This window comes from Streptomyces sp. NPDC001406 (assembly GCF_042895285.1).
Lineage (GTDB): Bacteria > Actinomycetota > Actinomycetes > Streptomycetales > Streptomycetaceae > Streptomyces.
The window spans coordinates 280,126-335,652 of sequence record NZ_JBIAWG010000008.1; the positions used below are offsets into that span (position 1 = coordinate 280,126).

General features: G+C 70.2%; 49 protein-coding genes and 2 pseudogenes (1 of these 51 only partly in view). 33 read left to right on the plus strand and 18 right to left on the minus strand.

The window, feature by feature from the left end; genetic code table 11:
• Window positions 1–810: the end of an HAD-IC family P-type ATPase gene (locus ACFY1J_RS21550; RefSeq protein WP_390731682.1), read on the plus strand. Its footprint begins 3,591 nt before the window's first position; the window shows 810 of its 4,401 coding nt (coding positions 3,592–4,401); its start codon lies beyond the left edge, outside the window; the stop codon is at window positions 808–810.
• Between the two features lie 117 nt (window positions 811–927).
• Window positions 928–1,590 (plus strand): DUF4389 domain-containing protein, encoded by a 663-nt coding sequence (locus ACFY1J_RS21555; RefSeq protein WP_390707977.1) that lies wholly within the window; start codon window positions 928–930, stop codon window positions 1,588–1,590.
• Window positions 1,591–1,645: 55 nt separating this feature from the next.
• On the opposite strand, the gene ACFY1J_RS21560 is transcribed toward ACFY1J_RS21555, so the two are convergent.
• Window positions 1,646–1,942: a hypothetical protein gene (locus ACFY1J_RS21560; protein ID WP_390707978.1), complete on the minus strand. Its 297-nt coding sequence runs from the start codon at window positions 1,940–1,942 to the stop codon at window positions 1,646–1,648.
• Between the two features lie 288 nt (window positions 1,943–2,230).
• Between ACFY1J_RS21560 and ACFY1J_RS21565 the strand changes: the two genes are divergently transcribed.
• Window positions 2,231–4,510, plus strand: coding sequence for a heavy metal translocating P-type ATPase (locus ACFY1J_RS21565; RefSeq protein WP_390731683.1), 2,280 nt, complete (start codon window positions 2,231–2,233; stop codon window positions 4,508–4,510).
• 96 nt (window positions 4,511–4,606) lie between these two features.
• A complete protein-coding gene (locus ACFY1J_RS21570; RefSeq protein WP_390707980.1) occupies window positions 4,607–5,494 on the plus strand; it encodes a universal stress protein in 888 nt (295 codons plus the stop codon).
• A gap of 83 nt (window positions 5,495–5,577) precedes the next feature.
• Here ACFY1J_RS21570 and ACFY1J_RS21575 read toward each other — a convergent pair whose 3' ends face one another.
• The gene (locus ACFY1J_RS21575) at window positions 5,578–6,201 is read right to left on the minus strand and encodes a hypothetical protein (protein ID WP_390707981.1); all 624 of its coding nucleotides are present in this window, start codon (window positions 6,199–6,201) and stop codon (window positions 5,578–5,580) included.
• A gap of 351 nt (window positions 6,202–6,552) precedes the next feature.
• Between ACFY1J_RS21575 and ACFY1J_RS21580 the strand changes: the two genes are divergently transcribed.
• Together ACFY1J_RS21580 and ACFY1J_RS21585 are read left to right on the plus strand one after the other, a co-directional pair.
• Complete coding sequence (locus tag ACFY1J_RS21580) at window positions 6,553–8,280, plus strand: GAF domain-containing protein (RefSeq protein WP_390731684.1); 1,728 nt, start codon at window positions 6,553–6,555, stop codon at window positions 8,278–8,280.
• 107 nt (window positions 8,281–8,387) lie between these two features.
• The gene (locus ACFY1J_RS21585) at window positions 8,388–8,810 is read left to right on the plus strand and encodes a pyridoxamine 5'-phosphate oxidase family protein (protein WP_390707983.1); all 423 of its coding nucleotides are present in this window, start codon (window positions 8,388–8,390) and stop codon (window positions 8,808–8,810) included.
• A 73-nt stretch (window positions 8,811–8,883) separates the two neighbouring features.
• Here ACFY1J_RS21585 and ACFY1J_RS21590 read toward each other — a convergent pair whose 3' ends face one another.
• Window positions 8,884–9,576 carry a response regulator gene (locus ACFY1J_RS21590; RefSeq protein ID WP_390707984.1) on the minus strand — a complete coding sequence of 231 codons (693 nt, stop codon included), beginning with the start codon at window positions 9,574–9,576 and terminating at the stop codon, window positions 8,884–8,886.
• A 218-nt stretch (window positions 9,577–9,794) separates the two neighbouring features.
• Here ACFY1J_RS21590 and adhP point away from each other — a divergent pair, with 218 nt between their 5' ends.
• From adhP to ACFY1J_RS21620, 6 genes are all read left to right on the plus strand, one after another.
• Window positions 9,795–10,805: an alcohol dehydrogenase AdhP gene (gene adhP / locus ACFY1J_RS21595; RefSeq protein ID WP_390731685.1), complete on the plus strand. Its 1,011-nt coding sequence runs from the start codon at window positions 9,795–9,797 to the stop codon at window positions 10,803–10,805.
• A gap of 135 nt (window positions 10,806–10,940) precedes the next feature.
• A complete protein-coding gene (ppdK, locus tag ACFY1J_RS21600; protein WP_390731686.1) occupies window positions 10,941–13,625 on the plus strand; it encodes a pyruvate, phosphate dikinase in 2,685 nt (894 codons plus the stop codon).
• Window positions 13,626–13,792: 167 nt separating this feature from the next.
• On the plus strand, window positions 13,793–14,470 hold the full coding sequence (locus ACFY1J_RS21605) for a CBS domain-containing protein (RefSeq protein WP_390731687.1): 678 nt from the start codon (window positions 13,793–13,795) through the stop codon (window positions 14,468–14,470).
• Between the two features lie 111 nt (window positions 14,471–14,581).
• The gene (locus tag ACFY1J_RS21610; RefSeq protein WP_390707988.1) at window positions 14,582–15,046 is read left to right on the plus strand and encodes a cyclic nucleotide-binding domain-containing protein; all 465 of its coding nucleotides are present in this window, start codon (window positions 14,582–14,584) and stop codon (window positions 15,044–15,046) included.
• A 41-nt stretch (window positions 15,047–15,087) separates the two neighbouring features.
• Window positions 15,088–15,774: a CBS domain-containing protein gene (locus tag ACFY1J_RS21615; protein ID WP_390707989.1), complete on the plus strand. Its 687-nt coding sequence runs from the start codon at window positions 15,088–15,090 to the stop codon at window positions 15,772–15,774.
• A 69-nt stretch (window positions 15,775–15,843) separates the two neighbouring features.
• On the plus strand, window positions 15,844–17,415 hold the full coding sequence (locus ACFY1J_RS21620; RefSeq protein WP_390707990.1) for an oleate hydratase: 1,572 nt from the start codon (window positions 15,844–15,846) through the stop codon (window positions 17,413–17,415).
• Between the two features lie 3 nt (window positions 17,416–17,418).
• Here the strand turns inward: ACFY1J_RS21620 and ACFY1J_RS21625 are convergent, their stop codons facing one another.
• Complete coding sequence (locus ACFY1J_RS21625) at window positions 17,419–17,967, minus strand: hypothetical protein (protein ID WP_390731688.1); 549 nt, start codon at window positions 17,965–17,967, stop codon at window positions 17,419–17,421.
• A 160-nt stretch (window positions 17,968–18,127) separates the two neighbouring features.
• Here ACFY1J_RS21625 and ACFY1J_RS21630 point away from each other — a divergent pair.
• Window positions 18,128–18,406, plus strand: a pseudogene (locus ACFY1J_RS21630) (hypothetical protein); the annotation flags it as partial.
• Window positions 18,407–18,436: 30 nt separating this feature from the next.
• Here the strand turns inward: ACFY1J_RS21630 and ACFY1J_RS21635 are convergent.
• Complete coding sequence (locus ACFY1J_RS21635) at window positions 18,437–19,261, minus strand: SDR family NAD(P)-dependent oxidoreductase (RefSeq protein ID WP_390707992.1); 825 nt, start codon at window positions 19,259–19,261, stop codon at window positions 18,437–18,439.
• 53 nt (window positions 19,262–19,314) lie between these two features.
• Here ACFY1J_RS21635 and ACFY1J_RS21640 point away from each other — a divergent pair, with 53 nt between their 5' ends.
• Window positions 19,315–19,968 carry a TetR family transcriptional regulator gene (locus ACFY1J_RS21640; RefSeq protein ID WP_390731689.1) on the plus strand — a complete coding sequence of 218 codons (654 nt, stop codon included), beginning with the start codon at window positions 19,315–19,317 and terminating at the stop codon, window positions 19,966–19,968.
• Complete coding sequence (locus ACFY1J_RS21645; protein WP_390707994.1) at window positions 19,965–21,287, plus strand: FAD-binding oxidoreductase; 1,323 nt, start codon at window positions 19,965–19,967, stop codon at window positions 21,285–21,287. The genes ACFY1J_RS21640 and ACFY1J_RS21645 overlap by 4 nt, the downstream gene beginning before the upstream one ends.
• A 15-nt stretch (window positions 21,288–21,302) precedes the next feature.
• Here ACFY1J_RS21645 and ACFY1J_RS21650 read toward each other — a convergent pair whose 3' ends face one another.
• Complete coding sequence (locus ACFY1J_RS21650) at window positions 21,303–21,974, minus strand: FMN-dependent NADH-azoreductase (protein ID WP_390731690.1); 672 nt, start codon at window positions 21,972–21,974, stop codon at window positions 21,303–21,305.
• A 119-nt stretch (window positions 21,975–22,093) separates the two neighbouring features.
• Between ACFY1J_RS21650 and ACFY1J_RS21655 the strand changes: the two genes are divergently transcribed.
• Window positions 22,094–23,134 (plus strand): LysR family transcriptional regulator, encoded by a 1,041-nt coding sequence (locus tag ACFY1J_RS21655; RefSeq protein WP_390731691.1) that lies wholly within the window; start codon window positions 22,094–22,096, stop codon window positions 23,132–23,134.
• On the opposite strand, the gene pheA is transcribed toward ACFY1J_RS21655, so the two are convergent.
• Genes pheA through ACFY1J_RS21675 form a run of 4 tightly spaced genes read right to left on the minus strand, consistent with a single transcriptional unit; the run spans window position 23,107 to window position 28,092 of the window.
• Complete coding sequence (pheA, locus tag ACFY1J_RS21660; RefSeq protein WP_390731692.1) at window positions 23,107–23,958, minus strand: prephenate dehydratase; 852 nt, start codon at window positions 23,956–23,958, stop codon at window positions 23,107–23,109. The two genes, ACFY1J_RS21655 and pheA, sit on opposite strands and share 28 nt — an antisense overlap.
• Window positions 23,959–23,967: 9 nt before the next feature.
• A complete protein-coding gene (locus ACFY1J_RS21665) occupies window positions 23,968–24,372 on the minus strand; it encodes a nuclear transport factor 2 family protein (RefSeq protein WP_390731693.1) in 405 nt (134 codons plus the stop codon).
• Window positions 24,369–25,310, minus strand: coding sequence for an NAD-dependent epimerase/dehydratase family protein (locus ACFY1J_RS21670; RefSeq protein ID WP_390731694.1), 942 nt, complete (start codon window positions 25,308–25,310; stop codon window positions 24,369–24,371). The genes ACFY1J_RS21665 and ACFY1J_RS21670 overlap by 4 nt, the downstream gene beginning before the upstream one ends.
• A 28-nt stretch (window positions 25,311–25,338) precedes the next feature.
• On the minus strand, window positions 25,339–28,092 hold the full coding sequence (locus ACFY1J_RS21675) for an AMP-binding protein (protein WP_390731695.1): 2,754 nt from the start codon (window positions 28,090–28,092) through the stop codon (window positions 25,339–25,341).
• A 523-nt stretch (window positions 28,093–28,615) separates the two neighbouring features.
• Between ACFY1J_RS21675 and ACFY1J_RS21680 the strand changes: the two genes are divergently transcribed.
• Window positions 28,616–29,953, plus strand: a complete 1,338-nt coding sequence (locus ACFY1J_RS21680) for a cytochrome P450 (protein ID WP_390731696.1) — start codon at window positions 28,616–28,618, stop codon at window positions 29,951–29,953.
• Here the strand turns inward: ACFY1J_RS21680 and ACFY1J_RS21685 are convergent.
• Window positions 29,892–31,415, minus strand: coding sequence for an MFS transporter (locus tag ACFY1J_RS21685; protein ID WP_390731697.1), 1,524 nt, complete (start codon window positions 31,413–31,415; stop codon window positions 29,892–29,894). The two genes, ACFY1J_RS21680 and ACFY1J_RS21685, sit on opposite strands and share 62 nt — an antisense overlap.
• A 113-nt stretch (window positions 31,416–31,528) precedes the next feature.
• On the opposite strand from ACFY1J_RS21685, the gene ACFY1J_RS21690 reads away from it, so the two are divergent.
• The 6 genes from ACFY1J_RS21690 (at window position 31,529) to ACFY1J_RS21715 (ending at window position 38,358) form a co-directional block, all read left to right on the plus strand.
• Window positions 31,529–32,203: a TetR/AcrR family transcriptional regulator gene (locus ACFY1J_RS21690; RefSeq protein WP_390708003.1), complete on the plus strand. Its 675-nt coding sequence runs from the start codon at window positions 31,529–31,531 to the stop codon at window positions 32,201–32,203.
• Window positions 32,204–32,388: 185 nt separating this feature from the next.
• Complete coding sequence (locus tag ACFY1J_RS21695) at window positions 32,389–32,982, plus strand: hypothetical protein (RefSeq protein ID WP_390731698.1); 594 nt, start codon at window positions 32,389–32,391, stop codon at window positions 32,980–32,982.
• Window positions 32,983–33,146: 164 nt separating this feature from the next.
• Window positions 33,147–34,034 carry a universal stress protein gene (locus ACFY1J_RS21700; protein ID WP_390731699.1) on the plus strand — a complete coding sequence of 296 codons (888 nt, stop codon included), beginning with the start codon at window positions 33,147–33,149 and terminating at the stop codon, window positions 34,032–34,034.
• Window positions 34,035–34,475: 441 nt separating this feature from the next.
• Entirely contained in the window at window positions 34,476–36,971 is a 2,496-nt protein-coding gene (locus tag ACFY1J_RS21705) for a YfhO family protein (RefSeq protein WP_390731700.1), read from the plus strand.
• Between the two features lie 35 nt (window positions 36,972–37,006).
• Window positions 37,007–37,957, plus strand: coding sequence for a glycosyltransferase family 2 protein (locus tag ACFY1J_RS21710; protein ID WP_390708007.1), 951 nt, complete (start codon window positions 37,007–37,009; stop codon window positions 37,955–37,957).
• Window positions 37,957–38,358 (plus strand): GtrA family protein, encoded by a 402-nt coding sequence (locus ACFY1J_RS21715; RefSeq protein ID WP_390708008.1) that lies wholly within the window; start codon window positions 37,957–37,959, stop codon window positions 38,356–38,358. Before ACFY1J_RS21710 ends, ACFY1J_RS21715 begins: the two co-directional genes overlap by 1 nt.
• 7 nt (window positions 38,359–38,365) lie before the next feature.
• Here ACFY1J_RS21715 and ACFY1J_RS21720 read toward each other — a convergent pair whose 3' ends face one another.
• Window positions 38,366–39,553 (minus strand): low temperature requirement protein A, encoded by a 1,188-nt coding sequence (locus tag ACFY1J_RS21720; RefSeq protein WP_390708009.1) that lies wholly within the window; start codon window positions 39,551–39,553, stop codon window positions 38,366–38,368.
• Window positions 39,550–40,524: an SDR family NAD(P)-dependent oxidoreductase gene (locus ACFY1J_RS21725; RefSeq protein ID WP_390731701.1), complete on the minus strand. Its 975-nt coding sequence runs from the start codon at window positions 40,522–40,524 to the stop codon at window positions 39,550–39,552. Before ACFY1J_RS21725 ends, ACFY1J_RS21720 begins: the two co-directional genes overlap by 4 nt.
• Window positions 40,525–40,634: 110 nt before the next feature.
• On the opposite strand from ACFY1J_RS21725, the gene ACFY1J_RS21730 reads away from it, so the two are divergent.
• The 3 genes from ACFY1J_RS21730 (at window position 40,635) to ACFY1J_RS21740 (ending at window position 44,406) form a co-directional block, all read left to right on the plus strand.
• Complete coding sequence (locus tag ACFY1J_RS21730; RefSeq protein WP_390731702.1) at window positions 40,635–41,243, plus strand: TetR family transcriptional regulator; 609 nt, start codon at window positions 40,635–40,637, stop codon at window positions 41,241–41,243.
• 131 nt (window positions 41,244–41,374) lie between these two features.
• Entirely contained in the window at window positions 41,375–41,821 is a 447-nt protein-coding gene (locus ACFY1J_RS21735) for an SRPBCC family protein (RefSeq protein ID WP_390731703.1), read from the plus strand.
• Window positions 41,822–41,940: 119 nt separating this feature from the next.
• Window positions 41,941–44,406, plus strand: a complete 2,466-nt coding sequence (locus ACFY1J_RS21740) for a SpoIIE family protein phosphatase (protein WP_390731704.1) — start codon at window positions 41,941–41,943, stop codon at window positions 44,404–44,406.
• 42 nt (window positions 44,407–44,448) lie between these two features.
• Here the strand turns inward: ACFY1J_RS21740 and ACFY1J_RS21745 are convergent, their stop codons facing one another.
• Window positions 44,449–45,633 carry a M20/M25/M40 family metallo-hydrolase gene (locus ACFY1J_RS21745; protein ID WP_390731705.1) on the minus strand — a complete coding sequence of 395 codons (1,185 nt, stop codon included), beginning with the start codon at window positions 45,631–45,633 and terminating at the stop codon, window positions 44,449–44,451.
• 18 nt (window positions 45,634–45,651) lie between these two features.
• Between ACFY1J_RS21745 and ACFY1J_RS21750 the strand changes: the two are divergent.
• The 3 genes and pseudogenes from ACFY1J_RS21750 to ACFY1J_RS21760 all read left to right on the plus strand — a co-directional run.
• Window positions 45,652–46,680: pseudogene (locus ACFY1J_RS21750) on the plus strand (diaminopropionate ammonia-lyase); the annotation flags it as partial.
• Window positions 46,658–47,197, plus strand: coding sequence for a M20/M25/M40 family metallo-hydrolase (locus ACFY1J_RS21755; protein ID WP_390731730.1), 540 nt, complete (start codon window positions 46,658–46,660; stop codon window positions 47,195–47,197). The pseudogene ACFY1J_RS21750 and the gene ACFY1J_RS21755, both read left to right, overlap by 23 nt.
• On the plus strand, window positions 47,092–47,637 hold the full coding sequence (locus tag ACFY1J_RS21760) for a M20/M25/M40 family metallo-hydrolase (protein WP_390731731.1): 546 nt from the start codon (window positions 47,092–47,094) through the stop codon (window positions 47,635–47,637). Before ACFY1J_RS21755 ends, ACFY1J_RS21760 begins: the two co-directional genes overlap by 106 nt.
• A gap of 42 nt (window positions 47,638–47,679) precedes the next feature.
• On the opposite strand, the gene ACFY1J_RS21765 is transcribed toward ACFY1J_RS21760, so the two are convergent.
• From ACFY1J_RS21765 to ACFY1J_RS21775, 3 genes are all read right to left on the minus strand, one after another.
• On the minus strand, window positions 47,680–48,255 hold the full coding sequence (locus tag ACFY1J_RS21765; RefSeq protein ID WP_390708016.1) for a TetR/AcrR family transcriptional regulator: 576 nt from the start codon (window positions 48,253–48,255) through the stop codon (window positions 47,680–47,682).
• 69 nt (window positions 48,256–48,324) lie between these two features.
• Complete coding sequence (locus ACFY1J_RS21770; RefSeq protein WP_390708017.1) at window positions 48,325–48,798, minus strand: DUF1348 family protein; 474 nt, start codon at window positions 48,796–48,798, stop codon at window positions 48,325–48,327.
• A gap of 145 nt (window positions 48,799–48,943) precedes the next feature.
• Window positions 48,944–49,981 carry a glycoside hydrolase family 3 N-terminal domain-containing protein gene (locus ACFY1J_RS21775; protein ID WP_390731706.1) on the minus strand — a complete coding sequence of 346 codons (1,038 nt, stop codon included), beginning with the start codon at window positions 49,979–49,981 and terminating at the stop codon, window positions 48,944–48,946.
• 484 nt (window positions 49,982–50,465) lie between these two features.
• Here ACFY1J_RS21775 and ACFY1J_RS21780 point away from each other — a divergent pair, with 484 nt between their 5' ends.
• Together ACFY1J_RS21780 and ACFY1J_RS21785 are read left to right on the plus strand one after the other, a co-directional pair.
• Window positions 50,466–50,741, plus strand: a complete 276-nt coding sequence (locus tag ACFY1J_RS21780; protein WP_390708019.1) for a hypothetical protein — start codon at window positions 50,466–50,468, stop codon at window positions 50,739–50,741.
• A gap of 199 nt (window positions 50,742–50,940) precedes the next feature.
• The gene (locus tag ACFY1J_RS21785; protein ID WP_390708020.1) at window positions 50,941–51,183 is read left to right on the plus strand and encodes a hypothetical protein; all 243 of its coding nucleotides are present in this window, start codon (window positions 50,941–50,943) and stop codon (window positions 51,181–51,183) included.
• Between the two features lie 386 nt (window positions 51,184–51,569).
• Here ACFY1J_RS21785 and ACFY1J_RS21790 read toward each other — a convergent pair whose 3' ends face one another.
• Window positions 51,570–53,114 (minus strand): amino acid permease, encoded by a 1,545-nt coding sequence (locus tag ACFY1J_RS21790; RefSeq protein ID WP_390708021.1) that lies wholly within the window; start codon window positions 53,112–53,114, stop codon window positions 51,570–51,572.
• A 457-nt stretch (window positions 53,115–53,571) separates the two neighbouring features.
• On the opposite strand from ACFY1J_RS21790, the gene ACFY1J_RS21795 reads away from it, so the two are divergent.
• Entirely contained in the window at window positions 53,572–54,456 is an 885-nt protein-coding gene (locus tag ACFY1J_RS21795) for a peptidoglycan-binding protein (protein WP_390731707.1), read from the plus strand.
• Window positions 54,457–54,658: 202 nt separating this feature from the next.
• Window positions 54,659–55,501, plus strand: a complete 843-nt coding sequence (locus tag ACFY1J_RS21800) for a DUF4396 domain-containing protein (protein WP_390708023.1) — start codon at window positions 54,659–54,661, stop codon at window positions 55,499–55,501.
• The last annotated feature ends 26 nt before the right edge of the window (window positions 55,502–55,527 follow it).

Here is a 55,527-nt window from a genome sequence, read left to right on the forward strand (position 1 = left end):
CGCACTGTCGCGATGACCGGCGACGGCGCCAACGACGCGCCCGCCATCCGGCTCGCCGACCTCGGGATCGCGTTCGGTACGCGGGCCACGCCGGCCGCGCGCGCGGCGGCGGACCTCGTCGTCACGGACGACCGGCTGGAGTCGGTGCTCGACGCGCTCGTGGAGGGCCGCGCGATGTGGGCCTCCGTACGGAAGGCGCTGGCGATCCTGGTCGGCGGCAATCTCGGCGAGATCGCCTTCACCCTGCTCGGTGCGGCCGCCACCGGGACGTCCCCCTTGACGGCCCGTCAGCTCCTGCTGGTCAACCTCTTCACCGACCTCGCCCCGGCCATGGCCGTCGCCCTGCGCCCGCCGCGGCCCGAGGCCATGGAGCGCATGCTCCACGAGGGTCCCGAGGTCTCCCTCGGCACTGCCCTGACCGACGAGACGGTGAACCGCGCCGTGGCCACCGCCCTGGGCGCCACGGCCGGCTGGCTCGCCGCCCGCTTCACCGGCCGCCCCGCGCGTGCCCGCACCGTCGCACTGGTCGCACTCGTCGGTGCGCAGCTCGGTCAGACCCTCCTGGTCGGGGGCCGCAGCCCAGCGATCGCCATCGCCTCCGTCGGCTCTCTGGCCGCGTTGGCGGCCGTCGTCCAGACCCCGGTCCTCAGCCAGTTCTTCGGCTGCACACCGCTCGGTCCCTTCGCCTGGGGCATCGCCGTGTCCGCCGCGGCCGGTGCGACGGTGAGTTCACTGTTCCTCCCCCCGCTCATTGCACGCGTCCACGCGGCGATTCCGGCCCTGCGACCGGTCGGCACCGCGACGACGTGAACGTCTGCGAAGGGCCGCTCGGCCGCCTGCCGTGCCCGCTCAGCCCATACGCGCTCGACGGTCGGGGCCGGAAGCTGAAGACCACATCGGTCACACGGCATTCCGGAAGTGATCACCATGTCCACCGTTCACCCCGCCCGGCTGACAGCGCGGATCGACACCCCCTTGTCGCGCTGGCTGTGGCTGGTCAAGTGGCTGCTGGCCCTCCCCCACTACATCGTCCTCGTCCTCCTGTGGATCGCGTTCATCTGCGTGAGCGCGGTGGCGTTCTTCGCGATCCTGTTCACCGGCCGCTACCCACGCCCGTTGTTCGAGTTCAACACCGGCGTGCTGCGCTGGAATTGGCGGGTGGCCTACTACGCGTGCGGCGCACTGGGCACCGACCGCTACCCGCCCTTCACGCTCGCCGATGTCCCCGACTACCCGGCGCGCTGGGACCTGCCGTATCCCGAACACCTCTCACGGGGTCTGGTCCTGGTGAAGTGGTGGCTGCTGGCCCTTCCGCACTATCTGATCCTCGCGTTCCTCCTCGGCGGCGTCCGGGTTCCCTGGGCGGCGGGCGGACTCATCGGACTGCTCGCGCTGTTCGCCGGGGTGGCACTCGCGGTGACAGGCCGCTACCCGGCAGGCATCTTCGATCTCCTGACCGGGCTCAACCGCTGGGTGCTGCGCGTGGTCGCCTACGCGGCGCTGCTCACCGACGTGTATCCGCCGTTCCGGCTCGACATGGGCGGCGACGAACCCGACGACCCGAAGCAACAACCGGAACCCGCGCCATGACCACCGCGCACGGGCGGCGGATCCCCAGGGCCTGGGGATCCGCCGCCCGTGCGTTTCAGACGCTCCCCCTGAACACGTCGTTCCCGGGGACGGTCGCGCCGCCGCCGGCCCGCACGGCTTCCACCGCCGCCTGGTGCAGTTGCCGACTGTCCTGCGAGGAAGAGCAGGGCACCGGACTTCCGGCAAGGGTGAACCACGTGGAGGTGCCGCTGTACTGGATCGCCACATGGGCCTGCCTGCCGTCCCAGGTGGTGTGGAGGGTCAGGTCACCCGACACGATTCCGGCCTCGTCGGTACGAGCACCTCCCCGCCCGGCGAACACCCCTGTCGTCGTCCATGAAGCTCGGGCCATCACCATCAGCCTTCTTTCCTGCCCATCAGCCTTCTTCCCTGATTACAGGTCCCTCCCATGGTCGCTCGCGCGGCACGCCCCTGCCCGGGCCGACCGTCCCACCGTCGGGGACCGACCGGCCCTGGTCCGGCTCGGTCGCCCTTGCGCCCGAGGGCCCCGAGGACGTCGAGGAGCGGGCTCCTTCTCCCGCGGGCGCACAGGGCCGGACGGGGCAATGAGTCCGTGCCCTCCGGCCCTCGCCGTGCAGGCCGTCCCGGACGACGCTGGATGTGACGGGAGGGCGATGCCATGTCGCTGAAACTCGAACCGGTTCTCCTGATCGTCACCGGCGCGGCGCTCGCGGCGGGCGGCGCTCTGTGGCTGATCGGTGCCACCGACCTGGCCGATCTGTGCTGGGCGCTGGGCACACTCGCGGCGATCGGGCCCGCCGTCGGCTGGGTGCTGGCCGCGTTGCGCCATGGCCACGCCGGGGTGGACCTGATCGCGATCCTGGCGCTGGGCGGCACGCTGGCCGTGCACGAGTACCTCGCCGGAGCGCTGATCGCGCTGATGCTCGCCACCGGGCGCACCCTCGAAGCGGCGGCCCAGCGCCGGGCCTCCCATGATCTGCGGGCGCTCCTGGAGCACGCGCCCCGCACCGCCCGGCGGCGCACCGGCACCGAGGTGCGCACGGTGCCGCTCGCCGAGATCGCCGTGGGGGACCTGCTCGTCGTCGGCCCCGGTGAGGTGGTCCCTGTCGACGGGCACGTGGTCGAGGGCCCGGCCGTACTCGACGAGTCGGTCCTCACCGGTGAGTCGGCGCCTGTCGAGTACGGGCACGGCCGGAGCGTCCGCAGTGGTGTCGTCAACGCCGGAGGCGCGTTCGAGCTGCGGGCCACGGCCACTGAGCAGGACAGCACGTACGCCGAGATCGTACGACTGGCCCAGCAGGCGGGGGCCGAGTCCGCGCCGGTCGTGCGGCTGGCCGACCGATACGCGGCCTGGTTCCTGCCGCTCACCCTTGCGGTGGCCGGGCTCACCTGGCTGATCAGCGGCTCTGCCGTGCGGGCGGTGGCGGTGCTGGTCGTCGCCACGCCCTGTCCGCTGCTGCTCGCGGCACCGGTGGCGGTCGTCTCCGGGCTGTCCCGGGCCTCCCGGCTCGGCGTGGTGGTCCGCGACGGCGGCGCGCTGGAGAACCTCGGCCGGGCGCGCACCCTCCTCCTCGACAAGACCGGCACGCTCACCCGGGGACGCCCGCACGTGCTCGACGTGACCGGCGCACCCGGCTGGAAGCCGGCCGAGGTACTGCGTCTGGCCGCGTCCGTCGACCAGTACTCGCCCCATGTACTCGCTCACGCGATCGTCGACGCGGCGCGTGAGCGCGGGCTGGAACCGTCCGTGGCCACCGATGTGTCCGAGGAGCCGGGCCGGGGCGCCCGGGCAACGGTGGAGGGACACCGGCTGGCGGTCGGCCGGCTCGATCTCGGTGCGGATCGGGAGGCGTGGGTCCGGGCGACCCGCAACCGGGCCCTGCTGGACGGTGCGGCCGTCGCGTGGCTCAGCGTCGACGGCCGGCCCGTCGGCTCGGTCCTGCTCCGCGATCCGCTCCGCCATGACGCGCCCCGGACCCTGCGCCGGCTGCGCGCGGCGGGCATCGAGCGGCTCGTGATGCTCACCGGTGACCGGCCCGAACCCGCTCGGGAGGTCGCCGCCGTGCTCGGTCTCGACGACGTGTGCGCCGGCCTCACCCCCGCGGACAAGGTGGCGGCCGTACGGACGGAGGGTGAGCGCGCGGTCACCGTGATGGTCGGCGACGGGGTCAACGACGCTCCGGCCCTCGCGGCCGCGCACGTCGGCGTGGCGATGGGAGCGCGCGGCTCCACCGCGTCCTCCGAGGCAGCCGACGTCGTCCTGACCACCGACCGGGTGGACCGCCTGGCCGACGCCGTGGCCATCGCCGTACGGGCCCGGCGGATCGCGGTGCAGAGCGCGCTCGGCGGGATGCTCATGTCACTGGCGGCCATGGGCGCCGCCGCTGCCGGCCTGCTGCCGCCGGCCGCCGGAGCGCTGCTCCAGGAGGCCATCGACGTCGCGGTCATCCTCAACGCGCTACGCGCCCTGAAGATCGGCCAGGCCGCGGGGCCGGCCCTCGAACCCGCCACGGAGGCGCTCATCCACCGCTTCGCGGCCGAGCACGACGATCTGCAGGAGGTCCTGGAAGCGGTGCGCGCCGCCGCAGACCGGCTCGCCGATGACAGCGGCCCGAAGTCCCTGGCGGCCGTGGCCGAGGCGCACCGGTTGCTCACCGAGCGGCTGCTGCCGCACGAGTACGCCGAGGAGCACCAGCTCTACCCGGCGCTGGCCTCCGCGCTCGGCGGGCCCGAGACGACCGCGACCATGAGCCGCGCCCACGTCGAGATCGAGCGGCTCGCCCGGCGCATCGCCACCCACCTCGCGCTCGCCGACACCGACACGAGCGTGGCCCCTGAACAACTCGACGACCTGCGCGCCTGCCTCTACGGGCTGCACACCGTACTGCGGCTGCACTTCACGCAGGAGGAGGAGAACTACTTCTCCCTCGCGCCGTGAAGCGCAGCGAGCGGCCCAGGGGCATCCCCGACTGGAGGCTCCCCGCCATCGGGACTTTCATGAAAGCAGCGGAAGAACCCCACTCTGGAGACGACGATGTCCGGACCGAGTGATCGCCGACCGATCGTGGTGGGTGTAGACCCCGAGCCCGCCAAGCGGATGGTGCTGGCCTGGGCGGCCGACGAGGCCGCACGGCGCCACGTACCCCTGCGCCTGGTGCATGCCGAGGGCGTGCCGACCAGGGGCTACCGGAGGCGGGAGCCCCCGCCGTCCTGGGAGGAATGGAACGCGTCGCTGCACGAGGCGGGCGAACGGGCGCTCAAGGCCGCGGTGACCTTCGTGGAGGCCCGGCAGCCGCGGCTCGATGTGGACTGGCTGCTCGCCGAGGGCGACCCCGCCTGGATCCTGCAGGAGCAGAGCCGCGACGCCACGGCCGTCGTGCTCGGGTCACGGCATCTGACCCGCGCGAAGGAGGTGTTCGGCGGGGCCTCGGTCGCCCTGCCGGTCGTGGCCCACGCCCACTGCCCCGTGGTCGTCGTGCCCGAGCCGGAGCACATCACCCAGCAGCCCGCGTACTTCGTGGTGGGCGTCGACGGCAGCGCGCGTTCCACCGCCGCCGTCGACCTCGCCTTCGAGGAGGCGGCCCTGCACGGCGCCACGCTGCGGGCTCTGTACGTGTGGCAGCCGGGTCCGCTCCGCATCTTCGACGAACAGGCGGAGCAACAGGAGCACCGGAGGGTGCTTTCCGAGATCGTGGCGGGGCGCAAAGAGCGGTATCCGGAGGTGGAGCTGCACCACGAGCTGGTCGTCGGTCATCCCGTGCAGGTGCTGACCGAGCAGTCCACCCATGCGCTGGGCCTGGTGGTGGGGAGCCGCGGTCACGGCGGCTTCGCCGGCATGGTGCTGGGCTCGGTGAGTCAGGGCGTACTGCACTATGCGCACTGCCCCGTCATCGTCGTCCCGGACACGCCGCGCGAAGCATGAGACCCCGCGGGGTTTCCACCGCGGGGACTTCGAACACGCGCCGGCGCGGCGGGCTCCCGGGGAGCCCGCCGCGCCGGCGGCTTTCAGCGCAGCCAGCCGTGGTCGCGGACGATGGGCAGCTTGGCCCAGAGTCGGCCCGCGCCGAGGGTGTTGCCCGCGGCGACGGCGGCCAGGGCGATCAGGACGACGGCGTAGATGAGGTGGTAGTCGACGAACGGGTTGGGGGACATGCTCGGTGAGCCGTCCGACAGGTGCTTGGCGGGTGGCCACTCGGCGATCCACATCAGCGCCATCATCGCGGTGCCCGCGACGGCGGCGATGCGCAGCGCGACACCCGCGGTCAGGGCAAGGCCGATGCCGAGCAGGCCGAGCATGAACAGCCAGTCCGCCCAGGTGTCACCGGCCCAGGAGTGGAAGGTGGACTCCATCGGCCCGGCCGCGACGGAACCGAGGAAGCCCTTCGTCGGCGAACCGCCGTCGATCCAGCCCTTGCCGGACTGGGTGGCGTAGCCGAGGCCGAAGGTCTTGTCGAGGAATGCCCACAGGAAGACGAACCCGGTGAGCAGACGCAGGGAGGCGAGGGCGTAGGCCCGCGCGGTGTGGGTGTCGGTGTCCACCGACACCGTGGGCTCGGAGGCGGTGCGGTTCCTGCGGAAGGACGGGAGGTGGAAGCCAGGGCTCCGGTGAGGGTGCTCGTGCACGGCCATGATGGCGATCCCTTCGGGGAGGGTCGGGGCGTTGCCTGACGCCCTTCACTCTGGTCTCGCGAGCCGGGCTGCACCGGATGCCGAAGGTCTGTGGCCGTAGGGCTGAACGTCCCTGTCTGCAAGGCCCGTTGAACCGCCGTTCGGCCGTCCGGCGAAGCGGAGTCGGCGCCTGTCTCCTGGCCGGCGCGTCCGGCCGCACCGCGGATCTTCGAGGAGGCTTCGGCCACGGCTCCGACGGCCGACTAGGATCTCGCCTGCAGACGGCACCCACTAACACATGCGTTCGCATGGGAACAGGGCCGTTCGGGCATGATGCGGGGGTGCGACTGGCACCTTTCGGAAGGAGCGGGAATGGCGGAGAGTCCGGCCGACGATCGCAGGAGGCGTTCGGCGGCGCCTCAGTTGCGGCTGGATGAGCTGCTGGAGGGGCTGCAGGCCCAGGTCGAGCAGGTGCGTGCGACCCGTGACCGCGTGCACACGCTGCTGGACGCGGTACTCGCCATCGGCTCCGATCTGGATCTCGACGTCGTCCTGCGGAGAATCACCGAGTCCGCGGTGAGCGTCGTGGACGCGCGGTACGGGGCACTCGGGGTGCTGGGTGACGAAGGCCGGATCAAGCAGTTCATCACGGTCGGTATGGACGAGGACACGATCGGTGCGATCGGCCACTACCCCCACGGCCAGGGCATCCTGGGGCTGCTGATCCGGGAGCCCGAGCCGCTGCGGCTGGCCGACCTGGGCCGGCATCCCGATTCGGTGGGCTTCCCGGCGGGCCACCCGCCGATGACCACGTTCCTCGGGGCACCGGTGCGGGTCCGCGACCAGGTGTTCGGAAACCTGTATCTGACCGACAAGCGCGGTGGCGCGGAGTTCGACGACGATGACGAGGCGGTACTGCGCACCCTCGCGGCCGCGGCGGGCGTGGCGATCGACAACGCCCGGCTGTACGAGGACAGCCGCCGCAGGGAGCAGTGGCTGACCGCGAGCAGCGAACTGACCCGCAGTCTCTTGTCCGGCACCGATCCGGTCCGGGTGCTGCACCAGGTCACGTCGACCGTCAGAGCTCTGGCGGAGGCGGATCTGGTCACGCTGGCGGTGCCGCTCGACGGCGGCGAGCTGGTGATCGAGGCTGCCGACGGAGAGGGCGCCGAGCGGGTGCGCGGGCTGGTACTGCCGACCACCACACTGGCCTCGAAGGTCTACCAGTCCAATGAACGGATCACCAGCGGCGCACTGTCCCAGGAGGCGCAGGCCGGGGGCGGATCCGCGGCGCAGATCGACCTCGGGCCCGGGTTCCTGCTGCCGCTCGGCGGGGACGAGTACGTGCGCGGGGTACTGCAGGTCGCCAATCTGCCGGGCGGTGCCGAGTTCTCCGACGCCATCATGACCATGATCGGTGGCTTTGCCGATCAGGCCGCGCTGGCGCTGGAGGTCGCCGACCACCGGCGCGAGGCCGAGCACCTGCTGGTCCTGTCCGATCGTGACCGCATCGCCCGCGACCTGCACGACCTGGCCATCCAGCGGCTCTTCGCCTCCGGGCTGACCCTGAACTCGGTGCTCGGACTGCTCTCCGACCGGCCCAACGTGGCCGAACGCGTACAACGGGTGGTCGACGACCTCGACGACACCATCAAGACGGTACGGGGCACCATCTACGCGCTGCGCGAGCGGGACCGCACCGACGGGCGTGGCGGGCTGCGCGCGCAACTGCTGGCCGAGACCGACCAGGCCGCCGCCGTGCTCGGCTTCACCCCGGCCCTGCGCATGACCGGGCTGCTCGACACCGACGTGCCGGCCGGTCATGCCGAGCAACTCCTTGCGGTGCTGAGCGAAACCCTGTCGAACGCCGCCCGGCACGCGCACGCCACCGCCGTCGAGGTCACCGCCGAGACGGACGGGCGACGACTGCGCCTGCGCGTCGCCGACAACGGCCGGGGACTCGACCCCACCGTCACCCGCCGTAGCGGCCTGGACAACCTCAGCCAGCGCGCCACCGCCCTCGGCGGCGACTTCACCCTCACGGCGAACGAACCCGCCGGCACCGTCGCGGAATGGACGGTGCCGCTGCCCGCGCAGTGAGAGGCCCGATCCCCGCCCTGGTGGTCCGAAGCGGAGAGCAACGAAGCGGAGAGAAACAGGGCCGATCGGCCCTATTCCCGGACGGCGAGCATCAGGACGATGGGCGGATGTTCCAAGACGACGCCTTTCGCGCACTCGACCGGCCGGAATGCCTGCGCCTGCTGGGCAAGGTGCCGATCGGCCGTGTGGTGTACACCCGTAAGGCGCTGCCCGCGGTCCTGCCGGTGAACTTCTCCCTGGACGCGGACTCCTCCGTGGTGCTGTTCACGTCATCGGGCTCCGACCTCGTCCGCGCGATCGACGGTGTCGTGGTCGCGTTCGAAGTGGACGACTTCCGGGCGGAGACCCAGTCGGGCTGGAGCGTGGTGGTCACCGGCAGGGCCGAGATCGTGACCGACCCGGCCGAGCACGAGCGCCTGTCACGCACCGGTCCTCGCTCCTGGATGCCGGTGCGCGACGGGGTCTTCGTACGGATCGAGTCCGAGATCGTCACCGGACGCGAGCTCCACGGGACGGTCGAGGCACGCTGAAACGCCCCCCCGGGGCGGACGACGCGTCCTGACGGATCGGCGCTGTCTTCCGGGAGGCCGACGACGAAGGCGCTCAGTTCCCGGCTTGCTTGAGCCGGTCCTGGGCCTGTGTGGCGATGACCGCGGCCTGGATGCGCCGCTCCACACCGAGCTTGGCCAACAGGCGCGAGATGTGGTTCTTCACCGTCTTCTCGGCGAGGTACAGCCGCTGGCCTATCTGGCGGTTAGTCAGGCCCTCCCCGATCAGGGCCAGGATCTCGCGCTCGCGGTCGGTCAGGCCCGGGAAGGCGTCCGGCTCCTGCTCCCGCTCCTGAGCACCGCGCAGCCGGGCCATCAGCCGGGAGGTGGCGCTGGCGTCCAGCAGGGACTGGCCGGCGGCGACCGTTCGCACGGCGGACACCAGGTCCGAGCCCTGGATCTGCTTCAGGACGTAACCGGACGCGCCCGCCATGATCGAGTCGAGCAGTGCCTCCTCGTCGTCGAACGAGGTCAGCATCAGACAGGCCAGATCCGGCATCTGTGAACGCAGTTCGCGGCACACGGTCACACCGTCGCCGTCCGGCAGGCGCACATCGAGCACCGCCACGTCCGGACGCAACGCGGGGACGCGCGTCAGTGCCTGCTCCACCGTCCCGGCCTCGCCGACCACGGTGATGTCCGGATGGTCGTTCAGCAGGTCGTGCACCCCGCGTCGTACCACCTCGTGGTCGTCCAGCAGGAAGACCCGGATGGGGTTGTCGGGACCGGGTCGCTCGCTGTCCGCCATTGATTGCTCCTCATGCCGCGTCGTCTGTTCTGTTCTCCGGTGCCGGAACGAGCCCGGCGGACCTCAATTGTTCCCGGTCTGTCAAATCTTGCGGGACGGAGGGCCGTACGACCAGGGCCGAGCGGCCTCGCACCCGGGACGTCCAGTACTTCCTGACGAGCCGCGGCTCGTTCGACGCTGGGAGCACAACGCACCGAACCGTGCTCAAGGAGCAGGCAATGAAGGCAGCAGTCGTCAGGTCCTTCGGCGAGCCGTTGGTGATCGAGGAGCGCCCCGACCCGCGGCCCGGCCCCGGCCAGGTCCGTATCCGTCTCGAGGCGTCGGGACTGTGCCACACCGACATCCACGCCGCTCACGGGGACTGGCCCGTCAAGCCCACCCTCCCGTTCGTCCCCGGACACGAGGGCGTCGGCATCGTCGAGGCGCTCGGGGAGGGAGTGACCCACCTGGACCTCGGCCAACGGGTGGCCGTGCCCTGGCTGGGCTGGGCGTGCGGTCGGTGCGAGCACTGTCTGTCCGGCTGGGAGACGCTGTGCGAGCAGCAGCAGAACACCGGCTACAGCGTCGACGGCGGCTACGCCGAGAAGATGCTCGCGCCGGCCGACTTCGCCGCGCCGGTCCCCGACGGCGTCGACCCGCGCGACGCCGCGCCGCTGACCTGCGCCGGGGTCACCACGTACAAGGCACTGAAGGTCGCCGGGGTCCGCCCGGCGCAGCTGGTGGCGATCTCCGGCGTCGGCGGGCTCGGTCACCTCGCCGTGCAGTACGCGAAGATCGCCGGAGCCACTGTCGCCGCGATCGACGTCACCGACGACAAGCTGGCCCTCGCCCGCGAACTCGGCGCGGACATCCTCATCGACGCCCGCAAGGAGGACCCGGCCGAGGTGCTCAAGCAGCACGGCGGCGCCCACGCGGCGATTGCGCTGGCGGTCGCCGAGCAGGCGTTCGCGGCCGTCTACGGCGGTCTGCGGCGCGGCGGCAAGCTGGTCATGGTCGCCCTGCCCGCCGGAGGCACCATCCGGGTGCCGATCTTCGACACCGTGCTGAACGGCACCTCCGTCATCGGCTCCATCGTCGGCACCCGCCAGGACCTGAACGAGGTGTTCCGGCTGCACGCGGCCGGACGCACCAAGGTCATCTACGAGACCCGGCCCCTGGAGACCGTCAACGAGTCGATCGCCGAGGTCCTCGACGGGCGGGTCAAGGCACGCATCGTCTTCGAGATGTGACCCGCCCCGCCACACACCGCGCGTCGAGCGTCCGCAGCCCTGCACCGCCCGGCGCGCGCCGAGCCCGCACCTCCCCGGGCACCAGTAGCCCCGCACCTCCCAGGCACCAGTAGTCGGAAGGAAGCACACACCGTCATGGACCGCTACGTGTACGCGTTCACCGAGGGCGGCCGCGACATGGCCGACCTGCTCGGCGGCAAGGGAGCCAACCTGGCCGAGATGACCCGGATGGGCCTGCCCGTGCCGCCCGGGTTCACCGTCACCACGGAAGCCTGTCGCGCCTTCCTCGCCACCGGCGCGGAACCGGACGGGATGTCCCGCGCGATCTCCGGACACCTCTCGCTTCTGGAGGCCGGTGCGGGGCGGGTCCTGGGGCAGCCCGACGACCCGCTGCTGCTGTCCGTCCGCTCCGGCGCGCGGTTCTCCATGCCCGGCATGATGGAGACCATCCTGGACATCGGCCTCAACGACGAATCCGTGCACGGCCTGGCCAAGTCCTCCGGGAACGAGCGCTTCGCCTGGGACTCCTACCGCCGCCTTGTGCAGATGTTCGGCAGCACCGTCATGGGGGTCGACGGCGCGCTGTTCGAGAAGGCCATGGCCGACTTCAAGCAGGCCCGCGGCGCCGCGGACGACCTGGGCCTGGACGCGGCAGATCTGGCAGCGCTCGTCGAGACCTACAAGGAGCTGATCCGGCACGAGACCGGTGAGACCTTCCCGCAGTCCCCCACCGAGCAACTGCGGCGCGCGGTCCTCGCCGTCTTCGAGTCGTGGAACGGCGAGCGCGCCCGTCTCTACCGCCACAGGGAGCACATCCCCGACGACCTGGGCACCGCCGTCAACGTACAGACCATGGTCTTCGGCAACCTCGGCCCCGACTCCGGCAGCGGCGTCGCCTTCACCCGCGACCCGGCCACGGGACAGCCCGGACTGTACGGCGACTATCTGCCCAACGCGCAGGGCGAGGACGTCGTCGCCGGGATCCGCAACACCGTCACCCTGACCGACCTGGAGCGGCTGGATCCACGGTCGTACGCGCAGCTGCGCGACCACATGCGGACCCTGGAGCAGCACTACCGGGATCTGTGCGACATCGAGTTCACCATCGAGCGCGGCCGGCTGTGGATGCTGCAGACCCGGGTCGGCAAGCGCACCGCGGAGGCCGCGTTCGCCATCGCCGCCGAGCTGGTCGACGAGGGCCTGATCAGCGCCGATGAGGCCCTGGCCCGCGTCACCGGAGACGGCCTCGCCCATCTGATGTTCCCCCGGTTCGACACCACGGCCGTCGGCGAGGCGCTCGCGCACGGCCTGCCGGCCTCGCCGGGAGCGGCCGTCGGCGCCGCGGTCTTCGACTCCGCCGAAGCGGTCCGGCGGGCCGCCGCGGGAGAGAAGGTCGTCCTCGTACGCCAGGAGACCACACCCGACGATCTGCCGGGCATGATCGCCGCACAGGCCGTACTGACCAGCCACGGCGGCAAGACCAGCCATGCCGCTGTCGTCGCGCGTGGCATGGGCAAGGTCTGCGTCTGCGGTGCCGAAGGGGTCGGGGTGGACACCCAGGCCCGCCGGTTCACGGTGGGTGACACCGTCGTCGAGGAGGGCACGGTGATCTCAGTCGACGGCTCCGAGGGCACCGTCCACCTGGGCGCCGCTCCGCTGGTCGACTCCGCGGTGATGCGGTACTTCGAGACGGGCGAGCGGTCGGACGGGGTGGTCGAGGCCGTGGCCCGCGCCATGGACCGGGCCGACGGCGTACGGCGGTTGGAAGTACGGGCGAACGCCGACACCCCCGAAGACGCCGCCCGGGCCCGCCGGTTCGGCGCGCAGGGCATCGGACTGTGCCGCACCGAGCACATGTTCCTCGGTGAACGCCGCAAGCTGGTCGAGGAGATGATCCTGGCCCGGACGGACGCCGAGCGCGAGCGGGCGCTGGAGGCCCTGTTGCCCCTCCAGCGACAGGACTTCACCGGCATCCTGGAGGCGATGGACGGCCTGCCGGTCACCATCAGGCTCATCGACCCGCCGCTGCACGAGTTCCTGCCCGACCGCACGGACCTCGCCGTGCGCGTCGCCGCCGCCGAGGCGCGTGGCGACGTCCCGGACCCGCGCGACGCCGAGCTGCTGGACGCCGTGAACCGTATGCACGAGGAGAACCCGATGCTGGGCCTGCGCGGGGTGCGTCTGGGGCTTGTCGTCCCCGGGCTGGTCGCCATGCAGGTGCGTGCGATCGCCGAGGCGGTCGTGGAGCGCGTGCGGGCCGGGGGCTCTCCGGAGGCGGAGATCATGGTGCCGCTCGTCGGTGCCGTGGAGGAGCTGCGTATCGAGCGGGAAGAAGTGGAACGGGTGCTGGCCGAGGTCTCCGAAGAGTCCGGCGTCCCCGTGCACTGCCCCGTCGGCACGATGATCGAACTGCCACGGGCAGCCCTGACCGCGGGCCGGATCGCCGAGGAGGCGGAGTTCTTCTCCTTCGGCACCAACGATCTCACCCAGACCACCTGGGGCTTCTCCCGCGACGACGTCGAGGCGGCGTTCTTCTCCGCCTACCTCGACAAGGGCATCTTCGCCGCCTCACCGTTCGAGACGCTGGACCGTACGGGCGTGGGCCGACTGATCCGGATCGCCGTGGCCGAAGGCCGTGCGGCACGACCCGGCCTGAAGATCGGCGTCTGCGGCGAGCACGGCGGGGATCCCGACTCCGTCCACTTCTTCCACGACGCGGACCTCGACTACGTCTCCTGCTCGCCCTTCCGCATCCCGGTCGCACGCCTGGAGGCCGGACGGGCCGCGCTCACCGGGACGGAAACGAGCGACAGCAGGTGACGGAGCGAGGCTCCTGAGACCTATCGACGGGTGGGCGGGTCAGTCCCCTGTCTCGGGACACTCGGCCCCTGCGCCGGGCGGCGTGCCGGAGGGAGCCTGGAGGGGTATCCGCACGGCTCCGAGGACGGGCCCGACGAAGACGGCAGACCAGGAAGGAAGTGGGCGGCATGGCCCGCACAGTCGGCGAGGTGATGACCCGGGACGTCGTCCAGGCGCACCGGGAGACACCGTTCAAGGTCGTGGCGCGGCTGCTCGACCAGCACCGGATCAGTGGGCTGCCCGTGGTGGATCACGACGACAAGGTCATCGGGGTGATCTCCGGGAGCGACCTGATCCGCCGCCAGGCGACCCGGCCCGCGGACGGCCCGGCACAGCGGAAACACCCGCACGCGCGGGACCACTCCCCCCGTCGCGCCGTCGCCGCCACGGCGGGGGAACTGATGTCGACGCCCGCGATCACCGTGCATCCGGAACAGAAGGTCGCGGACGCCGCGCGTGTGATGGAACGCCACGGTGTCGAGCGCCTTCCGGTCGTGGACGAGGAGGACCGGCTCATCGGCATCGCCACCCGCCGCGACCTGCTCCGCGTCTTCCTGCGCACCGACGAGGAGATCCGGCAGGAGGTCCTCGACGACATCCTGAACACCTTGTCCCTTCCGCCCCAGGACGTGGTCGTCTCGGTCCGGGACGGCATGGTCACGCTGGAGGGCCGGCTCGAACACCGGAGCGACATACCCCTGACCGTCCGGTCGACGTACCGGGTGGACGGAGTGATCGGCGTCGTCAACAGCCTGACCTTCCACCTCGACGACACCCGCCCGGCCGCCCACCAGGGCGGTCACTGATCGGACCCGGTGCCGAGCGGCCCGGTCACAGGGTCCAGTGGCCCATGGGCCGGACCGGCGCCATGGACGACGCTGGAAGAAGAGGCCGGTACGCCTTACTGGAGGCACGTGATGAACGCTCCCCCTACACCCGGCATGATGCGCGCGCTGCCTGTCGAGTATCGAGAACGGCTGATGCGCATGGCCCGGGAAGTTTCGTTCCCGCAGGGCGCCCGTCTCTTCGAGGAAGGGGGCCGAGCCGACCGGTTCTGGATCATTCGCACCGGCACCGTCGCCCTCGACATGAGGGTGCCCGGCCGTCGTGCGGCCGTCATCGAGACCCTCGGCCACGACGAACTCGTCGGCTGGTCCTGGCTCTTCGGCCCGCACAGCCGGCACCTGGGTGCCGAGACGACCAGCCCGGTGCGCGCCTACGAGTTCGACGCCGTCGCGGTCCGGTCGATGTGCCAGGACGACCCCGCGCTCGGCCTCGCCGTCGCCCAGTGGGTGGGTGACATCGTCGCCCACCGGCTGCGCTCGGCCCGCACCCGGCTGCTGGACCTGTACGCCCCTTACGGCAGCGGGAGCCTGCACTGACCGGTCCCACCCGTCGAAGCGGCCCAGACCAAGGAGGCACCATGACAGGCAGCCCGCACATCGTGAGCGACGTGATGACCCATACGGTCGCCGCGATCGGCCGCGGGGCCGGCTTCAAGGAGATCGTGCGGATGATGCAGGACTGGAAGGTCAGCGCCCTCCCCGTCCTGGAAGGCGAGGGCCGTGTCGTCGGTGTCGTCTCCGAGGCCGATCTGCTGCCCAAGGAGGAGTTCCGCGACAGCGACCCCGATCGGCGCACCCAGTTGCGCCGCCTGGACGATCTCGCGAAGGCGGGGGCCGTGACCGCGGGAGAGCTGATGACCGCTCCGGCACTGACCGTGCGCGCGGACGAGACGCTTGCCCAGGCGGCGCGGAGGATGGCCCACGCCAGGGTCAAGCGGCTCCCCGTGGTCGACGAACTGGGCATGCTGCAGGGCGTCGTCAGCCGTGCCGACCTGCTGAAGGTGTTCCTGCGGGACGACGAGGACATCGCCGAGGAGGTACGGCGGGAAGTGGTGTCCTATCTCTTCCCGGCGCCGGCGTCAGCGGTACGCGTCGTGGTGCGCGAGGGAGTCGTCCAGCTCGGTGGCAGTGTGCGGGACACGTCACTGGTCCCTGTGGCCGCGCGTTTGATCCGGGCCGTCGAGGGCGTGGTGGACGTGAAGTTCGACCTCACCCCACCGGTGGGCCCTTCGGGCCCGGAAGGTGCCCAACGGCCCACTGACTGAACCCTGCGCCACAGGAGACCCTGAGCTGCGCGGTTCCCGAAAACCCAAGTGAGAACCAGGAGTTGTGTGATGGCGAAGGCGTATCTGGTGGGCAGCGGTATCGCGGCACTTTCCGCGGCCACGTTCCTGATCCGCGACGGCGGCTTCCAGGGATCCGACATCCACCTCTTCGAAGGTCAACGGACCATCGGCGGAAGCCTGGACGCGGGTGGCACCTTCGACGCCGGCTACACCATGCGCGGCGGCCGGATGTTCGAGGCCGAATTCCGCTGCACCTACGATCTGCTGTCCGGCATCCCCACCCTCGACGATCCCGCCGTCTCCGTGACCGATGAAATCCTGGCCGGACACGAGGACTTCGCCTGGGACGACATCGCCCGCCTGGTCGACGGTGACGGCAAGATAGTCGACACCGGCTCGATGGGCTTCTCCGAGCGGGACCGGCTGGAGCTGATCCGGTGCCTGGCGACCCCTGAGGAGCACCTGGACGACAAGCGGATCACGGACTGCTTCGGCAAGCACTTCTTCACCACCAACTTCTGGTTCATGTGGTGCACCACGTTCGCCTTCCAGCCCTGGCACAGCGCGATCGAGTTCCGGCGCTACCTCAAGCGCTTCATTCACCTCTTCCCCGAGTTCGCCGCCATGTCGGGCATCCACCGAACCCGCTACAACCAGTACGACTCCATCGTGCGCCCGCTGACCGCCTGGCTGCGCGAGCGCGGTGTGACCGTGCACACCGGCTGCCATGTCACCGACCTCGGATTCGCGCCGGGAATCCACAGCGGTACGGTCGACACCCTGTTCCTGAGCCGGCACGGCGAGGACGAGACGGTTTCCGTGGCTCCCGAGGATCTGGTCCTGGTCACCAACGGCTCCATGACCGACGCCTCCAGCCTCGGCTCGCACACCTCCGCCCCGCCCCCGGCTCCCCATCGCTCGGAAGCCTGGCTCCTGTGGCATCGACTGGCCCGGGGACGCGAGAACTTCGGCAACCCGTCCGCCTTCGACAAGCACGTCAAGGAGTCCCACTGGGAGTCCTTCACGGTCACCTCCAAGGACCCCGCCTTCCTCGCGGCGCTGGAGGAGTTCAGCGGGCGCCCGGCCGGCAAGGGCGGGCTGATGACCTTCACCGACTCCAACTGGCTGCTCACCATCGTCGCCAACCGCCAGCCCGTCTACCGCGACCAGCCCGAGGACGTCGGAGTCTGGTGGGGCTACGGCCTGTTCCCCGACCGGGCCGGCAACCAGACGCCCAAGCCGATGACCATGTGCTCCGGTCGGGAGATCCTCGAAGAGGTGCTGCACCATCTGAAGTTCGACGAGCAGACGGCGGCGCGAGTTCTGGAGACATCCACCGTGGTGCCCTGCGTGATGCCGTACATCACCAGCCAGTTCCTGGTACGCCGTCGCGAGGACCGGCCCGAGGTCGTGCCGGACGGATCGGTCAACCTCGCCTTCATCGGCCAGTTCGCCGAAGTGCCCGACGACGTCGTCTTCACCGTCGAGTACTCCGTACGCACGGCCTGGACCGCGGTGGCCCAACTCCTCAAGCTCGACAAGCAGCCTCCGCCGGTCTACAAGGGCCATCACGACCCTCACGTACTGGCGAAGGCTCTGGAGACGATGCATCGCAGGTAGGACTCAACGGACGGACTTGCCGCCGGACGGGGTGACGGCGTACCACATCCCGTCCGCCGCCTGCCCGTTCGCCTGTCCGGCCGCCGTGTCGCCCATGTACCGGTACAGCGGCCAGCCTCCGAGGGTGAGCTGCGTCTTACCGTCCCGGTGAACCGTGCCGAGAAGGCTCTTCTCAACGCCCATGGTCTTTACGGAGTCCTGCACCATGACGGGCATCCAGGTCTTCGTACACGTACCGGAACATGTCCACTTGGACGGATGCGCCTGGTCCTTGTCATAGCGGTAGAGAGTCATCCCCTTGTCGTCGGTCACCACGCTGCCCACGCCCTCGACAGCCCTGGCCATCAGCGTGGTGGTGATGGCCAGGTGCCCGCTGCCGGCCGGTGCGGAGGCCGCGGGTTCCGAGGCGGCGGCCGTGGCCGTGGCGACCGGAGCGACATGAGAGGGGCTGGTACCGGAGGAGGCGTTGTCCATCGAACTGCCGCACGCCCCCAGGAGAAGCGCCGAGGCGAGCCCCGCGGCCGAGAGGAGGACGATGCGCTGCTGGTTCACGGAGCTTCCCTTCGCCGGGCGTTCTGCTTACTCCAGCAGTACGTCGGGCAACTCCCGCCCGCTCAGCCACCGGTGCCACATGGCGAAGCCTTGACCGAGACCGACGGAGCACCGGGGCCGTCACCGGGTATCGCTGCTCAGAACCCGGACGTACCGGTCGACGACCACCGGTCCGTACGAGGCATGGCAGGTGATCGGGCTGGTGCTGACCCTACTGGCACCGGTGTGCCTGGCGGCGTACCGGCGCTACGCGGCAGGCGCGGTGTTCGGCACCACCGTCGGCCTGACCGCTGCCGCGTATGACGACTGGCCGGACGACGGCAGCGGCCTCTTCATGGTCGGCGTGGGGATGGTCATGATGGGGAGCCTCGTCGTGACCACCGCTGTTTCCGCCGTGATCGCCTCCGCCACACGAGACGAAGGACGGATCGCGGCTTGATGGCATGCCGCGCCGGCAACACCGACCGCATCAGTGCGGCAGCGTGGTGAGCACGCCCGACTCCCGGTCGAGCAGGTACTGCAGGGGCTCGGCGGCCCATGGGCCGCGGTCGGCGATCAGTTCGCCGGCGTGCCGGCCGAGGTCCGCACCGCTCAGCCAGGCCTCGCTGTCGGCGCCCGCCGCCGCACGGGGGCGCGTGCGGATGGGGCCGATGACGAGTTCGTAGATCCGTCGGCCCTTGCCGTCGAGTTCGGCGGTCAGGCTGCTCAGCAACGACTTCTTGGCCGCGTTGGTCGCGCCCACGAGGGCGGCGCCCGGGTAGGGGATCTCCGCGCTGAAGCCGGTGAGGTGGACGAGCGCGCCGTCCCGGACGAGCAGCGGAGTGACGGCTCGTAGCGCCCGGAAGTGGCTGGTGAGGTTGTCCGCGATCATCGCGTCCCAGACGGCGTCGGACACCTCCAGCAGCCCCGTGCGGCCCGGCGGGCCCCAGTTGCCGATCGTGAGGACGGCGCCGTCGAACCTCCCGTGATCCTTGACGAGCCGGTGGCGTACGGCGGTGCTGTCCGGATCGGAGACGTCGACGACATACGGGTGAAGGACCCCCGGTCCCGCATCCGCCACATACTCGGCGAGGGCGCTCAGCCGGGCCTCGCTGCGGCCGGCCGCGACCACGGTGGCGCCCAGCTCCAGCAGGGCTCGGGTGATCCCCTCGCCGATGCCTCCGCTCGCGCCGACGACGAGTACAGTGCGGCCCTCCAGGAAAGCCTCCGCGGTCTCCGCAGGTTCCGCGGCTCCTACGAGGTCCCTGACCGGCTCCAAGTGCGATTGCCGGAGCCGTAATGAACGGTTGGTCATTTTGAGCAGCGTAGCCACCGCCGACGCTAATGACCAGATGTACATTACGAGTTGTGAGCGACCAACCCACCAACGCCCCGGCCCTCGCCAGGAAGCGCGTCCGCGCTCCCGAGGCGCACCGCGAGGCGATCCTGGAGGCGGCGCGGGCCGCGTTCGCGGAGCGGGGCTATGCCCGTGCCACCATCCGCGAGATCGCCGGGCGGGCCGGTGTCACCCACGGTCTGGTCATGCGGCACTTCGGCTCGAAGGAGCAGTTGTTCCTCGCGGCCGTGCCCGGCCCCCGGGACCTGCCCGAACTCGTCCCCGGCCCGCCTCAGACGCTGCCGGACCGGATAGCGCAGGCCTTTGTCACGCGGATGGAACACTCCGACGGCAACGACCCGTTCCTCGCTCTGATCCGCAGCGCAGCCTCCGACGAGCGGGCCGCCACCGGGCTGTACGCGGCGATGCGGCGCAGCAGCGCGGCGGCCTACCGCACGGTGCTCAGCGGGCCCGACGCGGAGGAGCGCATCGATCTGCTCGCCTCCCATCTGATCGGCGTCACCTTCAGCCGGTACGTGCTGCGCAGCGGGCCCGTGGCCGAGATGCCGCCGGAGCGGCTCGTGGCGTATCTGACGCGCACCCTGCGGTGCCTCCTGGAGCCGGCCACGCTTCCCGAGTCCTCCTCCCAGTCCTCCGCGTCCTTCGAAGGGACCTCCTCGTCATGACGGAACAGGGCGTCGCGCACGTCGAGTTACCGCCCTCCCTCGCCGGCCGTACGGTGCTGCCGTCCGACGCCCGCTATGAGCGGGTGCGCCATGGATACGTGCACCGGGGTGCCCCGGCGGTGGTGATCTTCCCGGAGAGCCCCGAGGAGGTGGCCGTCGCGCTGGCGTATGCGCGGGCCCGGGGCACGGTGCTGTCCGTGCGCAGCGGTGGGCATGGCATCAGCGGGCGGTCGACCAACGACGGCGGTGTTGTCGTCGACGTGTCGCGTCTCGACCGCGTCCAGGTGCTGGACCGGGCGCGGCGTCGGGTCCGGGTCGGTGCGGGCGCCCGCTGGGGGCGGGTGGCCCAGGCCCTCGCCCCGCACGGGCTCGCCGTCAGCTCCGGCGACACCGGTGATGTGGGCGTGGGCGGGCTGGTCACGGCGGGCGGCATGGGCTGGTTCGCGCGGCGGAACGGGCTGACGATCGACCATGTGACGGCCGTCGAACTCGTGCTGGCCGACGGGACGTTCGTCCGGGCCGACAGGGACCACGAACCCGACCTGTTCTGGGCCGTGCGGGGCGCGGGCGGCAACTTCGGCATCGTCACGGCCGTGGAGCTGGAGGCGTCGGAGACCGGTGATGTCGTCTTCGCCAACCTGGTCTTCGACGCGCACGACGCCGCTCCCCTGGTGGAACAGTGGGGCGCCGTCCTCGATGCCGCGCCGCGCGAGCTGACCAGTTTCCTCACGCTCATGCCCGCCGGACCCGGCCGCCCGGCCATCGCGCATGTCGCGGCGGTGTACGCCGGGGAGCAACCCGATGCCGCCCAGCGGGTGTTGACGCCCCTGCTGGGTCTGGGCCCGCTGCTGCAGCAGGAGGCGGTCCTGGCCCCGTATCCGACGCTGGTACCGGTCGGCGGCGCGGCCCACCACGGGCAGGGGCTGGGCGCCACGCGTTCCGGGCTGCTCGACCGCGTCTCCGCGCACACCGCACGGTCGGTCGCAAAGGCGCTGGCGTCGGGAGAGGTGCTGATGGAGCAGTTCCGTTCGGTGGGCGGCGCGGTCAACGACGTCGATCCGGCCGCCACCGCCTACGCCCACCGCGACCAGAACTTCCAGTTGCTGTCCGCGACCGTGCCCGAGCTCGAACCCGCCCTGGACGTCCACTGGGCACAGCTCGCCCCGGAGGTGAACGGCATGTACCTCAGCTTCGACAGCCGCCGCTCCCCCGACGTCCTGGCCGAGGCGTTCCCGGGGCCGACCCTGGCCCGGCTGCGCACGCTCAAGGCTCGGTACGATCCGGAGAACGTCTTCGACCGCAACTTCCCGCTGCGCTGAGTGCGTTGCGGGCGGTCACACCCCGCCGTGCGCGCGGGCCCCGTCGAGCGCCGTCCGGTAGGAGGCGGCCGCCACGTCCTTCAAGTGGGCGAGCCGGGGCACGTGCGCCGACTTGGTCAGCTCCGCGTGCAGGAAGGTCAGCTCGGAGGCGAGGCCCACCATGCCGAGGGCCGCCTTCAGGTACGGCTCCTGGTGGTCGCAGTCGTGGCGGGGAGTGCCGGGACCGTAGGCGCCGCCGCGCGCGGAGGCCACCACGACCTTCTTGCCCCGCAGCGGCCCCTCGCCGGAGGCCGGGTCGAGGATCAGCGGAGCGATCAGGACGCGGTCGAACCACGCCTTGAACGTCGACGGCACCGAGAAGTTGTACATCGGCACGCCGAGAAGGATCGTGTCGGCCGCGAGAAGCTCCTCGACCAGTGGCCATGTGACGGCCCAACTGGCCTTCTCCTCAGGGGTCCGCGCCGCCTCACGGGCCGCCACGAGGTCGCGGACGCCCTCCGTCTCCAGCCGGTGCATGACCTCGATCTGCGCGCTGTCGACGTGCGGGACGGGGTCGGCGGCCAGGTCGCGGTAGACGTACTCGCCCTCGGGGTTGGTCTTGCGCCAGGTCTCCGCGAACTCGCCCGAGATCCGGCGGGAAACCGAGCCCGGGCGGGGGCTGGAGTCGAGGTGGAGAAGTGTGGTCATGGCGTAAATCCCCTGTCTGATCGGCGTGTTGGACTGGAGTCGATCTCCATTGAAATCACCGGGCGGGCTCATGTCCCGTAATCTGACGTGATACTTCGTAACCGGAAGCGTTAGCGAGGATGACGGTGCTGGACGTACGGAAACTTGTGCTGCTGCGCGAGGTCGGAGCCCGGGGGTCGATCGCCGCGGCGGCGCAGGCGCTGAACTACACGCGTTCGGCGGTCTCCCAGCAGCTGTCCGCCCTGGAGGCGGAGACCGGCGCCGCGCTCCTGGACCGCGGCAGCAAGCGGGCCGAACTCACCGCGGCCGGACGGCTGTTGGTGGCGCACACCGAGCGGGTGCTCGCCGCACTTGAAACGGCGGAGGCGCAGTTGCTCGCCCGGGAGGACGGCCAGGTCACCGGCGAACTGCGGGTGGGCGTACCGCTGCACGAGGGTCCGGCGCTGCTGGTGCCGGCGCTGAACCGGCTGCGCGAGCGCCATCCCGGGCTGCGCATCACCCTGCACGGAGTGGATCCCGACGAGGGTCGGCAGACGGTCCGGCTGGGGCGGCTCGACGCCGTCCTGGCCGCCGGCTATCCGCAGGTGCCCGAGCCCAGGGTGCCGGGGCTGTACGAGGAGGAGGTCATCAGCGACCGCATCCGCCTCGCCGTCGCGCCCGATCACCCGCTGGCCCCAGACGGCGGCACGTGCGCCCTCGCCGAGTTCGCGGAGCAGCCGTGGCTGCTGGACCGCACGTCCAGGCTCGGGCGGTTGGCCCTGCACCTGTGCGCCGGCGCCGGTTTCGTCCCCGACATCGTCTCCGACATCGGGGACATGCAGGCCGTCTTCGGTCTTGTCTCCCTGGGCTGGGGCGTCGCGCTGGTCCCCGACCTGGTTCCGGACCGCCCGGGGCACCCGGTCACCCGTATCGCCCTGGAGGGAATCCGGCCCGTCCGCCGGGTCACTCTCGTGGTACGCGAGGGCGCCCTGGACAGCCCCCCGGTGGCCGTCCTGCTCCCGGCCGTCCGAGAGGCGGCAGACGACCTGCGCCGGCCCACGCCCCGGGAACCCGACAGCCCGTCCCCCGCCTGCCCGCCGACCACGGCACACCTGCCCGGCGACCACAGTTCCTCGGCCGCCGGGCAGGCGTGTCAGGCCGCGGCGGGCCAGCGCGGATAGCTGCCCAGGAAGCGCACATCCAGGCCCAGGGCCTGGACGGCCGCCATGGCCAGGCGCAGGGGGCGGGTGTCGATGTGGGCGTCGACGTCGAGGAACAGGTGATAGCTGCCGAGGGCGCGGCCCGTGGGCCAGGACTGGATCCAGGACAGGCGGATGCCGAGGGTGCGGAACTCGTTGAGGACGTCGGGGACGAGGGCCGGGCCCGCGCTGCCCAGCGACACCAGCAGGGAGGTGCGTTCGCGGGCGGTCCGGGCCGGGTGGGACCAGCGTGGGGCCACCGACACGAACCGGGTGACGGCACCGGCCTCCCGGCCCAGGTCGGTGGCGAGGATCCGCAGCCCGTACAGGTCGGCCGCCTCCGCCGCGGCGACCGCCGCGTGGCCGGGGGCATCCGCGTCGGCGACCGCTCGGGCGGCCGCGGCGGTGGAGGTAGCGCCACGGGTACGGGCCCCGGGCAGCCGGGTGCGCAGCCAGTCCTCGCACTGGCCCAGCGCGTGCGGGTGGCTGTGCACCACAGTCACCTCCTTTGGCGCGACGCCCTCGGGAGCCATGAGGGCGAAGGACACCGGCACCTCGACCTCGGCGTTGATGTGCATCTCCGCCGAGGCCAGCTGGTCCATGGTGGCGGGGACGACGCCGCGCACGGAGTTCTCCAGTGGCACCACCGCCGCTCGACAGTCGCCCCGGCGCACCGCCTCCAGGGAGGCGGGCACCGTCGGGAAGGGGCGGAGCACCGGTTCGCGGCCCGGAGGTGCAAACGAGAGCAGCCGCCGCAGCGCGGTCTGCGTGAAGGTCCCCTCCGGGCCGAGGTAGGCGTACGCCATCGTCGCCCGTCAGCTCTCGATCACTCGGTGGAAGGCGACGGTGTCGAAGATGTCCTCCATCCGCACCGCCCTGCCGTTCCGCAGCACCCAGGAGTGCACGAACCGCTGCGTCTCCGTATGGCCGCTCCGGGAGACGATGTCCCGGTGGCCGAGAACCACCACGCGGTCGCCGTCGCGGATGAACTCCGCCGGGTGCAGCCGCATGCCGCCGAGGACGGTGGGGACATGGGCGAGGAACTCCTTGACGCCGGCGTGCCCGTGCTTGGTGCCGCCCAGGCCGTAGACGGCCATGCCCTCGGGGTGCACCCACTCGATGTCCGGGTCCAGGGCGTCCAGGAGCGCACCCACGTCACGGGCCGCGAAGGCGGCGTAGGCGGCATGGATCGGTGCCAGTGGATCGGTGCTCTCGGTCATGCCCTGTCTGCTCCTTCAGCCTTGAGGTACTCGGGGTACATGGCCGCGAGGGTGCGCCGGATGCCCTCGCGCCAGGGGACCTTGCACGGTCCGGTGAGCGAGCGGCGCAGGGTCGGGTCGAACTGGTAGGTCTCGCGGGTGACTTCACTCGGTACGAGGTTTGCCGTCACCCCGGTCAGTTCCTCCAGGTGGCGGACGCAGTCGGTCATGCCGACGGACTCGTCGCCGCCCCAGTTGGTCAGGGTCACCGGGACGCTCGCCGCGTTCCACAGGTGCGGGACCTGCTCGATGAGGTCGTCGGTGTACAGCAGCGAGGTCCAGTTCTGGCCCTCCAGGGGCACCGCGATCGGCTCGCCCGCGAGCATGCGCTTGAAGTAGAGCATCGGCACACCGCCGTAACCGCCGGGCCCGTAGGCGATGTTGAGGCGGGCGATGACGGTCGGCAGGTCGAGGGTCCGCGCGAAGGCCCGGACCGTGCCCTCCGCCGCGATCTTGACCACGGGGTAGGCGGGCAGCCAGTCGGCCTTGCCGTCCAGCGGATCCGTCTCGGTGTACTTGTGGTCGAGGGTCTGGCGGGCGTACAGCGCGCCGGTGGAGACGTACAGGAACGCCTCCGCCGTACGGCAGTGCGTCATCAGGCGTCCCGCGGCGACGGAGTTGGCCTCGACGGCCGCGTTGAAGTCGCCGTCCTCGCCGCGTCGTACGGCGGAGTGGAAGACATGGGTGAAGTCCTCCGGCAGGCCCTTGAGGGAGCCGGAACTCGTGTCGTCCATGTCCCAGCGGAAGGTGTGGATGCCGTGCCGGTTCAGCTCCTCCTCCGCTCCGGGGGCGCCGAAGCGGCCCAGCGCCCATACCTCGTTGCCGTCGGCCAGCGCCTTGGCCACGGGTCCGGCGACCTGGCCGGTGGCACCGGTCACCAGGATCTTCTTGCCGTTCAAGGGGTTTTCCTCCCTGGGATGGTGGCGGTCAGGCGTCGCCGAGGGCGCGGTCCAGCTCCTTGCGCAGGATCGACTGGAAGGTCGCCACATGCGCCGGACCCATCAGCGTGTAGTGCTCGCCGGGTACGTCGATGTAGCGGTTCTCACCGGTGACGTGCTCGTCCCAGCGGCGCAGCTCGTTGTTGAGCCAGTCCTCCTTGGTGCCGCGCAGCGGGATGGCGTAGAAGACGCTCATCGAGCGGACCTTGCCGGTGGGCGAGTAGCCGCGTCCGAGGTCGGTGAGGTTGTCGGCGAGTTCGGCCCATGCCTTGAACTTCTGGAAGGTCAGGTCGAGTTCGGCGAGCCGCCCCTCGGGGGCATGGTCGATGAAGTGGGCGAGCTGTTCGTCCCTGGGCAACGGCCGCAGCTGGACGGGCAGTTCGAGGGACTGCTTCTTGTCGATGAGCTCCAGGAAGAACGCCAGGTTGGCCGCGGTCTCGATGAAGTCCAGTTCGTTCATGCGGTACTTGATGTGCGGCGGCAGGTTGAAACTGCCGACGAAGTCGACGCGCTCGCCCTGCGCCTCCAGCACCTTGGCGATCTCGAAGGCGACGGCACCGCCGTACGAGTACCCCGCGACGGCGTACGGGCCGTGCGGCTGTCGGGAGCGGATGGCCGCGACGTAGGTGTCCACCATCTCGGAGAAGCTCTCGAAGGGCTTCTCGCCGGGGTTGAAGCCGCGGGCGCGCAGCGCGTAGAAGGGCCGGTCGCCGACGAAGTACTTGGCGAGGTTGACGAAGACGAGGACCTCGCCGACGCCGGGGTGCACACAGAACAGCGGGGTCTTCTCGCCGGTGGTCTGCATGGGGACGATCGGGTCGTACTCCTTCCCGCCGTCCTCTGCCCGGTCGAGGTGGGCGGCCAGCGCCCGCACGCTGGGGGCCCGCAGGACGGTGATGATCTGCAGGTCGTGCGCGCCGAGACGCTGGGCGACCAGGGAGCGCAGCCGCAGGATGTCGAGCGAGGTGCCGCCCAGGTCGAAGAAGTTGGCGGTGGCGCTCAGCCGGTCCGGGTCGGTGTCGAACATCTCGGCGTAGATCCTGGCGAGGACCAGCTCCGTGTCGCCCTCGGGGGCGGAGTAGCCGCCGAGCCTGCGCAGCACGAGGTCGTCGACCCGCGCCCGCACGTCGTCGTACGCTCCCGCCTCCAGCCGTTTGCGCATCAGCGCACGCTGGATCTTGCCCAGACTGGTCTTGGGGAAGGCGTCCTTCGGCAGCGGAAGGACGAGCGCGGGCCTGAATCCCCAGTGCATGACGACGGTGCTGCGTATCGCGCTGAGCACCCGGTACAGCGCGAGTTCGGCATCGTCGGCGCACTCCGGGTGGAAGGCAATGACGAGTTGCTCGGTGTCGCTGCCGGGGGCGCGGGTCGGGAAGGCGGCGACATAGGAGCGGGCCACGTCGTCGAGGCCTTCGAGGAGGGTCTCGATGTCGTGGCTGAAGTAGTTGACGCCATTGACGATGACGCTGTCCTTGCTGCGGCCGACCAGGGTGAGCCGGCCGTCGTCGATCCGCCCGAGGTCACCGCTGCGGAACCAGCCGTCGGGAGTGAAGGCGTCCTGGGTGGCCTGCTCGTTGTTGTAGTAACCGGCCGTGATCATCGGCCCGTTGAGCTGCAGCTCGCCCACTCGGCCCGCGGGCAGCTCGCGGTGTTCCTCATCGGCGACCCGGATGCTCAGCCCCTCGACGGGCCGGCCCAGGTTGGCGAACTCCTGATCCTGGTCGGCGGCGGGGAAGTCGGTGGAGTAGATGCTGCCCGCACAGGTCTCGGACATGCCGAACGCGGGCCACAGTGCGTCGGCGCGCAGCCCGTAGGGGGCGAAGCGGCTGAGGAAGGTCTCGCCGGTGGTGCGTACGACGGCCTCGCCGCCGCTGATGATGTGGCGCAGCCGGGACAGGTCGATCCCGTCGCCCTCCTCCTCGTCGAGCCGGTCCGCCTGTGGATTGATCAGCCCGAGCAGGAAGTTGGGGGTGAAGGTCATGGTGACGCCGAAGCGGGAGATGATCCGCAGGAAGTTCAGCGGATCCTGGAGCACCACGGGTGCCTCGACGTGCAACTGTGTGCTGCCCGTGGACAGCGGCAGCAGATGGCATTCGAGGAGGGCGGCGACATGGTCGAAGGAGACCCAGTTGAGGCTGGTGTCCTCGGCGGTCAGCCGGTGGTAGCCGTTCTTCGCGGCCATGGACGCGAGGAGATTGGCGTGGCTGAGCATCACCGCCTTGGAGTTGCCGGTCGAGCCGGAGGTCAGCACGAGGACGGCGGTGTCCTTGGGGTCGGCCTCGTGGAAGGAGTCGGCGGGCCGCGCCGCGCGCAGCTCCTCCAGGGGAACGACGGACAGGCTCTGTGCGGCCGGGAGTTCGGCGGCGAGCGTGGCGCTGGTGACGACCAGCGGATGGTCGAGAAGGGTGTCGACATGGGTGAGCTGGGCGGCCCAGCGCTCCGGGTCGCCGCCGAGTGCGGCCATCGGGCAGGGTATGAACCCGCCGAGCTGGCAGGCCCAGAACGCGGTGAGGAACTCCCGTGGTTTCTCCAGCAGCAGGACGACCTTGTCGCGGGGCGCGAGACCGTGTTCCCGCAGGCCGGCGAGGACCGAGCGGGCTGCGTCGAGAAGTTCGGGATGGCTCTGCAGGGGTGCGTCGCGGTCGTCCGCGCTCCGGGGGTAGCGAAGCCCGGACCCCGCGTTGTCACGGGCGGCGTCGCGCAGCAGGTCCACGATGGTCCGCGTCGTCACGGCTGTGGTCATGTGGGTGCTTTCCTCCTCTGCGTCGGCATCCGCACCCGGGATCACCGGGACGGCATGCCGAACCATGTACGGAATTTCGTTCAGACGAAGGTGAGGCGCACAAGCGAAAGGGGCGCTGGATGCCGGGGGAATCATTCCCTGGAGCCACGACACTGGGGCCCCGAATACCCGCCGACGATAAGAACCGGCGGACCGGGTTGTCAAAGCCTTAATAGAACGACAGGAACACCGGGAAAGAGGCAGAAGCCCATGTCAAACATGACACGGCGTGAGAGGGAACACACTGGTCAGGCGATGTGGCCGCACTCTTCCGAAGTGTCACCATCCTGACCTGCACCACCTCGACTTCAGCAACTCTGCCGAAACAAAACGCCGCCCAATAGGGTCGTAAAATCGCGCGGTGGCAATTTTCCTGACGGTGGGCGTAAGCGATGGAGACGGATACGGAAGAGGCGGAATGTCGCGACGGGGCGGGGAGGGGCGGACTGTCACCGGATGTTCCTGCTCACGTACAGTCCGTAGTGTGGAGAGCGAAGCAAGTCCCCGCCCTGTGCCGTACGTTCCCGGAACGGGGCGGCCGGTTCCCGAGGCCGGGCCTGGACTGGTGGAGCGGTGGCGTTCGGGCGGAGGTGAACTGGTCGAGCTGCTGTCCCGGGTGCGCGAACGGTGCGGCGGCATCGCCGCGTTCAGACTCGGGCCGACGCCCACGGTTCTCGTCACCGACCCGCAGGCGGTCCAGCACGTTCTCGCCCGGCACCCTGAGCAGTACGTCAAGCGCTCCCACCGCGCCCGTGTGCTGATCGGCGACGGTGTTCTCGCCGCCACCGGTGCGGCGTGGAAGCGGCAACGCCGTCTGCTGCAGTCCCAGTTCACCGGTACCGGGATGCGCCGTTACGAACAGCGCATCACCGAGGCTGCCCGGACCACCGCCGGCCGCTGGAAGGAGTACGCCCGCACCCGACAGACCTTCGATGTCGGGCAAGAGATGCGCCGCTTCGCCCTGGACGCCATCTGGCGCTCTCTCACCGGGCACCCCCTCGACACGGGCACCGAGCGCGAACTGGCCGCCGTGGCAGCGGTGGCGGCCGCCCTTCCGACGCTTCCCGCCGACGTCACCGACGCCCAGGACGCCGTTGCCCCCGATCTCGCCCGGATCGACGCGGTCGCCCGGCACGCCATCGAGGCCGCCCGCAGCGGGGCGGCCGGCCCCGACGGCCCGGGCCTGCTGCGTGTCCTGACCGACGCCGCCACCGAGCGCCCCGAGTACAGCGACCGGCTGATCCGCGACGAGTTGGTCACCTTGCTGGTCGCCGGGCACGAGACCACCGCCACCACTTTGACCTGGCTCTACCTGCTGCTCGACCAGCATCCCACCACCCGCGAACAGACTCTCGCCGCCGGCGGCGAAGGAACGGCCCAGCGCCGCCAGGCCATCCAGGCTCTGGTCCACGAGACGCTCCGCCTCTACCCGTCCGCCTGGATCTTGCCCCGCCACGCCACCGAGGACGACACCCTCGCCGGCCATGCCGTCGAAGCGGGCACCGACATCCTGGTCTGCCCCTACCTCACACACCGCGATCCCGAACTGTGGCCGGACCCGGAGCGCTTCGACCCCCGGCGCTTCCTCACCCCGGACGGCCGCCCCACCCACCCGGGCGCCTACTACCCGTTCGGCATCGGTCCCCGCGCCTGCCTCGGACTCCAATTCGCGCTCCGCGAATCGACCGTCCTGCTCGAACACCTGCTGCCGGCCCACATCCCGGCCTTCTCCTCCACCCCCACAAAGGCGGCGTACGGCATCACCGTCCGCCCCGACGGCCCCACCCCTGCAACCTTGACGGCTGGTCGTCGGCATCCGTAGTGCGCCGATGGGTGTCCGGCCCGCCCCTCTGCTCGGGCTGTGACGGCGGACTGGTCCGCCGCAGGACGGTGAGGGCGATGAGCACGGCGAAGACCGGGAGCCCGGCGGCGAGGGTCAGGCCCCACGCGTATCCATCGTTGAGGGTTTCAGGTGTGATGGTCCAACCGGTGCGGTTGTGAGCCGCGGTGCCGAGGGCGGCGAGTCCGAGTGAGGCGCCGATCTGGCGTGAGCTGTTGAGCAGGCCTGAGGCGGTGCCGGTCTCATGGGGGGCGACGCCTGCAGTGGCGGTGGAAACGACCGGTCCGAGGCAGAGCCCGAAGCCGACGCTCGCGACGATCGAAGGCCCGAGGATGTCGATGGTGAAGGTGCCGCCGGGACTGATCAGCCCGAACCAGCCGAGCCCGACCGACGCCATGAGCCCGCCGACGACCAGAAGGGTGCGGGGAGCAAGACGGTAGCCGAGTTTGACGGCGAACACGGAGCCGACGACCAGTCCGAGGGCGAACGGCAGGAACATGACTCCGGTCCGCGCCGGTCCTGTCCCGAGGACTCGCTGGAGGTAGAGGGACACGAAGTAGAAGGACGAGGTCATGGCCGCCCCGACCAGCAGATTGTAGGCATTCGCCCCGGCCACCGAGCGGTTGGCGAACAGGCCGAGCCGGATCAGCGGTTCGCGGGCGGTGGTTCGCTCGACGTGGATGAACGCGAACAGCAACGCCGCGGCGACCACCAGAGTCGTCAGGGTGACCGACGAGCTCCACGCATACCGATCGGTGCGGACCACGCCGAACACCAGCAGGGTCAGACCAGCCGTTGCCAGTACGGCACCGAGCACGTCCGGACGTCCGCCGCGGGCGTTGGGCCGACCGTCGGCCACGCCACGCCAGGCCAGGGTCAGCGCGCAGGCGGCCATCGGCACACTCACGAACATCACCCAGCGCCAACTGGCGTACTGAGTGAGCAGACCGCCCATCAGGACCCCGAGCGCGCCTCCGGCGGCGTTTGCCGCACTCCACACGCCAAAGGCCCGCACGCGGGCCCTGCCCGTCGGAAATGTTCCGGTCAGCAGCGCCAATGCGGCCGGAGCCAACGCGGCGGCCCCGATGCCCTGTGCGGCCCGGGCGGCGACCAACTGGCCGGGTTCCTGCGCAAGGCCGCCGACGAAGGAGGCGAGGCCGAACAGAGCGAGTCCGAACAGCAGGACCCGTTTACGGCCGTACCGGTCGGCGGCCTTGCCGCCCAGGAGGAGCAGCCCGCCGAACGTCAGGGCGTAGGCGTGGATCACCCAGGACAGACCCACTGCGCTGAAGCCGAGACCGGCAGCCATCTGTGGCAGTGCGACGTTCACGACCGACAGGTCCACCGACACCATGAACTGCACGACGGCCACCACGGCAAGCGTGAGCCCTGGCCGAACACCCGAACTTTGCGTCACTTCAATCTCCGTCCCCTGCGCTGCCATCGGACTTTTCGAACGTGTTCCGAAAGTAGCACCGAGGCAAGCCGGTGTGAACACGAAAGGCCGAACCCGCACCCGTTTCACGACGGAGGACGGCGGGACGGCATGATGGGACAATGCCTCGACCGCCCGCCCCGCACGGCCGCACCGGCCGGCCACCCCTGACGTCACGTGCGCAGATCCTGGCGGCGGCCCGCGGGCTCATCGACCGGGACGGCTGGGAGAAGCTGACCGTCCGTAGACTGGCCGCTGAGCTCGGCATCGGGGCGACGACCCTGTACCACCACATCCGCAACAAGGACGACCTGCTGGTCCTCCTGCTCAACGACCACATCGACCAGCTCGAGCGCCCTCAACTGCCCAGTGATCCCGGGGACCGCATCGTCGTGGCCGCCACCGCGATGCACGACGCTCTCGCTGCCTGGCCGTGGGCCGCGGAGGTCCTGTCGGCCGACGGTTTCGTCGGCCTCCTCGACGAATCGGCACTGTGGATGGTCGAAGCCATCGTGGCCGGAGCCGACGACCACGGATGCACGCCCGAACAAGCCGTCGACGTCTTCCGCAGCATCTGGTACTACACCGTCGGCGAGGTGCTGGTCCGCGCCCACTCCGCCCACCGCCGCGCCGACGACGGACTCCCTGCCTACCGCGACGCCTTCGACGCGACCCAGGTGCCACACCTGGCCGCCATCGGCAAACAGTGGGGCGCGCTGGCCGCCCGGGACATCTACCCTCAGGGCCTTCGCACCTTCGTCGACGCACTGCTCGCTCAGGCCGCGCCGACTCGGTGATCAACCAATCCCGGTAATCATCGATGCCAAGGACAGGAGCAACGCACCGAGCGCCGTCAAGCCACCGGCACGGCGGCCTATCGAGGCCGAAATAAGCTCATGCTTTTCGAGTGGGAGCCAGTAGTGTCCCGAACGGCAGCAGAATCCTGCGCCGGCGGATCACGCTTTCCGGAGGAGATCCTTCCATGCGATGCAGATTCCGTTCCCTGGCTCGTGCGGGCACGCGCGCATTCGCGGTCCTGGCACTGCTGCTGGGTTTATCCGGCGGCTTTACGGCAACCGCAACCGCCGCGGGGACCGGTCAGACCGGGCTGGACAACACCTGGGCCTGCTCCGTGCCGTCGGGGTACACCTACGACCGTGTGTCGAGCCAGCTGAATACGTGCGGATCCGGATTCCATTCCTACTATCATTTGCGCGCACCTCAAGACAACATCTGGGTGTGCTACGTCCTGCCCGGTTACACCTACGACCAGGCCAGTAACCAGCTGAACGTCTGCAACTCCTCCGGATTCGCCAACAGCTACCGCATGCGAGTCGGCCAGGACAACATCTGGGCCTGTTCCCTCCCCAACGGCAACCTCACCTACGATCGAGTCGCAAACCAATTGAACGTCTGCAACCCCTCCGGCTTCGCAAACAGCTACCACCTTCGCACTCCCGTGAATGGCCTTTGGGCGTGCAACGTTCCTGCCGGGTGGACCTACGACCAGGTGTCCAACCAATTGAACGTCTGCAACCCTTCCGGCTTCGCAAACAGTTACCGCCTGCGAGGCTGACACCCCCCATCCAATACCGGTCCCCAAGGCTCCACTGCGGCCTTGGGGACCGCGCGTTTACGACGTTGCCGCGGCTGCGGGAGGTCGCCATCCCGTGGCAGCAAGGCGTCACGTGGGCGACTCTGAAAGGTGGGAGGCAGGAGCGTTCGGACGCAGGAGGCACTGTGGGCGGTCTGGTGGTCGTGGGCGTGGACGGGTCGGCGTCGAGTCTTGCCGCGGTGGAGGCTGCGGCGCGGGAGGCGCGGCTGAGGAGAGCGGCGCTCAAGGTGGTGCACGCCTTTTTCTGGCCCGCGATGCATGTGCCCCTGGGTCCGTCACCCCTGGGCCCGCCGGAGGGCGGGATCCAGAACATGGTCGACCGTCTGGTGACCGAGGCGGTGGAGCATGCCAGAACCGCGGCACCGGAGGTGGAGGTGTCGCACGCGGTGGTGATGGGTGAGCCGTTGACGGTGCTGGAGGCGCAGTCGCGTGCCGCCGAACTCGTGGTCGTCGGGTCCCGGGGCATGGGCGGGTTCGTCGGGCTCTTGGTGGGCTCGACGGCGGTGCATCTGGCGGCACACGGTCGATGCCCGGTGCTGGTGGTACGGCAGGAAGCCCACACCGACGGTCCGATCGTGCTCGGTGTCGACGGCTCCGCCCCGGGTGCGGAAGCGGTGGACTTCGCCTTCGCCGAGGCCGCGCTGCGCACGGTGCCACTGGTCGCGCTGCACGCCTGGACCACGTGGAATGCGCCGCTGCCCGCACCGCAGGTCGCGTCGATGCCGTACGCGAACCCGCCGGGGGCGCTCGACCAGGAGGAAGAGACCCTGGTCTCGGCGGCGCTGGCCGGCCGTCAGGAGCAGTACCCGGATGTGGCGGTGGAGCACAGGGTCGTACACGGTCAGACGCGCGAAGCTCTGATCGAGGCGAGCCGATCCGCCCGACTGATCGTGGTCGGGGCTCGGGGACGCGGCGGCTTCGCCGGGTTGTTGCTGGGCTCGGTCAGCCAGGCCCTGCTGCATCACGCGCACTGTCCGGTCGCGGTGGTACGGGGAGCGGGCATGCAACCCTGACGGTGATGGGCGCCTGTCCGTGTGGGCGGCGACGATGTCACCACATCATTCACCGTTGAATCACACGCCTGACAATTCTCGTTTCCCTGGCGTTCACCGCACTTTCCTGCGCCCCCGGAACCGCAATTGCAGTACACCCACTCAATTTGCAGACGAGGCACAACCATTCGGAAACAAGGCCCGTCTAAGACTGCGAATCACATAAGGCACGGGGAGTGACGCCCCCGGACGAGACACTCTGCGTCCCACTTCCCCTGGGGGCCTGCAAAGAATGCACCACTCGATCCTGCCCATCGCCATTTGCTGTGGCACTCCGCACGGGAACAGGGTGTGAAACCGACGACCCGCCCGGCGCCGGAGGCCACATCCGCGCCGCCCGCAGATCCGCCGAACGGCCCTGCGCACGAGCGCCGTCCGTGGCCCCGGCTGCCGCGTCCGGCGGTGGGACCGGGACAGGCCGCGGCCCTGCTCGCGGCGGCCATCACCGTCCTCGTGTCGTGCGCCGCCGACGCCGTCGCACGCAGCTACCCCTTCGGGCCCCGCACCCGTGACGTCAACGACCTGGGCAACCAGTACGTGCCGTTCCACGCGCACCTGTGGGACCTGCTGCACGGAAGGGCCGACGGCGGTCTCCTCGTCAACTGGCAGTCAGGATTCGGCTCCAGCTTCCTGCCCGACGTCGGTACGTACCTCAGCAGCCCGTTCGCACTGCTCGTCGCGGTGTTCCCGAGGGACGAGATCGACCTCGCGGTCTACGCGATCACCGTGCTGAAGACGGCGTCCGCCGGCGCGGCCATGGCATGGCTGCTGCTCGCCCTTCGTCCCGGCCGCTGGTGGGCGGCGGGACTGCTCGGCGCCTCCTACGCCCTGTGCGGCTGGAGCGTGGCGATGGGCGCGTACAACCCCATGTGGCTCGACGGACTCATCGCCCTGCCGCTGCTGTGCCTGGTCGGCGAGTGGGCGCTGAGCGGACGGCGGCCGGTCCTCGGGGTGCTGGTCGTGGCGGTCGCCTGGATCGCCAACTTCTACACCGCGTACATGGCCACCCTCGGCGCCGGTCTGGTGCTGCTGCTCCGGCTGTGGCTCTCCGGTCTCCCGCGCCGGCGGCGGTTCGCGGCAGCCGGCCGGGCAGGCCTGACCGTGGCACTCGGCGTCGGTCTGGCCGCGCCCCTGGTGACGGTCGTGTACTTCGGGACCAGGCACGCACATCCCGGCAGGGTCAGGCAGTTCGTGCCGGTGCCGACCGAGGACCTGCTGGCGCGACTGCTGCCGACGACGTACAGCTTCAGCAGCCCGGCCGTGTACGTGGGCACCACGGCGCTGCTGCTCGCTCTCGCCCTGCCCTTCCACCGAGCGGTTCCGGGACGGGTGCGCGCCGGGTGGACGCTGCTGGTGGCGGCGGTGACGCTGTCGATGCAGTGGGGGCCGACGCATCTGGTCTGGCACGCCTTCGCCACCCCTCAGGGCAGCGCGTACCGCCAGACCTTCGTGCTGTGCGGGCTGCTGGTGATCGCCGCGTGGACCGCGCTCTCGTACGGCCCGCCCGACCGGCGCGCGCTGGCAGCGGCAGCGGGACTGCTCGCGCTCATCATGGCCGTCGCGAGCGCAAGCGAACTGACGCGCCGTGCCTTCACGTTGCCGCTCACGCTGCTCGCCGCCCTGGCCGCGCTCGCCGGACTGGCCCTGCTGGGCCGCACGGACGGCGGGCGCCGCACCGCCCTCGCCACGCTCGCGGTGGCCCTGCTCCTCGGCGGGCAGTTCGGCGAGGCCGCCGCCACCTCCGCCGTGGCCACCCGGCTGCGACTCGCGCACATGGACGACTACACCCCTTGGGGCGCCCGCCAGCAGGGGCAGGCGGACGCGATCGCCGACGCCGACGGCTGGCCCCGGTACCGCACCGAACCGGGCCGGGAGCAGACCGTCGGCAACGACCCGCTGGAGGTCGGCGGCCAGGGCGCCCAGTACTACAGCAGCCTCACCTCCGACGTCCTCAGCCGCACGCTCACCGCCCCGCACCAGAACTGGTTCCCGCAGGACGGCAGCCGCACGACCGTGTCCCGGCAGGAGGTGCCGCCCCTGGTCACGGTGCGACCGCCCGGCGCTCACGGCCGCAGGGACGTCGCCGCCTTCGGCTCGTCGCCGTACCGCAACCAGGAGTTGCTGCTCGGCAGCCGGGTCTACACCGTGCCCCGCCTCACCGTGCGCACCAGCGCCGGGAAGACACCGGACCGCAGCGACGACGCACGGCCGGGCCTGCGCCTCGGGGCCCTGCCCGCCGGTATCGCCGCTCGGCAGCCGACGATCACGGCGCACTGTCCGGCCGGCAACGAGGCGTACCTGTGGGCACCGTACTTCTCGGGCTCCGCGCGGCTCGCCGGTGACTCGGCCCACGGCGTGACCGGGCGGTTCCGGTCGGACCACCCGGTCACCAAGATCGCCGCCATGCAGCGGCTCGGCCCGGTGCCCGCCTCCGGACGGCTGCGGATCGACCTCTCCCCCGACCGGACGAGCCTCGTCCCGGACGGCGCGGTCGGCTGCCTGGACACCGCCCGGCTGCGCACCGCCGTCGAACGGCTCAGGACCACCGGCGCCACCGAGGTGACCGTCTCCGACGGCACCATCCGGGCCCAACTCCCCGCGGGGAGCAAGGGAACCGCGGTGGTGGCGGCTCCCCGGATCGCCGGTTGGCGCTGCGCCACGGGCGACGCGGCCGCCGTACCCGCCCGGGAGTACTACGGCCTCGTCGCCGTACCCCTCGACGGCTCCTCGACCAGCATCACCTGCACGTTCCATCCGCCCGGCCTGCGGCTGGGCGCGGCGGTCGGAGGTGCCTCGCTGGCGACCCTGACGCTCCTGGGTGCCCTCGCCGCCGTCCGCCGACGGCGTGCCGCGGCGCCACCGACGACCACACGACCTTTCGACCTCACGAGCGCGTGACCGGCGCTCCGAGACCGTGCCCCAGGGGGAGAACCATGCTCATCTCGATCGTCGCACCCTGCTACAACGAAGAAGACGTCATAGAGCGCTTCCACGACGAGGTCCAGAAGGTCGCGGAGGAACTGCTGCCGCTCGGCCACGACATGGAGCTCGTGTACGTCGACGACGGCAGCCGCGACCGCACCCTCACCGTCCTGAAGCGGCTCGCCGACCACGACTCGCGCGTGCGGTACGTCTCCTTCAGCCGCAACTTCGGCAAGGAGGCGGCGCTCCTCGCCGGTCTGCGGCACGCCTCGGGAGACTCGGTGGTCGTCATGGACTCGGATCTCCAGCATCCGCCGGAACTGATCAAACGCATGGTGGATCTGCGGGAACAGGGCTACGACCAGGTCATCGCGCGGCGCACCAGGAACGGCGACCCGATCACCCGTACCGTCACCGCCCGCCTGTACTACCGGCTCATCAACCGTCTCGTCGACGTGGAACTCATGGACGGCGTAGGGGACTTCCGGCTGCTGTCGCGTCGCGTGGTGGACGCGGTCCTGGCCCTCACCGAGTACAACCGGTTCTCCAAGGGCCTGTTCGCGTGGGTGGGGTTCCCCAGCACCACCTTCGAGTACGAGAACGCCGCACGTGAACACGGCCGCAGCTCGTGGACCTTCCGCGGTCTGCTCAACTACGGACTCGACGGACTGCTGTCCTTCAACAACCGACCGCTGCGCGCCGCCCTCTATCTCGGTATGGGACTTCTGTTGTGTGCGGGGCTGTACACGGCGTGGATCGTGGGCGCGGCGCTCGTCAACGGTGTGGAGACACCCGGCTATGTCACGATCATCACGGCCGTCACGGCCTTGGCAGGCGTCCAGATGATCATGCTCGGGGTCATCGGGGAGTACACGGGCCGGATCTACTACGAGGTCAAGGGGCGGCCGCACTTCCTGGTGAAGGCGACCAACGTGGAACGAGCGAAGGACCTCATTCCCTGATGAGCATCGCGACGCCGCGCGCCGTGCCGAGGCAGATAATCACCTTCGCCGCGGTCGGCCTGATCAACACAGCCACGTACTACGGCCTTTACTTGCTCTTCCTCGATCCGCTGCCTTATCTCGGTGCCCATGTTCTTGCATTCCTGCTCAGTATGACCGGGTCCTTCTTCCTGAATGCACGCTTCACTTACCGGACTCGGCCGACCTGGCGGAAATTCCTGATGTTTCCCCTGACGAACGCGGCCAATTTTCTGATCACCACGGCGGGTGTGTATGTGATCGTCGGCGTCCTGCACGCCGGAAGCCGGTTCGCTCCGCTCCTCGCGTCCATGGCGGCGATTCCGGTGACCTTCGTCGTCTCCCGGTGGATCATGCTCACCGGGCCGGACGCAGCCGGATAGAACTCCTTCACTCCTGCGCCACGGCGAGCAGCCAGGGGATTCCCAGGAGGACGACCAGGCCGAATGCGAGGGCAAGGGGTGGCGGCTGTACGGCGGCCAGGGCCACGCAGCCGACGGCAACTCCGGCACAGGTCCGGGCGAGCGGGCGGTAGAGGCGGCGGTCGCGGCGCCATGACTGCGTGGTTGCCGCGATCACCATCGTCGTGCCCAGGACGACAACCGCTCCGGCGCACAGTGCCCAGGCCGTCGCGGCGGGGGTTCGTCCGTCGTGCGCGTGCTCGACGAGGCCCACCATCGCGGCACCCATGACGGTCACCGCGGCCGTGAGCGGCAGGTGCGTCAGCACCCATTGCGCCGTGGCCGTGCGGGCGGGCCGGGGTGAGCGGTGGCCGGCAAAGTCGAAGTACGTCCACCAGGCACCGAAGCCGACCACGACGGCGACTAGACCGACCGCGAGGGTGAGCGCGTCGGCCGGCACATCGACCAGTCCGTCGACAACGCCCTTCACGGTTTCTCCGAGCACGATGATGATGAGCAGTCCGAAGCGCTCGGTGAGCGCGTCGGTGACGATGAGCGCGGCCGACCGGACCGGGCCGGGCGTGAGCATCATCGCCGCGAACCCGACCAGGTAGCCGACGGCCAGCAGGCCCCACGTCAGCATCCGGGCACCGGCGGGCAGAACGGCGCTGCCCGCCAGGACGACCGCACAGACCGCCGTCCCGGTCACGAACAGCCCACTGGATCGGCGGAATTCGGGGCTGTCCCCGCGTGCGGCGAGGTACCAGACCACAGCCAGTACCGCGAACAGCACCCCCGCGTTGACGGCGAAGGCGGCTCCGCGCTCGCCTCCGGCCTCGGGAATGCATGCTCCCAGAGGGGCGAGCAGGAGGATCTGCAACAGGAACAGGCTGCGGCCGCGGGCGTCCTCGCGTCCGTGGAGTTCGTGGTGCAGCGTGCCACTGAGCCAGGCGACCCACACCAGCGCGAACACCACGGCGAATTCGCCCAGTCCGCGCCAGGTGATGCGCCCGGCCAGGTGATGGGCCGCCTGAGCCACCAGCACGACCACGACCAGGTCGTAGAACAGCTCGAGCGGGCCGACCACCCGCTCCAGCGGCTGCTCGCCATGGGCGCGCGGCGGCTGCCACAGCCGGCGCCGCAGCCGGGCCGCCCAGGGCTCGCGCGGCGAGGTCATGCCGGGGTGCCGGACTCGCCGAGGACGGACTGGGACACCGTCCACAGCCGGGCCGCGTTCCCCTGGTCCAGGGCGTACGGCGCCACGCCGGCGACAGCGCCGGCTCGCTCGGTGACAAGCCGCGAGGGGGCGCAGTCCTCGAAGTAGCGGCCGGTGACCCCCTCCACGGTGGGTGAGGCCGCCAGCAGCACCGAGGTCGCCGCACCCTGCTCGGCGGTCTTCTCCGGCGGCAGGGCAAATCCGGCGAGGTCGATGAAGCCGGCCAGTTGCTGCGGGTCCACATGCCGGGCCAGCGATGTGCCGCCGACATTGCCCGGCATGAGCGCGTTGACGCTGATGCCGTCACCGGCCCAGCGCTCGGCGGCACCGACGGCGAAGAGGATGTTGGCGGTCTTCGACTGCCCGTAGGAGGTCCACGGGTCGTACGGGCGGAACCGGTAGTCCAGGTCGTCGAAGACCACCGGTGAGAAGAGATGGCCGATCGAGGCCACCGAGACCACTCGCGCGCCGTCCGCCGCCGCGAGCGCCGGGTGCAGCCCGACCGTGAGGGCGAAGTGCCCGAGATGGTTGACGGCGAACTGCGCCTCACGGCCGTCGGGCGTGCGAGTGAGCTCCGGGAAGGCCATGACTCCGGCGTTGCAGACCAGGATGTGCAGCGGCCCGCTCCAGGCCGCGACGAACTCGGCGACCGTGGAGCGGTCGGCCAGGTCCAGTCGTGCGACGGTCAACTTGCCGGCTGTGGGCGGCAGTACGGCTTCCAGTCGGGTTGCCACGCGTGCCCCGGCGTCGGTGTCGCGCACGGCGAGAGTGACGTCGGCGCCGGCCGCCGCCAGCGCCCGGACCGTCTCCACGCCGATCCCGGAACTGGCTCCGGTCACGACCGCGCGGCGGCCGTGCAGGTCGATGCCATCGACTACCTCGGCGGCGGTCGTGCTCACTCCGAAGGTGGTGGGGGGTTGTGCCTGGGACATGGGGTCTCCGTACATTGTCGCCTCAATGTAACTAACTGGATAGATACCCACCATAGGACCGAGGTCGACCGACGTCAATAACCAGATAGTTACTTGCTAGGGTTGCCGTCATGGCACGGGACTCCAGCGCTACCAAGGCCCGTCTGCTCGACGCCGCCTTCACCGAATTCGCCGCCTACGGCATCGCCGGCGCCCGGGTGGACCGGATCGCCGAGAACGCCGGCGCGAACAAGCGGCTGATCTACGTCTACTTCGGCAACAAGGAGCAGCTGTTCGACGTGGTCCTGGACCGGGCCCTGCAAGAGGGCGCCGAGGCGGTGCCCTTCGATGCGGCCGACCTGCCCGGGTACGCCGGCGCGATCTTCGACCACCTCGTCGCCCGGCCCGACCTGCTGCGCCTTCGGCTGTGGAAACAGCTGGAACGACCGAGCACCACGGGGCTTGAACCGGATGCCTTCCGGCGCAAGACCGCCGAGGTGGCGGCCGCCCAGGAGAACCACAAGATCGCCCCCGGAATTGCTCCGGCAGACGTCCTGACCATGGTGCTCGCCGTGGCCCAGGCATGGTTCTGGAATGCGGAAGACCCCGATGCCGCGACGGACGATCACCCTTGGTCGGCGCGGCGGCTGGCCGAGCACCGGTCGGCGGTCGTCGAGGCCGCGCGCCGCATCACGGCTCCGGACGGGGCCACTCCCCCGGACTCGGACGCGGCCGAATGACCGCGTGCGGGGGCCGGAGAGCGGACTCGCTCCCGCACCCCGCTCAACGGCTCGGCGGGCGGCTCACCCCCGTGCGGCGGATACTCCTGCGTAGGGACCTGTGAGAACCACGAGATCGAACAGGGAGCACCATGTCTGGGCAGTTCGAGGCAGAGGTCGAGATCGACCGCCCCATCGAGCAAGTGTTTGAATTTCTCGCGGATGGCGAGAACGACCCGAAGTTCAGCCCCCGCGTGCTGGCGATCAAGAAGACCACGGGTGGGCCGACATCCGTCGGCACGGTCTACCGGAGCGTGGTCAAGGACGCCGGCATGAAGACCCGGCGCGAGTTCCGGATCACCACCTACTCCCCGCCCACGCGGATCCGCTGGGAAGAGACCTCGAAAAACCTGATCACGGGTGCGGAAGGCGGCTACGACCTCACACCGCTCCCCGACGGGCACACCCAGCTGAGGGTCTACAACGTCCTGGAGGGCCACGGCGTCGGCAAGCTGCTCGAAGGGATCGCTGTCGGCGCGGCCCGTAAGGACGCCGACGCATTCGCCCGGCGGATCAAGACGGCAGTCGAAGCCGGCTGACCCTGCGGCCCCGCAGCCCCCGCCGCCCTGGCCGCCCCGGCGCGCCGGTGATCCGTCGCTTGCGCGGCGTCGGCATCAGGCGGACTCTGGACCTGATGAGGCAGGCCGGTGAGGGCGTCATGAGCTATGCAGGAAAGGCGGCCAGGGACGCCGACTTCCGCGGCCCGCTGGACGTGACAATGGCGGCCACATTCGTGGTCGACAGCCAGGACATCGTGATCGGCTGGAGCCCTGCGGCGCAGGAGCTCCTCGGATATCTGCCGTCCGAGATCGTCGGGCGTCCCGTGAGCACGTTCCTGGTGTCCGCAGCGGAAACCGGGACCGGACCGCCGTCCGCATGCGAGCCCTCGTCGGCGGAGCACCCCACCGGCGTTCCGGTCCTGACCATGCCGCAGCGCGACGTGCAGGTCGCCGTCCACCACGACGGCCATCGTCTGCAACTGGTCACCAGGCACTGTCAGCTGTCCGGCACCGGATCCGCGCAGCGTGTCGTGGTGGCGGCCGACTGCGGCCGGCTCGGCGATTGGGAGTCCCGGCTGGCCATGCTGGACGGACTGGCCACCCAGTCACCGCTGGGCTTCGCCATCTACGACACCGAGCTTCGCCTCGTCTGGTGCAACGCCGCCTCCGAGATGGAGCTCGGCCTGCCGAGCACGGAGGCCCGGGGCAGGCCGGCCGGCGAGCTGTACCCCGGTGGCAGGTTCGTGACACCGGGCTACCCGGAGACCCTGGACGCGGTCATGCGCAGGGTGCTGGACACCGGAGAGCCGATCATCGACCTGCACTTCCGCGGACAGCAGCCCAGCGCACCCGGGAGGGAACATCTCTGGTCCTGTTCGTACTACCGACTGCAGGACCAGAACGGCCAGGTGCTGGGGGTGTGCGAGGACGCGTTCGACATCTCCGACCGCCACGAGGCACAGCGCCAGCTCAATCTGCTGGTAGAGGCCGGCCGTCGCGTCGGTACCACGCTGGATGTGATCGCCACGACGGACGAGCTGGCCGCGGTGGCGGTCCCCGAGTTCGCCGACCTCGTCGAAGTGGACCTCGCTCCGGCCGTGCTGAGCGGCGAGGTGCCGGACATCGGGGGTCCGGCGGGCTCCGAGCTGATCCGCGCCTCCTTCCGCTCGGCCTCCCCCGAGCACACGGCGGACGCGGTGGACGTGGTGGACATGGTGGACGCGGCGGGCTCCGCGGGATCACCGAGTCGCGAGCCGCATCCGGTGGTGTACGCGGACGGCTCGCCCCAGCACCGCAGCCTCGCCTCGGGCGGGCTCGTCCTCGACGACGACACGCTGGTCGTGCCGCTGCGCGCGGGCGGCAGCTCCCTCGGCCTCGTCACCTTCGTACGCCACAGCGGGTCGGGGATCTTCGACAAGCCGGCCGTCGCGGTGGCGGACGAGCTGGCCGCCCGGGCCGCGGTGTCCATCGACAACGCCCGCCGCTACACCCGCGAACGCGCCGCGGCCCTCGCGCTTCAGCGCCAGCTCCTGCCGCAGTACCTGCCGCCCAACTCGGCGGTCGAGGTGGCCCATCGCTATCTGCCGACGGACGCGCTGAGCGGTGTCGGCGGCGACTGGTTCGACGTCATCCCGCTCTCCGGAGCACGCGTCGGGCTGGTGGTCGGAGACGTGGTGGGACACGGGCTCCACGCGGCGGCCACCATGGGGCGGCTGCGTACGACCGTACGTGCCCTCGCCCCCATGGACATTCCCCCCGACGAACTCCTGAAGCGGCTGGACGACCTCGTGGGGCAGTCGGCGGAGGCCGGCACGGCCCCCCTCGGAGCGGCCCCCGATGACGATGTCGCAGCCGGGGCCACCTGCCTCTACGCGGTCTACGATCCCGTGTCGCGACGCTGCACCATGGCTCGCGCGGGCCATCTGCCGCCCGCGGTCGTGGAACTCGACGGACGCGTCAGCTTCCCGGACCTGCCGGCCGGTCCGCCCCTGGGCCTCGGCGGGCTTCCCTTCGAGTCCCTGGAGATCGAACTGACGGCGGGCAGTCTGCTGGCCCTGTTCACCGATGGACTCGTCGAGTTGCGCAACCGGGACATCGACAAGGGGATGGAGACCCTCGGGAAGGTGCTCAGCGAGAACTCGGGTTCTCTGGAGGACCTCTGCGACCGTGTCATCACCGAACTTCTCCCCGACAGCACGACCACCGATGACACCGCCCTCCTGCTGGTCCGCACCCGCGAGCTCGACAGCCGCAGGGTCGCCGTCTGGAATCTGCCCGCCGAGCCGGTGGCCGCGGGTCGCGCGAGGGAGCTGGTCGCCGGCCGGCTGACCGACTGGGGGCTTGAGGAACTCGTGTTCCCCACCGAGCTGATCGTCAGCGAGCTGGTCACGAACGCCATCAGATACGCCGAAGGCCCGCTGCATCTACGGCTCATCCGTGACCGCACCCTCGTGTGCGAGGTCGCGGACGCCGGCCACACCGCGCCCCACCTGCGCCACAGCGCGGACGACGACGAAGGCGGTCGCGGGCTGTTCATCGTTGCCCAGCTCGTACTGCGATGGGGGACGCGCTATACCCGCGAGGGCAAGACCATCTGGGCGGAACAGGCACTGCCCACGGACTGACAGATGTCTTCCGCGCGCCCCGGGGGGCGACTCCGGGCGGGCTCAGGAACAGAATTCCGCGATGGTGTCGGTGAGAATACCGGTCAGGAGCTCCAGCGAGGCCAGCTCGACGTACTCGGTGGCGGCGTGGGCACCCGCGCCGTCGACGCCGAAGAGCAGGCAGGGGATGCCCGCGCGGGCGAGGAGGGCGCAGTCGGTCCAGAAGGGCTCGGCGCGCACCACGGGCGGGTGCCCGAGCGACTTTTCGGCGTGGCGGGCCAGGGTGCAGACGATCGGCGCCTGGGGATCGGCCTCGAAGGGCTCTCGGTACAGGCCGCGGGTCAGCCGGTACCGGAAGTCCGGGACCGTGGCGACGAGTTGGTCGAGTACGGCGGTCAGCTCCCGTTCGACGCTGTCGGCGCTCTCGCCGGGCACGGTGCGGCGTTCGAGGGTGACGCGGCAGTGCGCCGGGTAGGTGGAGGGCTCCTCGCCGCCACGGATCACGGAGGCGTGCAGGGTACCGGTACCCAGGAGCGGGTGGGCCGGGCCCAGCGCAAGGCGTCGGCCCAACTCCTCCAGCGCGACCAGGAAGTGGCCCGACTTGGCGATGGCGTCGATGCCCAGTTCGGGGCGTGAGCCATGGGCGGCGCGACCCAGAACCTCCACGTCGAACCATACAAAACCCTTGTGGGACAAGGTGAGTTCGAGATGGCTCGGCTCGGTGACGATCGCCGCGTCGGCGGTGAAGGACGCCAGCACCTCCTCGGTGCCCGCGCTGGCGTGCTCCTCGTCGGCGACGCAGGCGACGATGACATCGCCGCGCAGGGAACCCTCGGCGGTGGCGCGTGCGGCGGCGACCATCATGGCGGCGATACCGCTCTTCATGTCGAAGGTGCCGCGGCCGAACATCTTGCCGTCCCGGATCTCCGGGTCGAGGGGAGCGCCGTCGTAACCGGCGAGGCCGACCGTGTCGAGGTGGCCGTTGAGCATGAGTGACCGGCCGCCTCCGACACCGCGGGCGATCGCGACGAGCGAGGGCCGCCCTGGACGTTCTTCCAGGCGATGCACCTCGAACCCCTGGGCGGCAAGCCATGCGCCGCAGAAGTCGGCGACGGCGGTCTCGCCGGCCCCGCCGAGTACGAGGTCGGGGTTGACCGAATCGAGGGCGGTCAGCCGGGCCAGGAGACGAACGGGGTCGCGGTCCAGGAGCTCGGAAGCCGTTGGGGTTGCGGGTGGTTGGGGCAGCATGGGGGGCCTTCCGGCGCGTTGACGCACCCGGGGCGGCCCGCTGCCCGGTCCTGGACCTGTGCAGCCGCGCCTGCCGAGGTACGGGACTTCCACGCCGCCCTGCCCGGATATGCCCCCACCCCACTGAGAGAACTCCCCTCCCTGGCTGCCGAGTTGGCGGTCGGCCGGGTTTTCGTCAAGGACGAGTCCTCCCGCCTGGGCCTGCCGGCCTTCAAGGCGCTGGGCGCATCCTGGGCGGTACACCGTGCGCTGGCGGAGCAGGCGACCCGCCACCCGGGCACGGCGCCCGCCACGCTGATCAGCGCCACCGACGGCAACCACGGCCGCGCGGTGGCCCGGTCGGCGCGTCTGCTCGGCCGGCGCGCACACATATTCGTTCCCCGGGGCGTCCATCCAGCGGCCGTCGCCGCGATCGAATCCGAAGGGGCGGACATCACCCGCGTTCCCGGGTCGTACGACGACGCCGTACGGCAGGCGGCCGACGCGGCCGAAGCCGCCGCGGACGCGGTCCTGATCCAGGACACCGCCTGGCCGGGCTATGAGACGATCCCCGGCTGGATCGTCGAGGGCTACTCCACCCTCTGCGTGGAGATGGACGAGCAGCTCGCTGCCGCGGGAGCCACGGCACCGGGGCTCGTCGCCGTCCCGGTGGGCGTCGGGTCCCTGGCCCAGGCCGTGGTCACCCACTACCGCAGCCGTCCCTCCGGACCGGCTCCGGCTCCGGCGCTGCTCTCCGTCGAACCGGAGGCCGCGGCATGCGTCATCGAGAGTCTCGATCGCGGTGAACCCGTCAGCGTCATCACCGGTCACACCGCCATGGCCGGGCTGAACTGCGGCACCCCGTCCAGCATCGCCTGGCCCTGTCTGCACGGCGGGCTCGACGCGGCGGTCGCCGTCACCGATGCCGCGAGTGCCTGCGCGGCCGCCGACCTCGCGAAACTCGGTGTCTCCTCGGGCCCGTGCGGTGCCGCCGCTCTCGCCGGTGTCCGCGCGGCGCTCACCGGAAAGGGCGCCGAAGAGCGCCGTGCGGCACTGGGGCTGGGCCCGGCTCGGCGTCCTGGGCGGCATCGAGGTCCTACGGACCCTGAACGAGCGCGGTATCAGCACCCGCCGCCCCATCGAGGTCGGAATCTTCACCGAGGAAGAGGGGGTTCGCTTCGGCACCGACATGCTCGGCAGCGCCGTGGCCGCCGGCCGCCTGACCCTGGAGTACGCCCATGCCCTGACCGACCGCGACGGCCACACGCTCGGCGGCGAACTGGCCCGCACCGGGTTCGACGGCCCGGCCGACGTGCGCCTCGCCCCGCCGCACGCCTATGTGGAGTGCCACATCGAACAGGGCCCCGTACTCGCCGAGCACGATGTCCCTGTCGGTGTCGTCACCGGTGTGCAGGGCATCTCCTGCAGGAGATCACCATCCACGGCCGCGCCGCGCATGCCGGCACCACCCCCACCCACCTGCGGGCCGACGCCGGTCTCGCCGCCGCGCAGATCGTCGTCCATCTGCGGGCCATGGTCGACTCATGCTCGTACGGCGACCTGCGCGCCACCGTCGGCCATCTGACCGTCCACCCGGACCTGACCAACATCGTCCCCGCCCGCGCGGAGTTGACCGTCGACCTGCGCAACCCCGATGACGCCCAGATGGCCCGTGCCGAGGGGGACTTGGCCGCGTTCCTGCACGACCTGGAGGGGAGTCGGTCGGGTCTGTCCGTGACCACCCGACGGATGGCCAAGACCTCCTATGTCCCCTTCGACAACGAGGTGCAGAAAGTCATCGCCCAGGCCGCCGACGACCACGGCCTGCCGCACATCTCCCTGCTCTCGGGGGCCGGCCACGACGCCCAGGAACTCGCCGCTCTCTGCCCCACCGCCATGATCTTCGTGCGGGGCGAGTACGACGGCATCAGCCACAACCCTCGCGAATACTCCACACCCGAGGCGTGCACCCACGGGGTCGACGTCCTCGCCACGACCCTTCTGCGGCTCGCCAACCAGGGCTGAACGGCTGCGGCACGATTGAGGCGGGCCGACTGACCACGGGCTTCAGACAGGGATGTCGGTCCCCGCACGAGAGGTCTGCAGCAAGGTGCGCGCGGCGTCCTTGGCCTGGCGAGCAGGCTCGGGGGAACCGTGGATGGCTGCCGTGGTCATCGCGCCCTCGGCGAGCAGAACGAGCTGGTCGGCAAGCCAGTTGGGCGCTTCCGCCGCAGCCACCAAGTCAGCGACGTAGTCCCGGAACGCCTGCTTGTGAGCCTTCGCGATGTCGGCCACGGCGGGGGACGTCGCGCCCATCTCCCCGAAGGAGTTGATGAATCCGCAGCCACGGAAGCCCGGCTCGCTGAACCAGCGGTACAGCCAGTCGAACACCGCCAGGATGCGCTGGGTCGGCGATTCGAGGGTCTCCACATACTGGGCCAGCTCGCTCAGCCAACGCGCGTCCCGCCGTCGCAGGTAGGCCTCGATCAGGGAGTCCTTGGAAGGGAAGAGCTGGTAGAGGCGCTTCAGCGGGATGGCGGAGGCGGACCGTATTGCGTCCATCCCCACAGCCCGGATGCCCTGGCCGTAGAACAACTCCTCGGCCGCGTCGAGAACTCGCTTCTCGGCCTCTTCGCGTTCCACTTCAGCCACCTCCTCCGGGGGAACCATCGTTTTCGACCCGCACCGCCGACCGACCTCGGCGACGAGACTCTACAGACCCAGGTCACTCAAGCCCGGGTGGCCGTCCGGTCGCCGCCCCAGGGGCCAGTGGAACAAGCGCTCCGACTCCTTGATGGGCAGTTCGTTGATGGAGGCGTAACGGTGATGCATCAGCCCGTCATCACCGAATTCCCAGTTCTCGTTGCCGTAGGCGCGAAACCAGTTGCCCGAGTCGTCGTGGTACTCGTAGGCGAACCGCACCGCGATGCGGCTGCCGTCGTAGGCCCAAAGCTCCTTGATGAGCCGGTAGTCGAGCTCCCGATTCCACTTCCGAGTGAGGAAGGAGACGATCTCGTCGTGGCCCGTGGCGAACTCGGCACGGTTTCGCCACCGAGAGTCCACGGTGTAGGCGAGGGCGACCTTTCCCGGGTCGCGGGAGTTCCAACCGTCCTCCGCAAGCCGGACCTTCTCCACCGCGGACTCACGGGTGAACGGCGGGAACGGAGGGCGCGGTTCGTGTGCCATGTCATTTCCTTCGGTCAGGCGCTCGTGGTCGGGCTCTCGATGAGAACGTACGTTCTCTACTTCCGGCACACTAGCGAGAACGATGGTTCTCACGCAAGGGCAAGGCGGTCGGAAGTCGTCCGCGAGATCACCATGGGTAGCGGGTTCAGTCCGCGCAGTGAATGAGGCCGGCTGCCTCCTTGGCCGCCAGGATCCGCCGTACGCTCGCCTCGACGTGCGCCCGGAGTGCCGACTGATCGCGTTCGGCGTTCAGGACCGCGGCTGTCATCGCGGGGATGTGGTCGGCATTCACGGTCAGCACGAGGTCCCCGCCGGCGCGGAGGAAGGCCAGAGCACGCTGGGCCGGAGGCATCGACTGCACCGCGGCCGCGTTCCCCAGGTCGTCCGAGATGACGACCCCGTCGAATCCGAGGTCCTTGCGCAACGCGCCCTCGATGACGATGGGCGAGAAGACCGCCTGACGCGCCGGATCGATACGGGTGTACGTCGCCAGGGACACCATGACGAACCGGGCGCCGGCCGCCATGCCCTCTCGATAGACGGTGAGGTCACGGGAATCGCGGCCCACGACGGTATCCGTGACCTGCACAGTCGTGTCGGTGTTGCCGCGAACACTGCCCAGTCCGGGGAAGTGCTTGAGCGTGGTCAGCACGCCCGCCTGCCGGAATCCCTTGATGAACGCGGCGCTGTGACCGGAAACGGCTTCTGCGGTGTGGCCGAACTGACGGTCGTAGCGACCTATGGGGCCATTGGCCCGTCCCATGTCCGAGGAGACGACGTCGGCGACGGGGGCCAGGTCGAGGTTGATGCCCGCTCCGTGCAGTTCGGCCGCCCATTGTGCCGCCCGCTGACGCAGCTGCTGCTCGCTCCAGCCGCCCTGAGCCAGAGCGGGCGGGATGTCGGTGAAGCCGGGCCCGCGCAGCGGCTGCACCTGGCCTCCTTCCTGGTCGGTCGAGACCAGAGGGGCGACGCGGCTCTCTCCGACAGCCTGGCCGAGCAGACCCACACGCTCCGTCACGGCCTTGATCGCCGACGCGCCGGCGCCACTCGGTCCCATGAGGATCACCGAGCCGACATGGTGGTTGCCCAAGGCGGCCAGGCTCGCTGCCATGGCCCCTTCGCTGCCCGGCCTGACACGCACCCCTGCCACGAACAACTGGCCGACCTTCTGGGCGGGCGTCATGTGCGAGCCGATCCGGTCGAGGCAGGTCGCCGTTGAGGGTTTGGAGGCCGCGGAGGCAGGCCTGGTGCCCTGCTGGGGCCTCGCCCTGGTCAGGTCGGTCCCGCCGCCGCAGCCCGAGAGGAACGCCGCACAGGCAACTGCCAGAACGATGAGTCGAGAACCCGTGGATCGCGTCCTCCGACCGTGCCGGCCAATGAGAGCCGTTGCCCGTCCCATGGTGTCACCCCTCCAGTGCCCGGCCCGGGGGGTCGACCCGGGCGCCGCTTTCTGTGGGTGAGTGGCATGAGAGGCGCTATGAGTTCGCAGGGCCTTGTGTGACGTGAGCCACAGACAGGGCGAACAGTCCGTGCACAGTATGAACGCAATCCACCAACAACCTAGCCACAACCACCGAACTATGACACTGTGCGCGCTACGGGACACGGCCCCCACCTGCGGTACTTCGAAGTTCGTTCGCGCATCCTCCAGCATGAGGAGGGACTGCATGGCCTCCCACGGCCAACACTCCTACCAGGACTCGGCGCATGCCGCCGCGCTGTACCTGAGCAGCCTCGACCACACGTCGCTGTACTCGAACCTGGAACTGCGTCAGGCGATCAGTGACACGATGACCGCCCTGGACGACCCGGCCGACTTGGCTCCGGTCTACAAGGAATGTCTCTGGGGGCCGGGAGCCGTGGGGGACGATGTGCGGCAAGCCCGTCGCCGCTGGGCCCAGCAGATGGCGGACGACCTCACGAGGCCCGCGGCCCAGCCGTAGTCCCGCGCCTAGGAAGTGGTCCCACTCAAAGACGCCAAGCGGTCGCACTTCCGCTCGTCCTCTTCATGATCGGACGCTGGGCGCCGTTCATGATCGTACCGTTGGCGCTGATCACCGAGCTCTCGCCCGCGCATACAGTTCTACACCAGCCTTGCGTCTCTGCTCATCGTGTCGGCGGCCTGTCGCCGTGAGCAACGCCATGCGTACGCACAGGCAGATCGAGCTCGCCCAGGTTCGCCGGATCGCCGAAGCCGCGCAGCGAGTCCTCCTGAGAGGCGTGCCGGACCGGCTGGGTCCGGTGCGGATGGCCGGCATGTACCTCGCGGCAGAGACGGGGGCACAGATCGGCGGTGACCTGTACGAGGCCACGCAGACGCGGTTCGGGGTGCGGATGATCGTGGGTGATGTGCGCACTACGAGGCCGATCTGGCGGAGGTGGTGAACCACTGCGCGGCGGCGATCGAGCGGGAGTCCGCCGCACCTGTGGCGGCCGGTCAGGACGATGCGGAGGATCGGGCCGAGGATTTCGTCACCGCGGTCGTGGCGGAGGTGACGGACGGCTGCTCGATCACACGGGGCACCGTCTGGCCGACGATACGGCGATGCTCCTCGCCGAGCGGATCGACGACGGACGATGAACGGCACATGCGACGACGCCCGGGTCGTCCGCGGCGGCGAGGACGGCCGGCCTCGCCGCCGCGGACGCGGCCTGCCCCCGGCGGTCGCCGGGGGCAGGCGCAGCGATACGTCACATGGGTACTACGCCGGCCGGGGGTCGCCGTCCGTCACTCCTGCCACAGGCAGGTGCCGGCGCCCCGGCGCATGGGCTCAGAACTCGAGTTCATGCTCGATCGCCGCCAGCTCTTCGGCGGTGCCCTGGACCTTCGGGCCCTTGAACCAGTTGTGCGCCGAGACCAGCCACCACACTCCGGCGAAGCCGAGGACGATCAGGACGGCGATCGGGGTGTAGTTGAAGTTCTTCCCGGTGACGGGGCTGGCCGTGGGCAGCATGAACAGGACGGTGATGATCAGCGTCCAGGCGACGGCGATGATGCCGACCGGCCGGCTCCAGCGGCCGAGGTGCCAGGGCCCGCGCTCGAAGTCGTCGCCTTGGAGCAGCCGCAGGAAGACGGGCATGACATAGGCGATGTACAGGCCGATGACGGCGATCGAGGTGACGGCCGCGTACGCGGTGGCGTTCCACAGATAGGGCAGACCGAGGACGAAGGCGCCGCCCGCCGCCAGCCAGACCGCATTGGTGGGTGTCTTGGTCCGCTTGTTGATGCGGTGCCACACCTGCGAGCCGGGCAGTGCGCCGTCCCGGGAGAAGGCGTAGATCATCCGGGAGTTCGCGGTGACCGAGGACATGCCGCAGAAGAACTGGGCGCCGATCGCGATGAGCAGCAGGAGCTTGCCACCGGTCTCGCCGAGGGCGTCGATGAAGATCTGCGCCGGGGGGACGCCGGTCGAGCTGGTCAGGGCGCCGTCGTAGCTCTGGATGGCGAAGGTGATGCCGAGCAGGAGGATCCAGCCGGCGACGAGGGAGACCAGGATCGACATCACGATGCCGCGCGGTCCGGCCTCGGCCGCGTTGTGGGTCTCCTCGGTCATGTGCGCGGAGGCGTCGTAGCCGGTGAAGGTGTACTGGGCGAGCAGCAGGCCGAGGAGTCCGACGTAGAAGCTGGAGCCCCAGCCGGTGCCGTTGACGAAGTGAGTGAAGACGAAGTCCGCCGACTGGTGCTTCGAGGGGAAGATCACGAGCGCGCCGACGATGATCAGCACGCCGAGGATGTGCCACCACACGCTGACGTTGCCGAGGAAGGAGACGAGCTTGACGCCGAAGGTGTTCAGCGCGCCGTGGACGGCCAGCACGATCCCGAAGATCAGGATGGTGTGCCCGGGCGTGGCGGAGAGGCCGAACTGCAGGTCGAGCAGTGCGTTGAGGAAGAAGGCCGCGCCGAAGTCGATGCCCGCGGTCACCGCCACCTGGCCGAGGAAGTTGAACCAGCCGGTGAACCAGGACCAGGCCGCGCCGTGGGACGGAGCGAGCTTCGCCGCCCAGTAGTACAGGCCGCCGGCCGTCGGGTAGCTGGAGCAGACCTCGGCCATGGCCAGGCCCACGAAGAGGGTCATGATGCCGACCAGCGGCCAGCCCCAAGTGATCATCGCCGGGCCGCCGGTGACCATGCCGAAGCCGTACAGCGTCAGACATCCGGAGAGGACGGAGATGATGGTGAACGAAATGGCGAAGTTCGAGAACGCCGACATCGAACGCGCCAGTTCCTGGGCGTAGCCGAGTTCGTGAAGGCGTTGAGCGTCTCCGGACAGAGCCTTCTCGCGCTCCGGCTCCGTCACTGACTTGTCGGTGGGCATACGGGCCTCCTCGGGCTCTGGTGGCCGCCGGTGGATCCGACGTACCGCTCCCCGCCTCAATCAAAGGTTTGGTGCGATACCTTTGCGGTCGATGCCGCCGAGCGCAAGAGTCTGGCGTTAAACACCGGTTACGAAAAGGCTTCGACACCGCCGTCGCGCCCCGGGCCGTTCGCAACCACTTGTCGATCAATGGCCTGCCTCATTACCTTAAGGACTTACGCGCCAGGATCGACGGAAGCCAGGGCACGCGGATACACGCCGATATGACGGCTCGTCACAGCAGTGCGATCTGGTGGATCCCCTTCGCGCTGTACCTCCACGACTGCCTGTGGCCGAGGGACCGAAGGCCTCAACTCCCGGCGGCTGATTGAGACAAGGCGGACCGGCCTGCGTATCGCTGCACAAGGACAGGTGTCCGACGTGGCATGCCACAGACGTCGACCGAGGAGGACTGCCCATGGCATTCGACGACGCCGAGCCGCGGCGAGCCCTCGCATCCGCGGAGGACCCGGCGCAGGACATCCGGGCTTCCTTCCGGGCGGTTCTGCAGGCGCTGGACGCCGCGCGGGCCGACCTTCATGCGCTGGACCGGGAGCAGCACCCCAGCACAACGACCGAGGACGGCGACCTCCCCGGGCATGCGCGCGGGGCCGTGGAAGCCTCCGTGGTGGAGCCGTTGTGGGCACGCGGGAGGGGTCCGCAGGCGCCTTCGCCACAGCAGGCCGCGGAGCCGTCCATCGCGGAGTACGGGGGCCCCGGGCTCGGGGAGCCGTCGCCGTTCTTCACTCCCAGGGTTCATCCGCGGCAAGGCACCGCCCGGCCGCAACGCTGGGCTCCGCCCGTGGCCAGGTCCGGTGCGCCGACTCCCGCGGCGCCCATGCCCCCGCCCCTGGTCCACCCGCCCTCGCAGAAGCATGGCCGCAAGCACCGGAGGTCCATCGACCCGCGGCACGCCCGCGTGGCCGGAGTCTTCGGACTGGGCGCCGTGAGCGGTGTGCTCCTCGCCTCTTCCCTCCTCACCAACGGTCACAGCGCACCGACGGCGCCACCCGCATCCCTGGGGCAACCGGACCAGCCGGAGCCCGGCAGCACCGCCCCGCTGCCCGAGATTCCCGGCACGGGGGTTCTGCGTCCGGGCGACAGCGGCCATGGCGTGTACGAGTTGCAGGTACGTCTGCTCCAGATCCCGCAGATCTACGACCGCGGCGCGATCAACGGCCGGTACGACACCAAGGTCCGCCAGGCTGTCGCCCGCTTCCAGCAGCGGTACGGCATCCACGGGGACGAGGTCGGCGTGTACGGGGACAACACCCGCCAGGCCCTCATGCTGCGCACGAAGTAGCCGTACGGGGATAACCGCTGTGCTACCCGCTGTGCTGCCTCCACCGGGGTGAAAGCAACCACCCCTAAGGACGCGGAAGGTCCGTCGAGCCGCCCGGTGGAAGCGCCCTGCCGCATCATGACCTGTCACGGAAGAGCGATGCCACATCGGGTGTGCGAGCGGGGTGAAGGGCGCGGTGGACATGCTTGCGGCCAGTGGCGGCATGAGCGGGACCACCGCTGACACCCTCATGTACATCTGGTTCTTCCTGGTCGCCCTGTCCACCGTCTACGTCGCGTTCGACGCGTTCACCAAGAACCCCGAACTCACGGTCATGAAGTGGGGCTGGGTCCTGGTGACCCTCTACATCGGGCCGATCGGCGCCGCGCTCTATGTGCTCTCCTGCAAGGAGCCTCGGCCGGGGACCCACGAGGAGTTCGTGGCGCCCCTGTGGAAGCAGGCCTTCGGATCGACCATCCACTGTGTGGCGGGCGACGCCACAGGCATCGTGCTGGCAGCCGTCATCACCTCGGTGATCGGCCTTCCGGCCTGGGCCGACAGTCTGACCGAGTACATCGTGGGCTTCGGCTTCGGACTGCTCGTCTTCCAGGCCCTTTTCATGCGCGACATGCTCGGTGGCAGCTATCTGCGAGCCGTCCGTTCGACGGTGTTCGCGGAGTGGCTGTCGATGAACTGCGTGATGGGCGCCATGGTGGCCGTGATCGTCATCATCCGGAGCCATGTGCCGGGCACCCACGACGCCGCCGGGGTGCGCTTCTGGACGACGTTCTCCCTGGCCGTCCTGGCCGGTCTGGCGTTCGCCCATCCCGTCAACGTCTGGCTGGTGAGCAACCACCTCAAGCACGGGATGGGAACGGTTCGTGTGCTGGGCGAAGGCGGCGAGCCGATCAGCCAACCGACGGCCGCGGCCGCCCCGCCCGGCACTGAAATGACCATGCCTCGCCCCGAGGTGCCCCGGGAACAGAAGGCCGCGATGGCGACGCTGACCCTGATCTTCCTCGCGTCCGGGGTGCTCCTGGCTGCCATCTTCGGGGACCTCGGCTGACGGCCTTGAAGGCGCGACGCGCCTCC

Excerpts from the sequence above, each read along its gene's own strand:
- ACFY1J_RS21555 (WP_390707977.1), top strand. The coding sequence starts at position 928 with ATGTCCACCGTTCACCCCGCCCGGCTGACAGCGCGGATCGACACCCCC.
- ACFY1J_RS21560 (WP_390707978.1), bottom strand. The coding sequence starts at position 1,942 with ATGGCCCGAGCTTCATGGACGACGACAGGGGTGTTCGCCGGGCGGGGA.
- ACFY1J_RS21565 (WP_390731683.1), top strand. The coding sequence starts at position 2,231 with ATGTCGCTGAAACTCGAACCGGTTCTCCTGATCGTCACCGGCGCGGCG.
- ACFY1J_RS21570 (WP_390707980.1), top strand. The coding sequence starts at position 4,607 with ATGTCCGGACCGAGTGATCGCCGACCGATCGTGGTGGGTGTAGACCCC.
- ACFY1J_RS21575 (WP_390707981.1), bottom strand. The coding sequence starts at position 6,201 with ATGGCCGTGCACGAGCACCCTCACCGGAGCCCTGGCTTCCACCTCCCG.
- ACFY1J_RS21580 (WP_390731684.1), top strand. The coding sequence starts at position 6,553 with ATGGCGGAGAGTCCGGCCGACGATCGCAGGAGGCGTTCGGCGGCGCCT.
- ACFY1J_RS21585 (WP_390707983.1), top strand. The coding sequence starts at position 8,388 with ATGTTCCAAGACGACGCCTTTCGCGCACTCGACCGGCCGGAATGCCTG.
- ACFY1J_RS21590 (WP_390707984.1), bottom strand. The coding sequence starts at position 9,576 with ATGGCGGACAGCGAGCGACCCGGTCCCGACAACCCCATCCGGGTCTTC.
- adhP (WP_390731685.1), top strand. The coding sequence starts at position 9,795 with ATGAAGGCAGCAGTCGTCAGGTCCTTCGGCGAGCCGTTGGTGATCGAG.
- ppdK (WP_390731686.1), top strand. The coding sequence starts at position 10,941 with ATGGACCGCTACGTGTACGCGTTCACCGAGGGCGGCCGCGACATGGCC.
- ACFY1J_RS21605 (WP_390731687.1), top strand. The coding sequence starts at position 13,793 with ATGGCCCGCACAGTCGGCGAGGTGATGACCCGGGACGTCGTCCAGGCG.
- ACFY1J_RS21610 (WP_390707988.1), top strand. The coding sequence starts at position 14,582 with ATGAACGCTCCCCCTACACCCGGCATGATGCGCGCGCTGCCTGTCGAG.
- ACFY1J_RS21615 (WP_390707989.1), top strand. The coding sequence starts at position 15,088 with ATGACAGGCAGCCCGCACATCGTGAGCGACGTGATGACCCATACGGTC.
- ACFY1J_RS21620 (WP_390707990.1), top strand. The coding sequence starts at position 15,844 with ATGGCGAAGGCGTATCTGGTGGGCAGCGGTATCGCGGCACTTTCCGCG.
- ACFY1J_RS21635 (WP_390707992.1), bottom strand. The coding sequence starts at position 19,261 with ATGACCAACCGTTCATTACGGCTCCGGCAATCGCACTTGGAGCCGGTC.
- ACFY1J_RS21645 (WP_390707994.1), top strand. The coding sequence starts at position 19,965 with ATGACGGAACAGGGCGTCGCGCACGTCGAGTTACCGCCCTCCCTCGCC.
- ACFY1J_RS21650 (WP_390731690.1), bottom strand. The coding sequence starts at position 21,974 with ATGACCACACTTCTCCACCTCGACTCCAGCCCCCGCCCGGGCTCGGTT.
- ACFY1J_RS21655 (WP_390731691.1), top strand. The coding sequence starts at position 22,094 with ATGACGGTGCTGGACGTACGGAAACTTGTGCTGCTGCGCGAGGTCGGA.
- pheA (WP_390731692.1), bottom strand. The coding sequence starts at position 23,958 with ATGGCGTACGCCTACCTCGGCCCGGAGGGGACCTTCACGCAGACCGCG.
- ACFY1J_RS21665 (WP_390731693.1), bottom strand. The coding sequence starts at position 24,372 with ATGACCGAGAGCACCGATCCACTGGCACCGATCCATGCCGCCTACGCC.
- ACFY1J_RS21675 (WP_390731695.1), bottom strand. The coding sequence starts at position 28,092 with ATGACCACAGCCGTGACGACGCGGACCATCGTGGACCTGCTGCGCGAC.
- ACFY1J_RS21685 (WP_390731697.1), bottom strand. The coding sequence starts at position 31,415 with ATGGCAGCGCAGGGGACGGAGATTGAAGTGACGCAAAGTTCGGGTGTT.
- ACFY1J_RS21690 (WP_390708003.1), top strand. The coding sequence starts at position 31,529 with ATGCCTCGACCGCCCGCCCCGCACGGCCGCACCGGCCGGCCACCCCTG.
- ACFY1J_RS21695 (WP_390731698.1), top strand. The coding sequence starts at position 32,389 with ATGCGATGCAGATTCCGTTCCCTGGCTCGTGCGGGCACGCGCGCATTC.
- ACFY1J_RS21710 (WP_390708007.1), top strand. The coding sequence starts at position 37,007 with ATGCTCATCTCGATCGTCGCACCCTGCTACAACGAAGAAGACGTCATA.
- ACFY1J_RS21715 (WP_390708008.1), top strand. The coding sequence starts at position 37,957 with ATGAGCATCGCGACGCCGCGCGCCGTGCCGAGGCAGATAATCACCTTC.
- ACFY1J_RS21720 (WP_390708009.1), bottom strand. The coding sequence starts at position 39,553 with ATGACCTCGCCGCGCGAGCCCTGGGCGGCCCGGCTGCGGCGCCGGCTG.
- ACFY1J_RS21725 (WP_390731701.1), bottom strand. The coding sequence starts at position 40,524 with ATGTCCCAGGCACAACCCCCCACCACCTTCGGAGTGAGCACGACCGCC.
- ACFY1J_RS21730 (WP_390731702.1), top strand. The coding sequence starts at position 40,635 with ATGGCACGGGACTCCAGCGCTACCAAGGCCCGTCTGCTCGACGCCGCC.
- ACFY1J_RS21735 (WP_390731703.1), top strand. The coding sequence starts at position 41,375 with ATGTCTGGGCAGTTCGAGGCAGAGGTCGAGATCGACCGCCCCATCGAG.
- ACFY1J_RS21740 (WP_390731704.1), top strand. The coding sequence starts at position 41,941 with ATGAGCTATGCAGGAAAGGCGGCCAGGGACGCCGACTTCCGCGGCCCG.
- ACFY1J_RS21745 (WP_390731705.1), bottom strand. The coding sequence starts at position 45,633 with ATGCTGCCCCAACCACCCGCAACCCCAACGGCTTCCGAGCTCCTGGAC.
- ACFY1J_RS21770 (WP_390708017.1), bottom strand. The coding sequence starts at position 48,798 with ATGGCACACGAACCGCGCCCTCCGTTCCCGCCGTTCACCCGTGAGTCC.
- ACFY1J_RS21775 (WP_390731706.1), bottom strand. The coding sequence starts at position 49,981 with ATGACGCCCGCCCAGAAGGTCGGCCAGTTGTTCGTGGCAGGGGTGCGT.
- ACFY1J_RS21780 (WP_390708019.1), top strand. The coding sequence starts at position 50,466 with ATGGCCTCCCACGGCCAACACTCCTACCAGGACTCGGCGCATGCCGCC.
- ACFY1J_RS21785 (WP_390708020.1), top strand. The coding sequence starts at position 50,941 with ATGCGTACGCACAGGCAGATCGAGCTCGCCCAGGTTCGCCGGATCGCC.
- ACFY1J_RS21790 (WP_390708021.1), bottom strand. The coding sequence starts at position 53,114 with ATGCCCACCGACAAGTCAGTGACGGAGCCGGAGCGCGAGAAGGCTCTG.
- ACFY1J_RS21795 (WP_390731707.1), top strand. The coding sequence starts at position 53,572 with ATGGCATTCGACGACGCCGAGCCGCGGCGAGCCCTCGCATCCGCGGAG.
- ACFY1J_RS21800 (WP_390708023.1), top strand. The coding sequence starts at position 54,659 with ATGAGCGGGACCACCGCTGACACCCTCATGTACATCTGGTTCTTCCTG.